General features: G+C 70.1%; 52 protein-coding genes and 1 tRNA gene (2 of these 53 cut by a window edge). 47 read left to right on the top strand and 6 right to left on the bottom strand.

The window, feature by feature from the left end; genetic code table 11:
- The 10 genes from CJ197_RS06210 to map all read left to right on the top strand — a co-directional run.
- Window positions 1-435, top strand: partial view of a DUF3710 domain-containing protein gene (locus CJ197_RS06210; RefSeq protein WP_233190674.1) — the 3' portion only. It extends 351 nt beyond the left edge of the window; only the last 435 of its 786 coding nucleotides appear in the window; the start codon falls outside the window, past its left edge; its stop codon occupies window positions 433-435.
- Entirely contained in the window at window positions 432-1,157 is a 726-nt protein-coding gene (locus CJ197_RS06215; RefSeq protein WP_102235876.1) for a DUF3159 domain-containing protein, read from the top strand. Before CJ197_RS06210 ends, CJ197_RS06215 begins: the two co-directional genes overlap by 4 nt.
- A 131-nt stretch (window positions 1,158-1,288) precedes the next feature.
- Window positions 1,289-2,632, top strand: a complete 1,344-nt coding sequence (locus CJ197_RS06220) for a class I SAM-dependent RNA methyltransferase (protein ID WP_102235877.1) — start codon at window positions 1,289-1,291, stop codon at window positions 2,630-2,632.
- Between the two features lie 224 nt (window positions 2,633-2,856).
- Complete coding sequence (locus tag CJ197_RS06225; protein WP_102235878.1) at window positions 2,857-5,664, top strand: aconitate hydratase; 2,808 nt, start codon at window positions 2,857-2,859, stop codon at window positions 5,662-5,664.
- Window positions 5,665-5,839: 175 nt separating this feature from the next.
- Window positions 5,840-6,973 (top strand): hypothetical protein, encoded by a 1,134-nt coding sequence (locus tag CJ197_RS14865; RefSeq protein WP_146007714.1) that lies wholly within the window; start codon window positions 5,840-5,842, stop codon window positions 6,971-6,973.
- Window positions 6,970-7,452 (top strand): hypothetical protein, encoded by a 483-nt coding sequence (locus CJ197_RS06235; RefSeq protein ID WP_146007715.1) that lies wholly within the window; start codon window positions 6,970-6,972, stop codon window positions 7,450-7,452. The genes CJ197_RS14865 and CJ197_RS06235 overlap by 4 nt, the downstream gene beginning before the upstream one ends.
- Before the next feature lie 160 nt (window positions 7,453-7,612).
- Entirely contained in the window at window positions 7,613-9,577 is a 1,965-nt protein-coding gene (locus CJ197_RS06240; protein WP_233190675.1) for a 1-deoxy-D-xylulose-5-phosphate synthase, read from the top strand.
- 146 nt (window positions 9,578-9,723) lie between these two features.
- Window positions 9,724-11,106: a GntP family permease gene (locus CJ197_RS06245; RefSeq protein ID WP_102235881.1), complete on the top strand. Its 1,383-nt coding sequence runs from the start codon at window positions 9,724-9,726 to the stop codon at window positions 11,104-11,106.
- A gap of 133 nt (window positions 11,107-11,239) precedes the next feature.
- Window positions 11,240-12,289, top strand: coding sequence for a heme A synthase (locus tag CJ197_RS06250; protein WP_158239388.1), 1,050 nt, complete (start codon window positions 11,240-11,242; stop codon window positions 12,287-12,289).
- The gene (gene map / locus CJ197_RS06255) at window positions 12,286-13,107 is read left to right on the top strand and encodes a type I methionyl aminopeptidase (protein WP_102235882.1); all 822 of its coding nucleotides are present in this window, start codon (window positions 12,286-12,288) and stop codon (window positions 13,105-13,107) included. The genes CJ197_RS06250 and map overlap by 4 nt, the downstream gene beginning before the upstream one ends.
- A 39-nt stretch (window positions 13,108-13,146) precedes the next feature.
- Here map and CJ197_RS06260 read toward each other — a convergent pair whose 3' ends face one another.
- The 3 genes from CJ197_RS06260 to CJ197_RS06270 form a co-directional block, all read right to left on the bottom strand.
- On the bottom strand, window positions 13,147-13,935 hold the full coding sequence (locus CJ197_RS06260) for an ABC transporter permease (RefSeq protein ID WP_102235883.1): 789 nt from the start codon (window positions 13,933-13,935) through the stop codon (window positions 13,147-13,149).
- Entirely contained in the window at window positions 13,932-14,885 is a 954-nt protein-coding gene (locus CJ197_RS06265) for an ABC transporter ATP-binding protein (RefSeq protein WP_102235884.1), read from the bottom strand. The genes CJ197_RS06260 and CJ197_RS06265 overlap by 4 nt, the downstream gene beginning before the upstream one ends.
- 101 nt (window positions 14,886-14,986) lie before the next feature.
- Window positions 14,987-16,054 carry a glutathione S-transferase family protein gene (locus CJ197_RS06270; RefSeq protein WP_102235885.1) on the bottom strand — a complete coding sequence of 356 codons (1,068 nt, stop codon included), beginning with the start codon at window positions 16,052-16,054 and terminating at the stop codon, window positions 14,987-14,989.
- 207 nt (window positions 16,055-16,261) lie between these two features.
- On the opposite strand from CJ197_RS06270, the gene CJ197_RS06275 reads away from it, so the two are divergent.
- From CJ197_RS06275 to CJ197_RS06300, 6 genes are all read left to right on the top strand, one after another.
- Window positions 16,262-17,002: a metalloregulator ArsR/SmtB family transcription factor gene (locus CJ197_RS06275; protein WP_233190676.1), complete on the top strand. Its 741-nt coding sequence runs from the start codon at window positions 16,262-16,264 to the stop codon at window positions 17,000-17,002.
- The gene (gene sufB / locus CJ197_RS06280; RefSeq protein WP_102235887.1) at window positions 16,999-18,426 is read left to right on the top strand and encodes a Fe-S cluster assembly protein SufB; all 1,428 of its coding nucleotides are present in this window, start codon (window positions 16,999-17,001) and stop codon (window positions 18,424-18,426) included. Before CJ197_RS06275 ends, sufB begins: the two co-directional genes overlap by 4 nt.
- Window positions 18,426-19,733 carry a Fe-S cluster assembly protein SufD gene (gene sufD / locus CJ197_RS06285; protein ID WP_102235888.1) on the top strand — a complete coding sequence of 436 codons (1,308 nt, stop codon included), beginning with the start codon at window positions 18,426-18,428 and terminating at the stop codon, window positions 19,731-19,733. Before sufB ends, sufD begins: the two co-directional genes overlap by 1 nt.
- Complete coding sequence (locus CJ197_RS06290) at window positions 19,733-20,071, top strand: non-heme iron oxygenase ferredoxin subunit (protein ID WP_102235889.1); 339 nt, start codon at window positions 19,733-19,735, stop codon at window positions 20,069-20,071. The genes sufD and CJ197_RS06290 overlap by 1 nt, the downstream gene beginning before the upstream one ends.
- Window positions 20,072-20,137: 66 nt before the next feature.
- Window positions 20,138-20,899, top strand: coding sequence for a Fe-S cluster assembly ATPase SufC (gene sufC, locus CJ197_RS06295; protein WP_102235890.1), 762 nt, complete (start codon window positions 20,138-20,140; stop codon window positions 20,897-20,899).
- 28 nt (window positions 20,900-20,927) lie between these two features.
- Window positions 20,928-21,260, top strand: a complete 333-nt coding sequence (locus tag CJ197_RS06300; RefSeq protein WP_102235891.1) for a metal-sulfur cluster assembly factor — start codon at window positions 20,928-20,930, stop codon at window positions 21,258-21,260.
- A 217-nt stretch (window positions 21,261-21,477) separates the two neighbouring features.
- Here the strand turns inward: CJ197_RS06300 and ald are convergent, their stop codons facing one another.
- A complete protein-coding gene (ald, locus tag CJ197_RS06305) occupies window positions 21,478-22,593 on the bottom strand; it encodes an alanine dehydrogenase (RefSeq protein ID WP_102235892.1) in 1,116 nt (371 codons plus the stop codon).
- Window positions 22,594-22,853: 260 nt separating this feature from the next.
- On the opposite strand from ald, the gene CJ197_RS06310 reads away from it, so the two are divergent.
- The 27 genes from CJ197_RS06310 (at window position 22,854) to pyk (ending at window position 50,241) form a co-directional block, all read left to right on the top strand.
- Window positions 22,854-24,458, top strand: coding sequence for an ABC-F family ATP-binding cassette domain-containing protein (locus CJ197_RS06310; protein WP_102235893.1), 1,605 nt, complete (start codon window positions 22,854-22,856; stop codon window positions 24,456-24,458).
- Window positions 24,459-24,774: 316 nt separating this feature from the next.
- Window positions 24,775-25,998: an IS110 family transposase gene (locus CJ197_RS06315; RefSeq protein WP_102235894.1), complete on the top strand. Its 1,224-nt coding sequence runs from the start codon at window positions 24,775-24,777 to the stop codon at window positions 25,996-25,998.
- A 126-nt stretch (window positions 25,999-26,124) separates the two neighbouring features.
- Window positions 26,125-26,742: a helix-turn-helix domain-containing protein gene (locus CJ197_RS06320; RefSeq protein WP_102235895.1), complete on the top strand. Its 618-nt coding sequence runs from the start codon at window positions 26,125-26,127 to the stop codon at window positions 26,740-26,742.
- Window positions 26,743-26,820: 78 nt separating this feature from the next.
- The gene (gene efp / locus CJ197_RS06325; protein ID WP_102235896.1) at window positions 26,821-27,381 is read left to right on the top strand and encodes an elongation factor P; all 561 of its coding nucleotides are present in this window, start codon (window positions 26,821-26,823) and stop codon (window positions 27,379-27,381) included.
- Window positions 27,378-27,920: a transcription antitermination factor NusB gene (gene nusB, locus CJ197_RS06330; protein WP_102235897.1), complete on the top strand. Its 543-nt coding sequence runs from the start codon at window positions 27,378-27,380 to the stop codon at window positions 27,918-27,920. Before efp ends, nusB begins: the two co-directional genes overlap by 4 nt.
- 168 nt (window positions 27,921-28,088) lie before the next feature.
- Entirely contained in the window at window positions 28,089-28,676 is a 588-nt protein-coding gene (gene pyrR / locus CJ197_RS06335; protein ID WP_102235898.1) for a bifunctional pyr operon transcriptional regulator/uracil phosphoribosyltransferase PyrR, read from the top strand.
- Entirely contained in the window at window positions 28,673-29,629 is a 957-nt protein-coding gene (locus CJ197_RS06340) for an aspartate carbamoyltransferase catalytic subunit (RefSeq protein WP_102235899.1), read from the top strand. The genes pyrR and CJ197_RS06340 overlap by 4 nt, the downstream gene beginning before the upstream one ends.
- Complete coding sequence (locus tag CJ197_RS06345; RefSeq protein WP_102235900.1) at window positions 29,626-30,951, top strand: dihydroorotase; 1,326 nt, start codon at window positions 29,626-29,628, stop codon at window positions 30,949-30,951. Before CJ197_RS06340 ends, CJ197_RS06345 begins: the two co-directional genes overlap by 4 nt.
- Window positions 30,948-31,451: a hypothetical protein gene (locus tag CJ197_RS06350; protein WP_102235901.1), complete on the top strand. Its 504-nt coding sequence runs from the start codon at window positions 30,948-30,950 to the stop codon at window positions 31,449-31,451. Before CJ197_RS06345 ends, CJ197_RS06350 begins: the two co-directional genes overlap by 4 nt.
- Entirely contained in the window at window positions 31,448-32,647 is a 1,200-nt protein-coding gene (gene carA / locus CJ197_RS06355) for a glutamine-hydrolyzing carbamoyl-phosphate synthase small subunit (RefSeq protein ID WP_102235902.1), read from the top strand. The genes CJ197_RS06350 and carA overlap by 4 nt, the downstream gene beginning before the upstream one ends.
- A complete protein-coding gene (carB, locus tag CJ197_RS06360; protein WP_102235903.1) occupies window positions 32,647-36,012 on the top strand; it encodes a carbamoyl-phosphate synthase large subunit in 3,366 nt (1,121 codons plus the stop codon). Before carA ends, carB begins: the two co-directional genes overlap by 1 nt.
- Complete coding sequence (gene pyrF, locus CJ197_RS06365) at window positions 36,009-36,854, top strand: orotidine-5'-phosphate decarboxylase (RefSeq protein ID WP_102235904.1); 846 nt, start codon at window positions 36,009-36,011, stop codon at window positions 36,852-36,854. Before carB ends, pyrF begins: the two co-directional genes overlap by 4 nt.
- Before the next feature lie 214 nt (window positions 36,855-37,068).
- Entirely contained in the window at window positions 37,069-37,395 is a 327-nt protein-coding gene (gene mihF, locus CJ197_RS06370) for an integration host factor, actinobacterial type (RefSeq protein ID WP_102235905.1), read from the top strand.
- A complete protein-coding gene (gmk, locus tag CJ197_RS06375) occupies window positions 37,392-37,991 on the top strand; it encodes a guanylate kinase (protein ID WP_102235906.1) in 600 nt (199 codons plus the stop codon). Before mihF ends, gmk begins: the two co-directional genes overlap by 4 nt.
- Window positions 37,992-38,073: 82 nt before the next feature.
- Window positions 38,074-38,436 carry a DNA-directed RNA polymerase subunit omega gene (rpoZ, locus tag CJ197_RS06380; RefSeq protein WP_102235907.1) on the top strand — a complete coding sequence of 121 codons (363 nt, stop codon included), beginning with the start codon at window positions 38,074-38,076 and terminating at the stop codon, window positions 38,434-38,436.
- A 32-nt stretch (window positions 38,437-38,468) separates the two neighbouring features.
- Window positions 38,469-39,743, top strand: coding sequence for a bifunctional phosphopantothenoylcysteine decarboxylase/phosphopantothenate--cysteine ligase CoaBC (gene coaBC, locus CJ197_RS06385; RefSeq protein ID WP_102235908.1), 1,275 nt, complete (start codon window positions 38,469-38,471; stop codon window positions 39,741-39,743).
- Window positions 39,740-40,948 carry a methionine adenosyltransferase gene (metK, locus tag CJ197_RS06390; RefSeq protein WP_102235909.1) on the top strand — a complete coding sequence of 403 codons (1,209 nt, stop codon included), beginning with the start codon at window positions 39,740-39,742 and terminating at the stop codon, window positions 40,946-40,948. Before coaBC ends, metK begins: the two co-directional genes overlap by 4 nt.
- Window positions 40,945-41,346: a phosphoribosyl-AMP cyclohydrolase gene (gene hisI, locus CJ197_RS06395; RefSeq protein WP_102235910.1), complete on the top strand. Its 402-nt coding sequence runs from the start codon at window positions 40,945-40,947 to the stop codon at window positions 41,344-41,346. Before metK ends, hisI begins: the two co-directional genes overlap by 4 nt.
- Window positions 41,343-42,938 carry an anthranilate synthase component I gene (locus CJ197_RS06400; protein ID WP_102235911.1) on the top strand — a complete coding sequence of 532 codons (1,596 nt, stop codon included), beginning with the start codon at window positions 41,343-41,345 and terminating at the stop codon, window positions 42,936-42,938. Before hisI ends, CJ197_RS06400 begins: the two co-directional genes overlap by 4 nt.
- A 116-nt stretch (window positions 42,939-43,054) precedes the next feature.
- Window positions 43,055-43,663: a Trp biosynthesis-associated membrane protein gene (locus CJ197_RS06405; RefSeq protein WP_233190677.1), complete on the top strand. Its 609-nt coding sequence runs from the start codon at window positions 43,055-43,057 to the stop codon at window positions 43,661-43,663.
- 53 nt (window positions 43,664-43,716) lie between these two features.
- On the top strand, window positions 43,717-44,016 hold the full coding sequence (locus tag CJ197_RS06410) for an HGxxPAAW family protein (RefSeq protein ID WP_102235913.1): 300 nt from the start codon (window positions 43,717-43,719) through the stop codon (window positions 44,014-44,016).
- Between the two features lie 32 nt (window positions 44,017-44,048).
- A complete protein-coding gene (locus CJ197_RS06415) occupies window positions 44,049-44,483 on the top strand; it encodes a DUF2752 domain-containing protein (protein ID WP_233190678.1) in 435 nt (144 codons plus the stop codon).
- Window positions 44,484-44,549: 66 nt separating this feature from the next.
- Window positions 44,550-45,383, top strand: coding sequence for an indole-3-glycerol phosphate synthase TrpC (gene trpC, locus CJ197_RS06420; RefSeq protein ID WP_102235915.1), 834 nt, complete (start codon window positions 44,550-44,552; stop codon window positions 45,381-45,383).
- Window positions 45,380-46,741, top strand: coding sequence for a tryptophan synthase subunit beta (gene trpB / locus CJ197_RS06425; protein ID WP_102235916.1), 1,362 nt, complete (start codon window positions 45,380-45,382; stop codon window positions 46,739-46,741). The genes trpC and trpB overlap by 4 nt, the downstream gene beginning before the upstream one ends.
- On the top strand, window positions 46,738-47,574 hold the full coding sequence (trpA, locus tag CJ197_RS06430; RefSeq protein WP_102235917.1) for a tryptophan synthase subunit alpha: 837 nt from the start codon (window positions 46,738-46,740) through the stop codon (window positions 47,572-47,574). The genes trpB and trpA overlap by 4 nt, the downstream gene beginning before the upstream one ends.
- A gap of 56 nt (window positions 47,575-47,630) precedes the next feature.
- The gene (lgt, locus tag CJ197_RS06435) at window positions 47,631-48,557 is read left to right on the top strand and encodes a prolipoprotein diacylglyceryl transferase (RefSeq protein ID WP_102235918.1); all 927 of its coding nucleotides are present in this window, start codon (window positions 47,631-47,633) and stop codon (window positions 48,555-48,557) included.
- A 214-nt stretch (window positions 48,558-48,771) separates the two neighbouring features.
- Window positions 48,772-50,241, top strand: a complete 1,470-nt coding sequence (pyk, locus tag CJ197_RS06440) for a pyruvate kinase (protein WP_102235919.1) — start codon at window positions 48,772-48,774, stop codon at window positions 50,239-50,241.
- Window positions 50,242-50,315: 74 nt separating this feature from the next.
- Here the strand turns inward: pyk and CJ197_RS06445 are convergent.
- Window positions 50,316-50,398: transfer RNA gene (locus tag CJ197_RS06445), tRNA-Leu, on the bottom strand.
- A gap of 104 nt (window positions 50,399-50,502) precedes the next feature.
- Here CJ197_RS06445 and CJ197_RS06450 point away from each other — a divergent pair.
- Together CJ197_RS06450 and CJ197_RS06455 are read left to right on the top strand one after the other, a co-directional pair.
- Entirely contained in the window at window positions 50,503-51,162 is a 660-nt protein-coding gene (locus tag CJ197_RS06450) for an ANTAR domain-containing response regulator (RefSeq protein WP_102236008.1), read from the top strand.
- Between the two features lie 63 nt (window positions 51,163-51,225).
- Window positions 51,226-52,605 carry an ABC transporter substrate-binding protein gene (locus CJ197_RS06455; RefSeq protein ID WP_102235920.1) on the top strand — a complete coding sequence of 460 codons (1,380 nt, stop codon included), beginning with the start codon at window positions 51,226-51,228 and terminating at the stop codon, window positions 52,603-52,605.
- Between the two features lie 5 nt (window positions 52,606-52,610).
- On the opposite strand, the gene CJ197_RS15540 is transcribed toward CJ197_RS06455, so the two are convergent.
- Window positions 52,611-53,177 carry a hotdog fold thioesterase gene (locus CJ197_RS15540; protein ID WP_102235921.1) on the bottom strand — a complete coding sequence of 189 codons (567 nt, stop codon included), beginning with the start codon at window positions 53,175-53,177 and terminating at the stop codon, window positions 52,611-52,613.
- A 65-nt stretch (window positions 53,178-53,242) separates the two neighbouring features.
- Here CJ197_RS15540 and polA point away from each other — a divergent pair, with 65 nt between their 5' ends.
- A complete protein-coding gene (gene polA / locus CJ197_RS06465; protein WP_102235922.1) occupies window positions 53,243-55,963 on the top strand; it encodes a DNA polymerase I in 2,721 nt (906 codons plus the stop codon).
- A 329-nt stretch (window positions 55,964-56,292) separates the two neighbouring features.
- A protein-coding gene (gene rpsA, locus CJ197_RS06470) for a 30S ribosomal protein S1 (protein WP_102235923.1) crosses the window boundary here: on the top strand, window positions 56,293-57,671 show its 5' portion. It continues 94 nt past the right edge of the window; only the first 1,379 of its 1,473 coding nucleotides appear in the window; it begins with the start codon at window positions 56,293-56,295; the stop codon falls past the right edge of the window.

A 57,671-nucleotide genomic window follows, 5' to 3' on the forward strand; every position in this document is an offset into this window, starting at 1 on the left:
GTCCAGGCCTTTGCCGCGCCGAAGTCCCGCGGGCTGTGGGAGGAGGTGCGCTCCTCCCTGCGCGGCAGCGTCGTCAAGCAGGGCGGCACCGCAGAGGTGCGCCCGGGACCCTTCGGCACCGAACTGGTCACCCGCCTGCCCGTCAAGCGGCCCGATGGCCGCACCGGCTATCGACCCGCCCGCTTCATCGGCGTGGACGGACCGCGCTGGTTCCTGCGCGCCATCCTCACCGGCAAGGCGCTCAGCGACCCCGAGCAGGCACAGCGGTTCGAGACCCTCATCTCGCGCCTGGTGGTGGTGCGCGGTGGGGAGGCGATGGCCCCGCAGGAGCTGATCCCACTGCATCTGCCGGGGGAGCGGCCCGGCCTGCAGCAGATCCGCTCCGGCCCGCTCGACCCGCTGGCGCGGGGTCCCGAGATCACCCAGATCGGATGAGCCCGCAGTCCCCGCCGTCCCCGGAGTCCTCCCAGCCCTCGCCGCCCCGGCAGGAACCGCCGCCACCTGCGGCGCAGGGTGACCAGCAGTCGCGTCGCGGACTCGGCGCCGTGCTGCACGAGGAGGAGTTCTCCGTCGCTGCGGCGATCGGCGGCCCGCGCGGCATCGCCGAATCTGTGCTGCCCACCCTCGTGTTCGTGGTGCTGTACGTGACCACCCGCTCGGTGCCCTGGGCTGCCGGTGCGGCCGTGGGCGTCGTGCTCGTGATGCTGCTGCTGCGACTCGTGCAGCGCCAGAGTCTCTCGACCGTCATCGGCGGACTGCTGGGCGTGGGGATCGGAGCGGTGCTCGCAGTGCGCACCGGCGACGGTGAGGACTTCTACACCCCCGGCATCATCACCAACGCCGTGGCCTGCGTGGTCACCATCGGCTCCATCCCCCTGGGCCACCCGCTGGTGGGCGTGATCGTAGGGATGCTCGACCCACGCGTGGCGCACTGGCGCGAGGATGCGGTGATGCGCCGCATCTACACCCGCGCCACCTGGCTGTTCGCGGCGCTGTACGGGGCGAAGGTCGCGGTGCAGCTGCCGCTGCTGCTGACCGGACAGGTCGCCGCCCTGGGGGTGGCGAAGATCGCTATGGGCCTGCCCGCCTTCGCCGTGATCACCTACCTCGTGTGGCTCATGCACCGCTCGGTGCTCCGGCGGCTCCAGCACGAATAGTCTTCCTGGGCACCCTCCGTCCAGCCGATGAGATGATGGGGTGAGCCCGCGCCCGGCCAGGCCGCGTATCGCGGGCGTCGACCATCACCGCCAGCTCGATCCCGCCAGTGCGCGGACGGAAGGGGAGCAGCATGACCTCACCGGACCACCGCCCCGCCCCGACCGCCGCCGTGCCCGCCAGCCGGGTGCTGACGCTGACCGTCGGCCCGCCCGCGGCCGGCGGCACCTTCGTGGCCCGCCATGAGGGCCGCGTCGTCTTCGTCCGCGGCACCGCCCCCGGCGAGACGATCACCGCCCGTCTGCTCGAGGACCCGCAGGAGGCGGCGCAGGCCCGTTTCTGGCGAGCAGAGGCCCTGGATGTGCTCGAACCCGGCGTGGACCGGGTGCCGACGGTGTGGCCCGAAGCCGGGATCGACGGCGTGGGCGGCGCCGAATGGGCCCACATCGCCCTGCCCGCCCAGCGCCGGATCGCCAGCGAAGTCATGCAGGAGCTGTTGCGCCGCGCCGGGGTGAGCAGCTACGCGCTCGAGGACGTCCAGGTCGAACCGGCTCCGCATGATGGGGAGGGACTGGGCTGGCGCACCCGGATGCGCTTTGCGGTGGATGCCGATGGCGCGGTGGGCATGCGCGGGTGGCGCTCCCACGATGTGCGCCCGCTCGGCAGGAACCCCCTGGCCGCCGAGGCCATTCGAGACCTGAATCTGGGGGAGTGGACCGCCCCCGAAGGGGTCGAGGCGATCGACGCCGTGGCCCCCTCGGCGGGACCGGCGAGCGTGGTGCTGCTGGGACGCGACCTCGATCCCGAGAGCATCGAGATCCCCGAGACCTGGGGTGACGCCGATGTGGCGGTGCGCACCGCCAGGGGCCTGGTGCCGCTGCGCGGCGACGGGACTGTGCATGAACGCGTGGGGGAGCGCCTGTTCACGGTCAGCGCCACCGGGTTCTGGCAGTCGCATCGCCGGGCCGCGGAACTGCTGAGCGAGGTGGTCGAGGCGGCTCTGCAGGCCCCGCGCGGCGGCAGCGTCTGGGACCTGTATGGCGGAGTGGGCCTGTTCGCGGCGGTGGCCGCCGAGCAGGTGGGCAGCTCCGGCCGCGTTGCGACCGTGGAGGGCAACCGCCGTGCCTCGCAGCTGGCCGCCCAGAACCTCGAGGACCTCCCGCAGGTCAGCGCCGCTACGGCGGATGTCACCGACTGGGTGAAGGCACGCCTGGGCACGGGGACGCCGCGGGCGGTGGTGGATGCGGTGGTGCTGGATCCGCCGCGCACTGGCGCCGGGGTTGAGCTCATGGAACTGCTCTCCCACGCCGTGCGGCGCCGCATCGTGTACGTCTCCTGCGAGCCCGCGACCCTGGCCCGCGACCTCGCGGCGATCGAGAAGCAGGGGTGGAAGGTGTCGGATCTGCGGGCCTTCGGCCTGTTTCCGCACACCCACCATGTGGAGTCCGTCGCGGTGCTCGAGCGCGCCGACGCCTGACAGTGGGGCCTTCAGAGAGTGCCTGACGTCGGCGCGTGACCTTTCCCGACGCGTCGCGCGGAGCGCTCCCCGCCGCCTTCGGATCATGCGTGCTACAGTTTATCTTGACGTCAAGATAATTTGTGCCCCATCGCAGTTGCCCCCGCCCGGCCTCGATGCGATCCGAGCCGCGCGGCACGCCTACGATGGTGAGGTCCGTCCCGAACCGTGAGGAGTCCGCCCCGATGAGCACCGTCGACTCATTCTCCGCCCGTCAGCAGCTGACGGTCGGCGACACTGACTACGAGATCTACGCGCTCGACGCTGTCGAAGGCGCCGAGAAGCTCCCCTACAGCCTGAAGATCCTGCTGGAGAACCTGCTGCGCACCGAGGATGGTGCGAACATCACCGCCGACCACGTGCGAGCCCTGGCTGGCTGGGACCCGTCTGCTGAGCCGTCGGTCGAGATTCAGTTCACGCCTGCTCGCGTGATCATGCAGGACTTCACCGGTGTGCCCTGCGTGGTGGACCTCGCCACCATGCGCGAGGCCATGGAGGATCTGGGCGGTGACCCGGAGAAGATCAACCCCCTGGCCCCGGCCGAGATGGTCATCGACCACTCCGTGATGATCGACGTGGCCGGTCGCCTCGACGCGCTCGAGCAGAACATGGAGCTGGAGTACGAGCGCAACCGTGAGCGCTACCAGTTCCTGCGCTGGGGCCAGACCGCCTTCGACGATTTCAAGGTGGTGCCCCCGGGCACCGGCATCGTCCACCAGGTCAACATCGAGTACCTGGCCCGCACCGTCATGACCCGCGAGACCGACGGGGTGCTGCGTGCATACCCGGACTCCTGCGTGGGCACCGACTCCCACACCACCATGGTCAATGGCCTGGGCGTGCTGGGCTGGGGCGTGGGCGGCATCGAGGCCGAGGCAGCGATGCTGGGCCAGCCCGTCTCGATGCTCATCCCGCGCGTGGTCGGCTTCAAGCTCACCGGCGAGATCCCGCCGGCGGCGACCGCAACCGACGTGGTGCTGACCATCACCGAGATGCTGCGCGAGCACGGCGCGGTGGGCAAGTTCGTCGAGTTCTACGGCGAGGGTGTGGCCCAGGTGCCGCTCGCGAACCGCGCCACCATCGGCAACATGTCCCCCGAGTTCGGATCCACCTGCGCGATCTTCCCGATCGACGAGGTGACGGTGGACTACCTGCGCCTGACCGGCCGCTCCGAGGAGCAGCTCGCCCTGGTGGAGGCCTACGCCAAGCACCAGGGCCTGTGGCATGACCCGAGCAAGGAGGTGCAGTACTCCGAGTACCTCGAGCTGGACCTGTCCACCGTGGTGCCCTCGATCGCAGGCCCCAAGCGCCCCCAGGACCGCATCGTCCTGACCGACGCCAAGCAGGCCTTCCGCGATGTGCTGCCCGCCTACGCCTCCGATGAGGACGCGAGCACTGTCGAGGAGGACCCCGCTGCGGAGGGATCCTTCCCGGCCTCCGACCCCGCCGCCCCAGCATCGGACAACTCCAGCGGCGGCGAGGCCCCTGTGGAGATGCCCGAGCGGACCCAGCAGGTGCTGGGCCGCGCCTCGAAGCCCACCGCGGTGAAGGGCCAGGACTACTCGATCGACCACGGCATCGTCTCGATCGCCTCGATCACCTCCTGCACCAACACCTCCAACCCCTCTGTGATGATGGCCGCCGGCCTGCTGGCCAAGAACGCTGTCGCCAAGGGCCTGAAGGCCAAGCCGTGGGTGAAGACGTCGATGGCCCCCGGCTCCCAGGTCGTCACCGGCTACTACGAGAAGGCCGGCCTGTGGCCCGCGCTCGAGGAGCTGGGCTTCCACCTCGTGGGCTACGGCTGCACCACCTGCATCGGCAACTCCGGGCCGCTGGCCCCGGAGATCTCCGATGCGATCGCGGAGAACGACCTTGCGGTGACCGCGGTGCTCTCGGGCAACCGCAACTTCGAGGGCCGTATCAACCCCGACGTGAAGATGAACTACCTGGCCTCCCCGCCGCTGGTCATCGCCTACGCGCTCGCGGGCACCATGGACTTCGACTTCGAGAACGACGCCCTGGGGCAGGACACCGAGGGCAACGACGTGTTCCTGCGCGACCTGTGGCCCACCCCCGCCGAGGTGGAGCAGGTCATCGCCGAGTCCATCACCCAGGAGATGTTCACCGAGGACTACAAGGACGTCTTTGCGGGCGATGAGCGCTGGCAGGGCCTGGAGACCCCCGAGGGTGCGACCTTCGCGTGGGATGCGGAGTCCACCTACGTGCGCAAGCCCCCATACTTCGAGGGCATGACCGCGACGCCTGAGCCCGTGAGCGATATCGAGGGTGCGCGCGTGCTGGTCAAGGTGGGGGATTCCACCACCACCGACCACATCTCGCCGGCCGGCTCGATCAAGCTCGACTCCCCGGCCGGGCAGTACCTCAAGGATCACGGCGTGGCCCGCAAGGACTTCAACTCCTACGGGTCCCGCCGCGGCAACCACGAGGTGATGATCCGTGGCACCTTCGCGAATATCCGCATCAAGAACCTGCTGCTGGATGGGGTCGAGGGCGGCTACACGAAGAACTTCCTGACCGGTGAGCAGGAGTTCATCTACGACGCCGCGCAGGCCTATGCCGAGCAGGACATCCCGCTGGTGGTCCTGGCCGGCAAGGAGTACGGCACCGGCTCCTCCCGCGACTGGGCGGCCAAGGGCACGATGCTGCTGGGTGTGCGCGTGGTCATCGCCGAGAGCTTCGAGCGGATCCATCGCTCCAACCTCATCGGCATGGGTGTGCTGCCGCTGCAGTTCCCGGAGGGGGAGAGCGCTGAGTCGCTCGGCATCGACGGCACGGAGACCTTCTCCGTCTCCGGCATCACGGCGCTGAACGATGGCACCACGCCGAAGACCGTGAAGGTCACCGCCGCGAAGGAGGACGGTTCCACGGTCGAGTTCGATGCGATCGTCCGCATCGACACCCCCGGTGAGGCCGAGTACTTCCGCCACGGCGGCATCCTGCAGTACGTGCTGCGCTCCCTGAGCGCCGCCTGATCCGCACGGGCCGACGGAGGCATTGCGCCCGTCGGCCCGGGTATCGCCAGTGCACCTGAGCCCCCGTGAGGGAGCTCAGGTGCACTCGTGTTTTCGCATGGGGAATCCTCCCCATCGCGGGTATGCCCTCGGGAAGCGATGATGGGTGAGAAACTCAGGTGATGAAAGAGCCGGGATGATGATGACGTTCTATGGGATGGATGTTCGGCAAGGCGAGCAGTATGCGCTCAGCCTGCGGGATCGCGGTGCCGAGCTCGGGCAGCTGCTAGCTTCACTGGCGCCGCTCGTGATGGATGAGAACTCCTGGCGTGGACCGGACGCTGATGGGTTTCGCAATGGTTTTGATACGAACGTAGCTCGCCCGGGGATGGAGCTCAGCGGACGGATCAGGAGCTTCGGAGACGAGCTTGATCACCACATCCAGGAGCAGGACGAAGCCAGCGCCGCGCAAGATGATGGCTCGGGATCTGGTGCACCTTCCACTGGTAAAGATGGCGGTGGCCATAGCCCCGGCACAGACGGACCTACAGATCCAGCGCCGGTCCCGGCGACAGATGGAGTCTCCCCTCACTCTGATGGCGATGACGGTGTGGGCAACGGGAACAATTCCGGCACCAGCTCCAGGACGGGCGCCGCTCCGGGGGACCCGCTGACACAGGAGGATGCTGACCGCATCCTCGAGGAGTACCAGGTCGAGGATGACGACATGATTGATTGGGAGCTCACCGGCTGGCAGCGAAAACTCGCCGAGTTGGCAGGTATGGACATCCCCGACCCTCGGCGAATTACCGCGACGGAGGGAGAGCTGCTCGACAAGCTGGGGCCGCTGGGAAAGAAAGATTTTGCTGACAATACGGATAGGGCGTTTGTGGAGACAGAGCAGCGATACGGGGATTCGCAGGGCAATGACCCCCATGTTCCTGAAGGCGGTGCACCATTTAACGATGATCACGCAGACGCGTTCCGTCATGCGTACGTCAATGCGCTGAGCGCTCGCGATCACGGTCAGGCGTGGGCGACCGACTACTGGACAGCGCATGAGCGCATTCCAGGTAACGATGCGGCACGTGAAGCAATGGACCTCTACAACAATGAGGTGGGCCGGAGGATTGCGGCAGAGAATCCCGGTGCTAGCGATGCTGAGCTCGCTGACCTCGTGGAGCAAGCCGTTGCGAACGGCGAGATGGTGGTTATCGACTCTCAGGGAAACTTGGTTCCTTCGAATGCTGTGACTGCTGAGCAGACCGGTGCCCCGGCCCCGGGGGCACCTGAAGCCCCGGGACATCCGCAGGAGCGGCAGACGAGTTGAGCGACAGCGTGAAAAATTCTGGCAGGACGCGGCGATTGTCACGTCGTGACGCCCTGGCGGTGACGGTGCTCCTCGGAGTCGGCACGATCCCCGGATGCTTTCCGAACAAACAGGTGGAGGACGATGTGAAGCTGCGATCGGACGAGAATGTGGATCAGGAGATCCTGCGGGTCTGGGAGGACGGCGGTGATGTGGCCTTGTCCGAGATCGTTGATACCTCCTTCGACGACCTCATGGTCTTCGCCGAGGGCGCGCGAGGGGAGGTCGTCAATGATGCGGCGGGGTTTCCCTTGATTTCCGGCACCTATTACACGTCGTCGACCCAGCTGTTCCTGCTGCGCGCTGGTGGACGAGCGGTGGACGCGATCATGGTTGCTGCGGACGTTTTCGACCACAGTTCCGCGCAGTCTGTCTACGACAGCACGGTCCGGCTGGTCGGCGTGGGGGGCCGAGAGCTGGTGCAGTTGAGGGACGGCTGACGCACGTCGACCCAGGGCGCGTGCACGGCGGTGCAGACCCTGACGGGATGACGTAAATCCCCGGTGAAGATGTGCACAGATGTGATCATGCCTCGCGTCGGTACAGGTCAGGTGCCCGTACAGTGGGGCGGTCAGCACATCGGCCGAGGGAGGACAGCGCGTGACGAGCACTCGCGAGCACATCGCAGCGGTACGAGGCGAAGCCGCCGTGGCGCGGTCCTCCACCCGCCCTGCAGATCCCGCCAGCTTCGCGTTCCCGGGCGTGCTGCCCCAGGATGCGGCCGCGCTCGGCGCCCCCGCGGAGGTCGAGATCCCCGCGAATCCCGAACAGCTGCGGACGCTGCACCTCGACCAGCTGCCCGGGCTTGCCCGCACCCTTCGCCGTCGCCTGCTGGAGATCACCTCGGAGCATGGCGGGCACCTGGGCCCGAACCTCGGCGTCGTCGAGCTCACGATTGCCCTGCACCGCGAGTTCCGCTCCCCGCAGGAGCCGATCATCTTTGACACCGGCCACCAGGCCTACGTCCACAAGATGCTCACCGGCCGCCCCGACCTTGACGGTCTGCGCCGTGAGGGCGGCACCTCCGGCTACCCCGACCGTCGCGAATCCGCCCATGACGTGGTGGAGAACTCCCACGCCTCCGGCTCGATCGCCTGGGCGCATGGCATCGACCGTGCCCGCCGCCGCATCGGGCAGCGCGGCGTCACTGTCGCCGTGATCGGCGATGGTGCCCTGACCGGGGGCGTGAGCCTGGAGGCTCTGCATGAGCTGGCCGCCGACGTCGGCTCCGGTGCCGTGGTGGTCCTCAACGACAATACCCGCTCCTACGCCCCGACCATCGGCGGTCTCGCCGCCCACCTGCAGCAGCTGCGCGGTGGCGAGCTGCCTGCCGGAGCAGATCTGTTCACCGCCTTGGGCCTCACGTATCTCGGGCCCGTGGACGGGCACGACCATGCCGCTCTCGCCGATGTGCTCGCCCGCGCCCGCAGCGTCGCCGAGGACCCGGCGGCCGGTGCCGCGGTGGTCCACGTGGTCACCCGCAAGGGCGCCGGTTTCGACCGCGCTGAGGCCGATGCCCTCGACCACTGGCACGCCACCGGCCCCTTCGAGATCACCCCGCCCGCGCCCCCGGCGGCCGAGGACCCGGCCCCGCCCGCTGCCACCACCTGGACCGCGCGCCTGGGCGAGGCAGTGCTCGAGGCCGCCCGCGCCGATGAGCGCGTCATCGCCATCAGCGCCGCGATGGTGGACCCCGTCGGCCTCACCCCGATGCAGCGCAAGATGCCCGATCGGGTCCTCGATGTCGGCATCGCCGAGCAGCTCGCTCTTGGCACTGCCGCGGGGCTCTCCCGAGGTGGCGCGAAGCCGCTCGTCGCCCTCTACTCGACGTTCCTGAACCGGGCCTTCGACCAGATGCTGCTGGATGTTGCCCTGCACCACGAAGACGTCACCATCACGCTGGATCGCGCCGGCATCACCGGGGACGACGGGCCCAGCCACCACGGCATGTGGGACTTGGCCCTGGCCGCCCAGGTCCCCGGCGCGACCGTGTTCGCACCGCGCGATGGTGATCAGCTCGCCCGCGCCGTACCCGCGGCCCTCGCCACGCCGGGGCTGAGCCTCGTGCGCTTTCCCAAGGGCAAGGCCCCAGCTGCGCTGCCCGCGATCGAGACCCGCGAGGGGATCGACACGCTGCTGCGCACCGGCCCCGAGGCGGCCGATGCACCCGCAGACCCTGGAGCGCCGGACATCCTCGTCGTCTCGATCGGGGCGCTCGGCCACGCCGCCGTCGCCGCGGCCCGCGAGGTGGCCCGCGAGCACCCCGAGGCCCGGATCCACGTGATCGACCCCGTGCAGGCGCTGCCACTGCCGACGCCGCTGCTGAAGGCCGCCGTCCGTGCCCGCGCTGTGGTCACTACCGAGGACGGCGTGGTTGAGCGTGGCATCGGCGCAGCCCTCGTCCATGAGCTCACCACGCGCGCGACCCGCGAGCACCCCGCACCGCTGCTGCGCACCATCGGCGTGCCGCAGAGCTTCCCCCGACACGCGAAGCGTGAGGCCATCCTCGAACGCTGCGGCATGGACGCCGCCGGCATCGCCCGCACCCTGCGCGAGGTGCTCTGAGACCGGCCCGAGACCGCCGAGACCGGCCCTGCGCGCCTCGGTGCCCCTAGGATCCCGGCCCCAGCTGAGAGGTATATTCGCCACCGTCTGCGAGGCGACCGGCCTTGCCCCGACACCGCCGCACCTTCTCAGATCGGAGCCCCCACGTGGATACCTGGGAACAGACCCTGGGGGCGGGACCGCTGCTCGGCATCGCTGCCGCCGGTATCGCCCTGATCCTCCTGCTCATCATCAAGTTCAAGGTCCATGCCTTCGTCACCCTGGTGGTGGTCTCCGTGCTCACGGCGATCGTCGCGGGGATCCCCACCGGCGACCTCTATGAGGTGGTGATGGGCGGGTTCCGCAGCACCCTCGGGGACGTGGGCATCCTGGTCGGTCTCGGTGCGATGCTCGGCAAGCTCATCGAGCACTCCGGCGGCGCTCGGGTTCTCGCCGATTCGATGATCCGGATCTTCGGGGAACGACGGGCCCCGGTCGCCCTGGGCGCAGCCTCCCTGTTCCTTGGCTTCCCGATGTTCTTCGATGCCGGGCTTGTGGTCATGCTGCCGATCGTGTTCGCCGTTGCAGCGCGGCTGGGCGGACCGATCCTGCTCTATGCGATGCCCACCGCGGTCGCGTTCAGCGTCATGCATGTCTTCGTCCCGCCGCACCCCGGTCCCGTGGCCGCCTCCACCTATTTCGGCACCAACCTCGGTCTGCTGATCCTCGCCGGCATCGTGGTCGCGGTCCCCACCTTCTACGTCACCGGCTACCTGTGGGGGAAGGTGTGCGGCCGCCGCTTCTCCTTCACGGACATTCCCGGGGCCATCTTCTCCACCGAGGATGACGCAGACGTGAAGAATCCGCCGTCGGCGCTCACGGTGATCGCCGTGCTCCTGCTGCCGATGCTGCTGATCTTCCTGAACACCGGCGTGGACTACGCCGCGACGGCAGGGTTCATCACCGGCGAGGAGACCTGGGCGCAGGTCTTCACCTTGCTTGGCAAGTCCGGGATCGCGCTGCTGATCTCGCTGCTGGTCGCCCTGGTGGTGCTGGGCAGTGCCCGCGGAGAATCCGGCAGTGCCCTGGAGAAGCTGGTGGACTCGGCTCTGGGTCCCATCGCGGCGGTCGTGTTCATCACCGGTGCCGGCGGCATGTATGGCGGGGTGCTGCGCTCCTCCGGGATCGGCGATGCCCTCGCCGATGTCATGAACGACTTGGGCATCCCGGTGCTGCTGGCCGTCTACACCGTGGCTGTGGTGCTGCGGGTCGCGCAGGGATCGGCCACCGTGGCCCTGACCACTGCGGCCGGGCTCATGGCCCCGGCGGTGATGGCCGGAGACTTCTCGCAGATGCAGATCGTGGCGATCACGCTGGCCTGTGCGGCCGGTTCGGTGTTCGCCTCGCATGTGAATGATTCGGGGTTCTGGCTCGTCGGCCGTCTGTTCGGCATGGATGTGGCCACGACGCTGCGCACCTGGACCGTGCAGCAGACCCTGCAGTCGCTCATGGTGTTCGCCATGGCGGCTCTGATCTTCCTGGTGCTGTGACGACATCCTGCGTGCCGTGACGGTGTTGTGGATGCGGTAGCGACGTCCCTGCAGCTGTGACATCGGGCGATCGCCCGGTGCGCCGGGCCCGCCGCACCCGGCCATGCCCGGTCCCGAGACCTAGACTGCAGTTATGTCCGATCCTGCCCCGGCACCAGCGCCTCTGCCCGAGCGCCACGGCCGCATCTCCACTCTGCCCGATCCGCGTCTTGTCGACTGGGGGCCGCAGCGCCGCGCCCGCATCGTGCAGGTCGCCTTCTGGGGCAACCTGATCAGCCAGATGGGCATCATCCTCACGGGCGGCCTGGTACGCCTGACCGGATCGGGCCTGGGCTGCTCGACGTGGCCGCACTGCGAGCCCGGACAGTTCGTGCCCGAGCTGACTCTCGAGGCGGGGATCCACCCGCTGGTGGAGTACGGCAACCGCTCCCTCACCGGTGTACTGAGCATCTTCGCGGTGCTGCTGCTGGTGGTGGCCTGGCGCTGGCTACGGCACAAGGGCGTCGGCTTCCTGCGGCTGGCGACAGTGCCGCTGATCGGCACGCTCCTGCAGGCGCTCATCGGGATGGTGGTGGTCAAGGCGGACCTGCACCCCGGCGTGGTGAGCCCCCACTTCCTGCTCTCCCCGATCCTCGCCGCCGCCTCCATGGTGCTGGTGGTGCGGCTGTATGACGGCGACGGGGTGCTGCGCCTGGCCGCTCCGCGCCTGGCCCTGCTGCTGTTCGCGCCGCTGGCCGCGATGGGATTCACGGTCCTCGTGCTGGGCACGATCGTGACCGGCACCGGCCCGCATTCGGGCGATGCCGGGGACATCGTGCGCATCACGGTCAATCCGGTGCTGATCTCCCGCCTGCACGCCGTGGCGGTGTGGATCTTCTGCGGCCTGCTGGTGGCGCTCATGGTGGTGCTGCATCGCGCAGGCGTGCGGAAGGAGGCCCGCGCGGCCGCCTGGCTGCTGCTGGGGGTCACCGTGGCCCAGGGCATCGTCGGCTACATCCAGTACTTCACCGGCCTGCCCGAGCTGGTGGTGTTCCTCCACCTGGTGGGCGCAGCGATGTTCGCCGCGGCCATCGCCCTGGTGGGCGCCCGACTGGTGACCTGGCAGGCCCCTGAGGAGGGACCGGCCACCGACATCGCCACCGGTGAGCAGCTCGATGCCGCGGATACGGCAGGTGCACGATGATCCTCGGCCGCCGACGCCGCCAACAGACCGCCGAACTGCCCACCCTCGAGCAGGCCCGCCCCGCCGGGGAGTTCGTCGCCGAAGTCCTCAGCCATCTGCGCAACGTCGTCGAGGTGGGCTGGAATCTCTTGGACATCGATGCGGAAGCGCACCGCCTGATCCGCGAGCGAGGAGCCACCAGCTGCTACCTCGACTATGCGCCCGCCTTCGGCTCCGGCCCCTTCGGGCACGTCATCTGCACCTCCCTGAACGACGGTGTGCTGCACGGCCGCCCTCACGATCGGGTGCTGGCCGACGGAGACCTGCTCTCCCTGGACTTCGCGGTGCAGGTTGAGGGCTGGGTCGCGGATTCCTGCCTCACGATCCCGGTGGGCACGCCGCGGGAGGAGGACCTGCAGCTGATCCGCGACACCGAGCAGGTGATGTGGGCGGGCATCGACCAGGTGCGCTCCGGCGCGACCGTCGGCGATATCGGCCATGCCGTGATGACCGCGGCGCATGAGCTCGGCTACACGATCAACGAGCGCTTCGGCGGGCACGGCGTGGGCCGCACCATGCACGAGGCGCCATTCGTGCCCAACCATGGCACGCCGGGCGCTGGGGCCGAGCTCGTGGCCGGGCAGCTGATCACCGTCGAACCGTTCCTCGTACCGACCACGAATGAGCTCATGATCGATGAGCGCGACGGGTGGACACAGCTGAGCGCCGACGGATCCCGTGGCGCTCACGCCGAGCACACGCTCCAGGTCACCGACGGCGCGCCGGTCATCCTTACCGCCCGCGCCGACGACCCCGCCCCGCGCAGCTCGCTCGGCTGAGCACTCCCGGGCTCGGGCACCGCTGTCTGCGGGCGCCGCTCAGCTGTCGGTCCAGCGGAACCAGCGCATCACCGCGAGGCTGCCGCCGAGCGCCCACGCGGCCAGCACCAGCACCGCCCCGAGGCGCCACGGCGCCCCGGCGAGCGCTGCGCGCAGCAGATCCCCGAGCGCCCCGGAGGGCAGCAGATCCACGAGTCCGCCCAGCAGGGGCGGCAGGCTCGCCGAGGGGATCGCCACCCCGCCCACGGCCACCAGCAGCACGAACACGAGATTCGCCACCGCCAGCACCGCCTCGGTGCGCAGCAGCCCCGCGACCAGCAGACCCAGCGCCCCAAAGGCGATGGTGCCGAGCGCCCAGATCGGGAGCACCGCGGCGATCTGCCACAGCTGGGGACGCCACCCGAGCGCGAGAGCGAGCCCGCCGAGCACGACGAACTGGATCAGCTGCACGAGAGCGGTGGCGAGGATCTTCCCGGCGAGATACCCGTCGCGGCCCAGGGGAGTGGTGGCCACCCAGCGCAGCACCCCGTTGCGGCGGTCGAATCCGGTCTGGATCGCCTGGGAGGTGAAGGACGTGGACATCAGCGCCGTGGCGAAGGTCGCTGCGAGCGCGGTGTTGATCGTCTCGGCGCCCTCGAGGCGGCCCACCGGCAGCAGCCGCAGCGCGATGAGCACCATGGCGGGGGCGGCGATCGCGACCATGAGCTGCTCGCCGTTGGTCAGCAGAATCCGGGCTTCGAGCGCTGCATGGGAGAGGATGCGGCGTCCGCGCGGAGCGGGGGCCGGACGCGCGGTGCGGCCCGGGATGCTCGTGGGGGTGCTGCTCATCGGGTCTCCTCCGTCCTCGCTGCGCCACCGGGCGCCGCCGGGTCCCCGCTGTCGGGCCCGCTGCCGGTTCCGGTGGCGGTACCGGTCTCGGCGTCGGCGTCGGCCATGAGGTCCAGCAGGACCGATTCCAGCTCAGCGGACCCCGAGCCCACGACATCCAGCTGAGCACCGTGCGCCTGCGCGGTGCGGCGCAGATCCGCGGTGAGCGCAGCGACCGCCTCGGGTGCCACGCCGTCGGCGCGATAGCGCACCGCGAGAGAGCCGCTCTGCGCCGCATGCGCATCGACGACCTCCTGCACGGTGCCGGAGGCGATCGCCCGCCCCCCGGCGATCACGCAGACCGCATCGGCAAGACCCACCACATCGTCCATGAGGTGCGTGGTGAGCACGACGGCGGTGCCGGTGCGGGCGAGCGCCCGGACGAGGTCGCGGACCTTTGCCCGGATGGCGGGATCCATCCCGGCAGTGGGCTCATCGAGGAACAGCAGCTCGGGACGGCCGATGATGGCCAGCGCCAGCGCCAGACGCTGCCGCTGCCCGCCGGAGAGGCGCCGCACGATCGTGCCGGAGAACTCATCGATCCCCAAGTGCTCGGAGACCTCCGCAACATTCAGAGGGTTCTGGTAGAGGCTCGCGCCGTAGCGCAGCAGACGCCCCGCGGTGGAACCGGAAGCGAGCCCGCCGTCCTGGATCATGACGCCCACGCGGGCGCGATGCTCGGCGCTGGCGCGGTGCGGATCGGCACCTAGCGCGCGGATGGTTCCGGCGTCGGGGCGCAGCAGCCCGGTGGCGCAGGAGACCAGTGTGGTCTTCCCAGCGCCGTTGGGGCCCAGCAGGGCGGTGACCTCGCCGCGGCGGGCCACGAGGTCCAGGCCGTCCAGGGCGCGCACGGGCCCGTAGGCCAGGTGCAGGCCCTCAGCGATCAGAGCGGGGGAGGAGTGTTCGGTCATGGCCGCTCCATCGTAGGCGGGCACGGCCAGGATCCCGCTCTGTGCCCGTCGCGCGGCGCGAGGCACACGCCGGGCAGGCCACCACGGGGGGCCAAGCGCGGTCAGCGGCCCGTCACGTGCAGCGGGGTATGCGCGGGATCGACGACCTCTGCGGTCAGCGGCGGCTCAGGGGCACTGCCACCCGGCCCCCAGGTGTCGGTCTCGAAACGGTTCCGGTCATGGGGCGTAAGCAGCGGCTCGAGGTCGGGGCCCGTCGGCACGATGCGCGTGGGATTGATGTCCTCGTGCACGTAGTAGTAGTGCCGCTTGATCTGCGCGAAGTCCACGGTGTCGCCGAAGCCGGGGGTCTGGAACAGATCCTTGGTGTAGTTCCACAGATTCGGCATCGAGGCGAGGGTCTGGCGGTTGGCCTTGAAGTGGCCGTGGTAGACGGGATCGAAGCGGATCAGGGTGGGGAACAGCCGCACATCGGCCTCGGTGATCATCGGCCCCATGAGGTAGCGGCGGTCCGCCAGGCGCTCCTCAAGCTCATCGAGGGCCTCCCACAGCAGGTGGTACTCCTTTTCGTAGGCGTCCTGGGAGCCGGCGAACCCCACCTTGTACACCCCGTTGTTCACGCGGTGCAGCATCCAGTCATTCAGCTCGTCGATCTGTTCGCGCAGCGCCGCGGGGTATAGATCCGGTGCGCCCTCACGGTGGAAGGCGGTCCACTGGGTCGCGAAATCCAGGGTGATCTGCTGGAAGTCGTTGGTCACCACGGCCTTGGTGGGGACATCCACGATCGCCGGCACGGTGATGCCGCGCGGGTAGTCCGCGAAGCGTGCGAAATACGCCTCCTGCAGACGCTCGTAGCCGAGCACCGGGTCCTTGCCGCCCGGGTCGAGGTCGAAGGTCCAGGACCGGGCGTCATGCGTGGGGCCGGGCATGCCCACGCTGATGGCCTCTTCGAGTCCCAGCAGCCGACGGGAGATCAGGGTGCGGTTCGCCCACGGGCAAGCGCGGGCGGCGATCAGCCGGTAGCGCCCGGCCTCGACCGGCCAGCCGTCACGGCCGTCGACGGTGATGCGGTCGGCGATGTAGTTCATGTCGCGGTCGAAGGCCTTGCCGGGCTGGACGTAGGCGCCCCTGGTCGGGTGCTCCAGGGCGGGGGATGAGTCGTGCTCGGTCATGGTTCTCCTTCGGTGTGCGGAGCACCGAGGATAGTTGAATGTGGCACAATGTGCGAGATGTGATCCACTTGTGGTGACGTGGAGGACGCGGGGTGCGGGACTGCTCGGATCCGGCGCCGCCCGGGTGCCCCGTGGCACATCTCTCGTCGGCCTTTTAGAAACCTGAGTGTTGTAAAATCGATCGGGCCGACGACGGGAGGGATGCACGTGACGGAACCGGAGAACGAGCACGGCGCGACCCCGACGACGCGCGAGAGGCTCGTCGAGGCGATCTCCGCCCACGGTCCGATCACCGCTCGCGCGCTCGCCGAGCGCTTCGGACTGACCTCCGCTGCGGTGCGACGCCACCTCACGGTCCTCGAGGCCGAAGGGGTCATCGCCGAGCACGTCGTGCCCGTGGCCCAGCGCGGCCGCGGTCGACCCAGCAAATCCTTCGTCCTCTCCGCCTCCGCCCACGAGCACCTGCCCGGCGGGTACGACGAGATCGCCATCCTGGCGATGCAGGAGCTCGCCCGGGTGGGCGGCGAGGAGGCCGTCGAGCGCCTGGCCGCCGAACGGGTCGCCGACTGGGAGGACGAGCTGGATGCGCGCGTGACCGCGACCGAACAGGCCGCCGGTGACGAGCTCACCCCGTTCGACCGTCTCGAACTGCTCAGCGAGCTGCTGACCGAACGCGGCTACGCGACGACCGTGCGCCCACTCAGCGTCCCGCTGCCCGCCCCGGCTCGGCAGGAGGGCAGCGCAGCGCGTACCCTCGTCACGGCGCAGCTCTGCCACGGCCACTGCCCGGTTCTCGACATCGCCGCGGAGCATCCGCAGCTGTGCGAGGCCGAGACCCGGGTCATCTCCCGCATCATCGGCGCCCCCGTGCAGCGCCTGGCCACTCTGGCCCAGGGAGCCCATGCCTGCACGACTCACATTCCGCTCACCGAGGGAAGGACACCATGACGAGCGCACCAGAGAAGCTCACACAGGACGAGATCATCGAGTCCGTGGGCCAGTACGCCTACGGCTGGCACGATTCCGACGACGCCGGCGCCTCCGCCCGCCGTGGGCTCAGCGAGGAGGTCGTGCGCGACATCTCGGCCCGCAAGGGTGAGCCCGAATGGATGCTCGAGCGGCGCCTGAAGGCCCTCAAGCTGTTCGAGAAGAAGCCGCTGCCCACCTGGGGCCCGGACCTGTCCGGCATCGCCTTCGAGGACATCAAGTACTTCGTCCGCTCGACTGAGAAGCAGGCCACCTCCTGGGAGGACCTGCCCGAGGACATCAAGGAGACCTACGACCGCCTGGGCATCCCCGAGGCGGAGAAGCAGCGTCTGGTGGCCGGTGTGGCCGCGCAGTACGAGTCCGAGGTCGTCTACCACCAGATCCGCGAGGACCTGGAGGAGCAGGGCGTGATCTTCCTGGACACGGACACCGCCCTCAAGGAGCACCCGGAGATCTTCGAGGAGTACTTCGGCACCGTCATCCCCTCCGGTGACAACAAGTTCTCCGCCCTGAACACCGCGGTGTGGTCCGGCGGCTCCTTCGTCTACGTCCCCAAGGGCGTGCACGTGGAGATCCCGCTGCAGGCCTACTTCCGCATCAACACCGAGAACATGGGCCAGTTCGAGCGGACGCTGATCATCGCCGACGAGGGCTCCTACGTGCACTACGTCGAGGGCTGCACCGCCCCGATCTACAAGTCCGATTCGCTGCACTCCGCCGTGGTGGAGATCATCGTGAAGAAGGACGCCCGGGTGCGGTACACGACCATCCAGAACTGGTCGAACAACGTGTACAACCTGGTCACCAAGCGCACCACCGTCGAAGAGGGCGGGACCATGGAGTGGGTCGATGGCAACATCGGCTCCAAGGTCACTATGAAGTACCCGGCGGTGTGGCTGATGGGCGAGCACGCCCGCGGCGAGACGCTGTCCATCGCCTTCGCCGGCGAGGGCCAGCAGCAGGACACCGGCTCCAAGATGGTCCACATGGCCCCGCACACCTCCAGCTCGATCGTCTCCAAGTCGGTCTCGCGCGGTGGCGGCCGGACCTCGTACCGCGGCCTGGTGCAGGTGATGCCCGGCGCCGAGCACTCCGCCTCTACGGTGCTGTGCGATGCGCTGCTGGTGGACCAGATCTCCCGCACCGACACCTACCCCTATGTCGACGTGCGCGTCGACGATGTCCAGATGGGCCACGAGGCCACCGTCTCCAAGGTCTCCGAGGAGCAGCTCTTCTACCTGATGAGCCGCGGCATGGAGGAGCCCGAGGCGATGGCGATGATCGTGCGCGGGTTCATCGAACCCATCGCACGCGAGCTCCCGATGGAGTACGCCCTTGAGCTGAACCGCCTGATCGAGCTGCAGATGGAAGGAGCAGTCGGTTGATGACCACCGCAGATGTGACCGGTGCCGAGAGCACGGGGGATCCCGCGGCCAACGAGAACGTGGCGCATGCCGCGGGCGCCGCGCCCGTGGCCGCGCAGGACGCCCTGCAGGGGGTCGAGACCGAATCCGAGGTGACGCTGGAGGACGAGGGCCTGGAGGTGGGCGCGCACCACGCCGCCGACAACCGTGGCTCACGCCTGCGCTCCTTCGAGATCGCCGACCATGAGACGCCGCGCAGCAACATCGAGGAGTGGCGCTTCACCCCGCTGCGCCGTTTCGCCGCCCTGTTCGAGGACGCGCCGACGGATGACCGCGAGGGCGATCCCGCGCTCGACTACGACGTGCAGGCCCCCGCCGGGGCCGCGGAGATCACTGCCCTGGCCCCCGGCGCCGCACCGCGCGGCACCGTGCTGGTGCCCGAGGACCTGCCGGCGGCCATCGCCTCCGCCCGGTCCGAGGAGGCGCTGCACCTGGTGGCACCCAAGAACGCGGCCCTGGATGACCCGTTCCGCGTGAATATCACCGGCAGCGGCGTCGACCGTCGCGCCAATGGGCACATCGTGCTGGAGACCGCGGAGTCCGCGAGCGCAACCTTCGTGCTACGCCACACCGGCTCGGCGCAGTACGCCCAGAACGTCGAGATGGTGGTCGGGGACAACTCCCAGATGACCGTCATCACCCTGCAGGACTGGGACGATGACGCCATCCACATCTCCACCCATCACGCCAAGCTGGGACGCGATGCGAAGCTCAAGCACATCGTCGTCTCCCTGGGCGGCTCCGCGGTGCGCGTGAGCGTCACCGGTGAGCTCGCCGCCCCGGGCGCCGAGGTGGAGAACCTGGGCCTCTACTTCTCCGACGAGGACCAGTTCCTCGAGCATCGCCTGTTCGTGGACCACGCCGCCCCCAACTGCACCTCCGACGTGGCCTACAAGGGCGCGCTGCAGGGCAAGAAGGCACGCAGCGTGTGGGTCGGCGATGTCCTTATCCGCAAGGAGGCCGAGGGCACCAACACCTACGAGCTCAACCGCAACCTCGTCCTCACCGAGGGCGCGCGGGCGGACTCCGTGCCCAACCTCGAGATCGAGACCGGGGAGATCGGGGGCGCCGGCCACGCCGCCGCCACCGGTCGCTTCGACGACGAGCAGCTGTTCTACCTGCGCGCTCGCGGCATCCCCGAGCTCGAGGCGCGACGCCTGGTGGTGCGCGGCTTCTTTGCCGAGCTGATCCAGAAGATCGACGTCCCCGAGATCCGCGAGCACCTGTTCGAGTCCATCGAGGCTGAGCTGGCCCGGAGCATGAACTGATGCCGGACGCCTACGTTCCCGTCGCGCGCCTGAGCGACCTCGCCCCCGGTGAGGCGATCGACGTCACCCTCGGTGACCTCGAGCTCGCCGTGGTGCGCGACGCGGACGGCGGCGTCCACGCCCTCGAGGACCGCTGCTCGCACGACGAGATCGCGCTGAGCGACGGCGACGTCGAGGGCTGCACCATCGAATGCTGGAAGCACGGCAGCCAGTTCGACCTGCGGACCGGTCGACCCCTGCAGCTGCCGGCGGTCCTGCCCGTACGGGTGTTCCCCGTGCGGGTGGACGAGGGGCGCGACGAGATCCTCGTGGATCCCACCGCGCCCCCCACCCCCTGACTCCGGGCCCCTCGGCCCTTCACCCACCACAGACACACCAGAGCACCTGGTCAAGGAGAACCGCACATGTCCATCCTGGAGATCAAGAACCTCCACGCCACCGTCGAGACCCCCGAGGGCACCAAGCAGATCCTCAAGGGCGTGGACCTCACCATCAAGGGTGGGGAGACCCACGCGATCATGGGCCCCAACGGCTCGGGCAAGTCCACCCTCGCCTACGCCATCGCCGGCCACCCCAAGTACGAGATCACCGAGGGTGAGGTGCTGCTGGACGGCGAGGACGTGCTGGAGATGGAGGTCGACGAGCGCGCCCGCGCCGGCCTATTCCTCGCTATGCAGTACCCCGTCGAGGTCCCCGGCGTGACCGTCTCGAACTTCCTGCGCACCGCCAAGACCGCGATCGACGGCCAGGCCCCGTCCCTGCGCCACTGGGTCAAGGACGTCAAGAACGCCATGGATGACCTGCGCATGGACCCCGCCTTCGCCGAGCGCAACGTCAACGAGGGCTTCTCCGGCGGCGAGAAGAAGCGCCACGAGATCCTGCAGATGCAGCTGCTGAAGCCCGCCATCGCGGTCCTCGACGAGACGGACTCCGGTCTGGACGTGGATGCGCTGCGCATCGTCTCCGAGGGCGTGAACCGCGCCAAGGAGAACACCGACGTGGGCATCATGCTCATCACCCACTACACCCGCATCCTGCAGTACGTGAAGCCGGACTTCGTGCACGTGTTCGTGGACGGCAAGATCGCCGAGCAGGGTGGCCCCGAGCTCGCCGAGCGTCTGGAGGCCGAGGGCTACGACCGCTACCTCACCGGCGCGGGCGCCTGAGCCTGCCGCTGGGGATCAGGAGGATCCCATGACCGATCAGCAGACCCCGGCCTCGTCCGTCACCAAGGAGGACGTGATCGAGGCGATGAAGGATGTCATCGACCCCGAGCTCGGGATCAACGTGGTGGATCTGGGTCTCGTCTACGGTGCGACCGTCGAAGACGGTCACGCGGTGGTGGACATGACGCTGACCTCCGCCGCGTGCCCGCTGACGGACCTGCTCGAGGAGCAGACCTTCGCGGTGCTCGACCCGATCACCGAGTCCCACCGCATCAACTGGGTGTGGATGCCGCCGTGGGGCATGGAGAAGATCACGGAGGACGGTCGCGAACAGCTGCGCGCGATCGGCTTCAACCTCTGACCCGCTGACCCCCACCTCGCATCGCGAGCGCCCCCGGCCCGACAAGGCCCCGGGGGCGCTCGCATAAGGTCGGTGAGCGTCAGCTTCACCGCGGGAGGTCAGGCCCCGCGTCCGCTCACGTGGTCCGCCACGAACCTGGGCCGTGGCGGCAGCCTCTCACCCATCGACACCTGATGCCGGTGGGCGCGCCCGACGCCGGGCGCACCCACCCGCACGATCAGCCGAGGACCTCCTGGCGGTCCGTCAGCTCGAGGCCATGGGCTTCCGCCGTCCCGTCATGCACCAGCTTGCCAGCGTGGATGTGCAGCCCCTTGGCGAGCGCCTCATCGGCGCGCAGCGCATCCTGCCAGCCGCGATCGGCGAGCTTCAGCACGTAGGGGATCGTCGCATTGTTCAGTGCGCGCGTGGCCGTCACGGGCACCGACCCCGGCATGTTCGCCACGCAGTAGTAGACGGTGTCGTGCACGGCGAAGGTCGGGTCGTCATGGGTGGTCGGACGCGAGTGCTCGAAGCATCCGCCCTGATCGATCGCCACATCGACGAGCACCGAGCCGGGCTTCATCGACCGCACCATCTCATCGGTCACGAGCTTGGGGGCGCGCTTGCCGGGGATCAGCACCGAGCCGATCACCACGTCGGCCGTGGCGATCTCATCCGCCAGATCCAGCGCCGTGGAGTACCGGGTGCGGAAGTGTCCGTGGTGCGTGATGGCGAGCTGGTTCAGACGCGGCACGTTCAGGTCGATCACCGTCACCTCGGCCTGCAGCCCGTAGGCCATGATCGCCGCCTGCTCCCCGACGATGCCGCCGCCGACCACCAGCAGCTTCGCCGCGGGCGTGCCGGGGACGCCGCCCATCAGCATTCCGGAGCCGTCCAGCGGGGCCATGAGATGGTACGCGGCCACCTGCGTGGCCAGACGCCCCGCGATCATGCTCATCGGCGTCAGCAGCGGCAGGGAACGATCGGGAAGCTGCACGGTCTCGTAGGCGATCGCGGTGGTGCCCGCCTCCAGCAGCGCATCGGTCAGCGCCTTGTCGGCCGCAAGGTGCAGATATGTGAACAGCACCTGGTCCTTGCGCAGGAACTTGTGCTCCTCGGGCAGAGGCTCCTTCACCTTCACGATCATGTCCGCGCGCTGCCAGACCTCGTCGGCTCCATCGACGATCTCCGCGCCGGCCGCACGGTAGGCCTCATCCGTGATCCCGGATCCGATGCCCGCCCCGGACTGGACGATGACCTCGTGTCCGTGGCGCTCCAGCTCATGGACGGCCGGAGCGTTGAGCCCCACCCGATCCTCGTTGTTCTTGACCTCCCGGGGAACCCCGATCAGCATCGCGTGGCCTCCTTGCAACGTGCCTGCTCCGTCAGCTGCGGACCGCCGATGCGGCCGCCGCTGCCACTATTGCACCTTCCGCCTGCCCGTGCCGGCCATCTGCGCAGGGCACGTCCGGCAGAACGGACGATGTGGGACACGGCACCGTGGCCCCGTCGACCGCGGCACGGCCCGCTGGCCACCCCTAGACTCGATCCGGTCCGCAGCGCCTGCCGCGCGCCACAGAAAACGCCCGCTGCGTGCCACAGAAGGAGCCGCCCGTGATCACCGTGCACGACCTCGCCATCCGCGTCGGCGCACGCCTGCTCATGAGCAACGTCTCCTTCCAGGTCACCGCCGGAGACCGGGTGGGGCTCGTGGGCCGCAACGGCGCCGGGAAGACCACCCTGACCCGCGTGCTCTCGGGCACCCTGGATGCCACCGAAGGCAGCGTCGAGATCAGCGGGGAGCTGGGCTACCTCCCGCAGGACACCCACAGCGGCGAAGACACCGAGACGGTGCTGGCCCGCATCCTCTCCGCCCGCGGGCTCGACGGGATCCTGCGCCGCCTGCGCCGCGCCGAGCAGGAGATGGGGGATATGTCCCTCAGCGAGACCAAGCGCATCAAGGCCATGGAGCGCTACCCGCGTCTGGAGGCAGAGCTCGACGCCGTCGGCGGCTATGCGGCGGAAGCCGAGGCCAAGCGCATGGCCGCGAACCTGGGGCTGCCCAATCGGCTGCTCGAGCAGCAGCTCGGCACCCTCTCCGGCGGACAGCGGCGCCGCGTGGAGCTCGCCCGCATCCTGTTCTCCCAGGCCGAGACGATGATTCTGGATGAGCCCACCAACCACCTCGACCACGACTCGATCGTGTGGCTACGCGAATACCTCATGAGCTTCCGCGGTGGCCTGATCGTCATCAGTCACGACGTCGAGCTCGTGGAGCAGGTCGTCAACAAGGTCTTCTACCTCGACGCCAACCGCGCCGTGATCGACATCTACAACATGGGCTGGAAGCAGTACCTGCGCCAGCGCGAGGACGACGAGAAGCGCCGCAAGCGCGAACGTGCCAACGCGGAGAAAAAGGCCTCGGCGCTCACCGCCCAGGCGGAGAAGATGCGCGCCAAGGCCACCAAAGCCGTGGCCGCCCAGAACATGCTGCGCCGGGCCGAGAAGATGCTCGACGGCGTCGAGGAGGAGCGCCGGGCCGACAAGGTCGCCTCCCTGCGTTTCCCGCGGCCCGCCCCCTGCGGGAAGACGCCGCTCATGGCGCAGGGCCTCTCCAAGTCCTACGGGAGCCTGGAGATTTTCACCGATGTGGACCTCGCGATCGACCGCGGCTCCCGCGTGGTGGTGATCGGCCTGAACGGCGCGGGCAAGACCACCCTGCTGCGGATCCTCGCCGGAGTGGATCCGGCGGACACCGGCGAGATCATCCCCGGGCACGGGCTGCGGATCGGCTACTACGCCCAGGAGCACGAAACCCTCGATCTTGAGCGCACGGTGCTGGAGAACATGATGACCGCTGCCTACGAGCTGCCGGAGGTGGAGGCCCGCAAGATCCTCGGCTCATTCCTGTTCACCGGCGAGGACGTGCACAAGCCCGCCCGGGTGCTCTCCGGCGGGGAGAAGACCCGCCTGGCGCTCGCGACCCTGGTGGTCTCCAGCGCGAACGTGCTGCTGCTGGATGAGCCGACGAACAACCTCGACCCGGCGAGCCGTCAGGAGATCCTCGGGGCGCTCTCCGCTTTCGAGGGCGCGGTCGTGCTGGTCTCGCACGACCCGGGCGCCGTCGTGGCGCTGAACCCCGAGCGGGTGCTCATGATGCCCGACGCCGTCGAGGACCTGTGGAACGACGAATACCAGGAGCTCATCGAGCTCGCCTGAGGGCGGGGGAGCGGTGCCGCACCGCCGACAGGCATTCATCCGGCCCGGTCGCGGGGTCGCGGCAGCCTGCCGCGACCGCATCCCCCCCGTTACCTTGTGAGCACCCCTGATGGTCGGGGGTCTGGTCGCTCGGCCGGGTATGGCTTTGTTGCCCTGCCATCAATGGTCCGGGGGGTGTTGCCGCCCGGTCGAGAGACACGCGTTGACCGCTGATAGGGACACGGCCCAGCTCGTCTGAGGTCTCTTCGTAACGTGGGTGCCGGCATCGGGTGTCGAGACTGCGACCAGCGATGATGCTCCAGGGAAGGACAGCATCATGAACACACGATTCGCGGTCGTCATCGGCCTGGACGTCGGAAAGACCGCCCATCACGCCTGCGCACTGGACCCGGAGGGGAACAAGCTCTTCGACAAGCCCCTGCCGCAGGACGAGGCCCAGCTTCGGGAGCTCTTCACCGGACTAAACGTCCACGGCAAGGCGCTCATGGTCGTCGACCAGCCCAACACCATCGGAGCGCTCCCCATCGCTGTGGCCCGCGACGTGGGCTGCACCGTCGCCTACCTCCCCGGGCTCGCGATGCGGAAGGCTGCAGATCTCTATCCCGGCAGGTCAAAGACCGATGCGCGGGATGCGTTCATCATCGCCGACACCGCTCGCACCATGCCTCACACGTTGCGGCAAGTCGACCGCGACAATGAGGTCCTCTCCGCACTGAAGGTCCTCGCCGGCTTCGATGAGGACCTCGCCCACGAGACGACCAGAGCGCTGAACCGGATCCGCTCCCTGCTGACCCAGATTCATCCCGCGCTCGAGCGGGTGTTCGCCGGCGGCAGCCTTTCCACGGCGCTGGTACTGGACCTGCTGGAGAAGTTCGCAGGCCCCACCGGGCTCAAAACCGCTGGTCGGGCACGGGTGCTGCGCTTCGCTCGCTCGCACTCTCGCCGCGATCCCGAAGCACTGGTGGACCAGATCTTCGCGGCGCTCGGTGAACAGACCGTGGTCGTTCCTGCGACCGCGGCCGTGGAGTTGGTGATCCCGAGAGTTGCTGGCCAGGTCAAAGAGCTGAAGGAACAGCGAGCGACGGTGGCTAAGGAGGTGGAGGCCATGCTGGAGGATTTCCCTCTCGCCTCGGTCTTGATGAGCATGCCGGGGATCGGCATCAAGACCGCCGCCCAGATCCTCATGGCCGTGGGCGATGGCACGGGATTCGAGACCCCGGGCCATCTCGCGGCCTACGCCGGGATCGCGCCGGTCACGCGAAGATCCGGCACCTCGATCCGCGGCGAGTTCCCCGCCCGCTCAGGCAACAAACGGCTGAAGAACGCACTGTTCTACTCGGCCTGGGTCGCCTCGAACCACGACCCCATCTCCAAGGCCTACTACGATCGAAAACGCGCAGAGGGCAAGCGCCACAACGCCGCCGTGATCTGCCTGGCCCGCCGCCGCTGCAACGTCATCTTCGCGATGCTCCGCGACGGCACCTACTACCAGCCCCCGACCACCGCCCCTACTCCCGAGCCGACCGCCCTCGCGGCTTGACTCAGAACATAGGGACACCCCCCCACAGAACCGCCCCACTGAGTCGTCCGCAGATCCGTCTCGCAGAAAGCCGTATGACGCTGTATCCGAGTGGACAGTCCATTACAGCTGTGTCATGCTGCGGGCATGTTTGTCCTCTCCCTGTCCGGCGCCCGCGGCCATGGCCGTGCCGCGGCCGACCCGATCCCGCAGCTGCTCGAGGCCCTCGCCCCGCTGGATCTGACCCTGCCCGCCGAGCGCACCGCCGGGCCCGAGGCCCTCGCCGCGACCACGCGCGCCGAGGACGCCCTCGAAGTGATCCTGCGTAGCCTCGAGACGGGCTCCCTCGCGATCGGCCTCGGCGTCGGCCCGGTGGACGCCCCACTGCCGGACAGCGTGCGAATCCTCGCCGGGGGAGCGGTCGCCGCCGCCGCGGATGCCGCCCGCGCCGCCCGCACCACCAGCCAGGTGCCACTCGCCGTGCACGCCGCCGATGAGCGCCAGGCCACCACCGCCGCTGAGGTGCAGGCGGTGCTGCGCCTGATCGGTTGGATGATCCGCACCCGCAACCGCGGCCAGTGGCAGGCCGTCCGCGCCCTGCGCGAGACCCCCGAGGCGACACAGAGCCAGCTCGCCGAGCGTCTCGGCGTCACGCAGCAGACCATCTCCCGGGCCGTGAAGACCAGCGGCTGGCGAGAGGAGAGCGCCGCCCATCCGCTGGCCGTGCACCTGCTGAGCATGATCGACCTCACCTCCGCGCGCTGAGAGGCAGCCCAGCACCCAGCTTGCCCTGCTGCGAGCGCTATCCTTGCCCCGCCCCCGCACGACATACCGAGGAGACCCATGGCCACGACGAATGATCTGAAGAACGGGATGGTCCTGGTGCTGGACCAGCAGCTGTGGAGCGTGGTGGAGTTCCAGCACGTCAAGCCCGGCAAGGGCCCCGCCTTCGTGCGTACCAAGCTGAAGAACGTCATGTCCGGAAAGGGCGTGGACAAGACCTTCAACGCCGGCGTCAAGGTGGAGACCGCCACCGTCGACCGCCGCGACATGCAGTACTCCTACCTCGACGGCGACATGTTCGTCTTCATGGACACCACCACCTGGGAGCAGGTCAGCCTCACCCCCGAGATCGTCGGCGCGGCCAAGGACTTCATGCTCGAGGGCCAGGACGTCGTCGTCGCCTTCCACGAGGGCACCCCGCTGTTCATCGAGCTGCCCGCCTCTGTGGTGCTGGAGATCACCTTCACCGAGCCCGGCCTGCAGGGCGACCGCTCCACCGGCGGCTCCAAGCCCGCCACCCTCGAGACCGGCCGCGAGATCCAGGTGCCGCTGTTCATCGAGCAGGGCGAGAAGGTCAAGGTCGACACCCGCTCCGGCGAGTACATCGAGCGCGTGAAGTGACCGACCCCTCCACCTCGGGCTCCGCGGCGCGCGCCGACAAGGGCCCCGGCCTCCCCCTTCCCGCTCGGGAGGGGGAGGAAGTCGCCTTCGAGCGCACCATTCCCGCGCAGGCCCAGAAGCTCCACAGCCGCACCCGTGCCCGCATCCGAGCCGTGGACGTCCTGTTCGAAGCCGACGCCAAGGACCAGGACGTGCTCGAGGTGCTGCAGGCCCGGCGCGAACGCACCGCCGCTCAGACCCCACTGCCCTCGAGGGCGCAGGAGCTCGTGGAGCTGTACGCCCCGCATGCACAGGACATCGACGAGGACCTCGCCACCCACGCCCGCGACTGGCCGCTGCACCGCATGCCCGCCGTGGACCGTGCGATCCTGCGCCTGGGCGCCGCGGAAGCCCTGCACGCCACCGCCGATGCCAGTGAGCGCGGCGTGATCATCGGTGAATACACGAAGATCGCCGAGGTGCTCTCCACCGACGACTCCCCTCGCTTCGTCAACGGTCTGCTGCAGCGCCTTGCGGACCTGCACGGCCTGCTCGGCTGAGCCCCCGCTCGGGCGCTCACGCGGCGCATCTCACGCGGTCCGCCCTGCGGCCGCCAGCGCGGCCGCATGCGGCGCGCACTAGACTTCGAGCGGTGCGCCGGAGGCTCCCGGCGCGCATCCGAGCCCTTTAACTGCACGTCCTGTGAGGCGTGGAAGGGAGAGAACCGCATGACCGACCCCACCCCCGACACCTCGCGGGTGCTGGGCCCCGAGGCGATCCGTCGGGCCCTGACCCGCATCGCCCACGAAATCCTCGAGAGCGACCATGGCGCCGAGGATCTCGTGCTGCTGGGCATCCCGCATCGCGGAGTCCCGCTCGCCGAGCGCCTGGCCGCGCAGATCGCCCGCGCCGAAGGGATCGAGGATCCCACGCAGATCGCCGAGCTCCACGGCTCCCTGGACATCACCCTGTACCGGGATGACCTGCGCAAGAACCCCACCCGGGCCCCCGGGCCCACGCGGATCCCGCGCCGCGGCATCGACGGGCGCACCGTCGTGCTCGTCGATGACGTCCTCTACTCCGGCCGCACCGTCCGCGCCGCACTGGACGCGCTCGGAGCGATCGGCCGCCCGGCCGCCGTGCGCCTGGCCGTCCTGGTGGACCGTGGGCACCGCGAACTGCCGATCCGCGCCGACCACGTCGGCAAGAACCTGCCCACCTCCCGCAGCGAGCGCGTGCACGTGCAGCTGACGGAGAGCGATGGTCAGGATGCCGTGGACATCGTGCGCCCCTCGCGCGGGACGGAGCAGGCATGAGGCACTTCATCTCCATCGCCGATCTCAACCGCGAACAGGCCGTCGAACTGCTCGCCACCGCCGAGCACATGGCCGAGACGCAGTCCCGCTCCATCCGCAAGCTCCCCACCCTCGTGGGCAGCACCGTGGTGAACCTCTTCTTCGAAGACTCCACCCGCACCCGCATCAGCTTCGAGGCCGCCGCGAAGCGCCTGTCCGCGGACGTCATCAACTTCTCCGCCAAAGGCTCGTCCCTCTCCAAGGGCGAATCCCTCAAGGACACCGCGCTGACCCTGCAGGCCATGGGGGCCGACGCGGTCGTCGTGCGCTCGTCCTCCTCCGGCGCCGCGCACCTGCTGGCCCACGCCGGCTGGATCGACCAGCCCATCGTCAACGCCGGCGACGGCGCCCATGAGCACCCCACCCAGGCGATGCTCGACGCCTTCACCCTGCGCCGCCACCTACGCCCCGGCGACGTCCGCGGAGGCCTGGACGGCCTGCACGTGGTGATCGTCGGCGATGTCCTGCACTCCCGCGTGGCCCGCTCGAACGTGCTGCTGATGACCCTGCTGGGCGCCCGCGTCACCCTCGTCGCCCCGCCCGCGCTCGTGCCCGTCGGCGCCACCACCTGGCCCTGCGAGATCAGCTACGACCTCGATGACGCCCTCGCCAGCGGTCCTGACGCCGTGATGATGCTGCGCGTGCAGCGCGAACGCATGGTCGGCGGCGGCTACTTCCCGACCGCCGAAGAGTACTCCCGCCGCTACGGCCTGACCGCCGCCCGCGCCGACCGCCTGCCCGCCCACAGCATCGTCATGCACCCCGGGCCCATGAACCGCGGCTTCGAGATCGCCGGATCCGTGGCGGACTCCCCGCGCAGCGTGATCGTCGAACAGGTCGCCTCCGGCGTGTTCGTGCGCATGGCCGTCCTCTACCACCTGCTCGCCACCGACGTCCGGGAGACCGACCGATGACCACGACCACCCCGAACACCGCCCCGATCCCGACGCTTCTGATCCGCGGCGGCCGGCCCTACGGCGAGGACATCCAGGACCTGCTGCTGGCAGATGGCCGCATCACCGCGGTCGGCCCGGACCTCGAGGCCCCCGAGGATGCCGAGGTGATCGACGCCGAAGGCTGCATCATTCTGCCGGGCCTCGTGGACCTGCATACCCACCTGCGCGAACCCGGCGGGGAAGAGGCGGAGACCATCGAATCCGGCACCCGCGCCGCCGCCCGCGGCGGCTTCACCGCCGTGCACGCCATGGCCAACACCACCCCCGTCGCCGACACCGCCGGTGTGGTCGAGCAGGTGGCACGGCAGGGCGAGGCGGCCGGCTGGTGCGAGGTGCGGCCCGTCGGCGCCGTCACCGTGGGCCTGGCGGGGGAGCGCCTGGCCGAGCTCGACGCCATGGCCACCTCCCGCGCTCGCGTGCGCGTGTTCAGTGACGACGGGAAGTGCGTGCACGACCCCGTGCTGATGCGCCGCGCCCTCGAATATGTCAAGGCCTTCGACGGCGTCATCGCCCAGCACTCCCAGGACCCCCGCCTGACCGAGGGCTCCCAGATGCACGAGGGCCTGGTCTCCGCGGAGCTGGGCCTGGCCGGCTGGCCCGCCGTCGCCGAAGAGTCGATCATCGCCCGCGACGTGCTGCTGGCCCAGCACGTGGGCTCGCGGCTGCACGTGTGCCACCTCTCCACCGCCGGGAGCGTGGACATCGTCCGCTGGGCCAAGCAGCGCGGCATCGACGTGACCTGCGAGGTCACCCCGCACCACCTGCTGCTGACCGATGAACGGGTGCGCACCTTCGACGCCGTCAACAAGGTGAACCCTCCGCTGCGCACCGCCGCGGACGTCGAAGCGGTCCGCACCGGACTGGCCGACGGGACGATCGACATCGTCGCCACCGACCACGCCCCGCATCCGGCCGATGCCAAGGACCGTGAATGGGACCAGGCGGCGATGGGCATGACCGGGCTCGAGACCGCGCTCGCGATCGTGCAGCACACCATGGTCGACGAGAACCGCCTGAGCTGGCGAGACATCGCCCGGGTGCTCTCAGAGCAGCCCGCCCGCATCGGCCGCGATGAGGACCAGGGCCGTCCCCTGCAGGCCGGGGAGGCCGCGAACATCCTGGTGTGGGACCCGCGCCCCCGCCGCATGGTGGATGTGGCCGAGCATGCCTCCCGCAGCAGCAACTCACCGTTCGCGGGCCTTGAGCTGCCGGGGCTGAACCGGCTCACGGTCCTGAAGGGCCGACCCACCGTGCGTGACGGGGCGGTGGTCCAGCGGTGAGCGACCGCATCCTGCCGGTACTGCTGCTGGCCGCCCTGTTCGCCGGGGCCATGGCCCTGATGTACCTGGGGTGGCGCTCGCGCGGTCGCTCCCAGGCCGATGTTCCCGCCCCACCGCCGGACGCACCGCTCGAGCAGCTCGGCGAGACTCTCGCCGAGGGCCCCTTCGAGGCGGTCTACGTCTCCACCGTCCGCGCGGGTGACCCCCTGGACCGCATCGTCGCCCACGGCCTCGGCTCCCGCTCCCGCGCCCGCATCAGCGTGGGCAGTGCGGGCACCTGGCGGATAGACCGCGAGGGCGCCCGCTCCTTCACCCTGCCCGCTGACACGGTCACCGGCCTGTTCACCACCCCCGGCATCGCCGGCAAGGCCGTGGGCGGTGATGGCCTGCTGCTGATCCGCTGGCAGCTGAGCGAGAACGCCCCCGCCCTGGACACCGGCCTGCGCATGGACCGCCGCGCCGACCACGATCTCCTGCTGACCCGGAAGGAGCTGGCATGACACCTCCGGCCCCCCTGACCCCCTCCACCCCGCCGCGCCGGGTGCGCCCCGAACCGGCACTGCTGATCCTCGAGGACGGCACCATCCTGCACGGCTCCGCCTTCGGCGCCCGCGGCGCACGGCTGGGCGAAGTGGTGTTCTCCACCGGGATGACCGGCTACCAGGAGACCCTCTCCGACCCCTCCTACGCCGGTCAGATCGTCGTGCAGACCGCCCCGCACATCGGCAACACCGGCGCGAACGCCGCGGATATGGAGTCCTCCCGGGTGTGGGTGCGCGGCTACGCGGTGCGCGATGCCAGCCGCATCGCCTCGAGCTTCCGCGCCGAACAGACCCTGGATGACCTGCTGATCAGCAACGAAGTGGTGGGTATCGCGGATATCGACACCCGCATGCTCACCCGGCGTCTGCGCGAGCACGGCGCCATGCGCGGCGGCATCTTCTCCGGCGCCGCCCTCGAGACCGACGAGAGCGAGCTGCTCGAGCAGGTGCGCTCCCAGCCCGCCATGGCCGGCGCGAACTTCCTCGAGGAGGTGACGATCGCCCAGCCCATCCTGCTGCAGCCCGAGCAGGAGCCGGTCGCGACAGTCGCGGCCGTGGACCTCGGCATCAAGGGCGCGACCCCGCGCCAGATGCTCGAGCGGGGCCTGGCCGTCCACCTGCTGCCGGCCACCACCACCCTCGAGGACCTGCTGGCCCTGGACGTGGATGCCGTGTTCTTCTCCAACGGGCCCGGTGACCCCGCCGCCGCCACCGCCCAGATCGACCTGCTGCGCGGCGTGCTCGATGCCGGCCTGCCGTTCTTCGGCATCTGTTTCGGCAACCAGCTTCTGGGCCGCGCCCTGGGCCTTGGCACCTACAAGCTGCGATTCGGCCACCGGGGCATCAACCAGCCCGTCAAGGACCTGCAGACCGGCCAGGTGTCCATTACCGCCCAGAACCACGGCTTCGCCGTCGACCTGCCGATCGAGGGCATCCACACCGCCCCGCATGACGACGGACGCTACGGCCGCGTCCAGGTCAGCCACATGTGCCTCAACGACGACGTCGTGGAGGGCCTGCGCTGCCTGGACATCCCGGCGTTCTCCGTCCAGTACCACCCCGAGGCGGCTAGCGGCCCGCATGACGCCGTAGACCTGTTCGATCGCTTCACCGAGCTCGCCGTCGCCCATCGGGCCGGCCGCAAGGAGTCCTGATGCCCCGCCGCCCTGATCTCCACTCCGTCCTGGTCATCGGCTCCGGCCCGATCGTCATCGGCCAGGCCGCCGAGTTCGACTATTCCGGCACCCAGGCCTGCCGGGTGCTGCGCGAGGAGGGACTGCGGGTCATCCTCGTCAACTCCAACCCGGCGACGATCATGACAGACCCGGACATCGCCGATGTCACCTACATCGAGCCGATCGACCCGGCGATCATCCGCTCGATCATCGCCAAGGAGCGACCCGACGCGATCCTGCCGACCCTCGGCGGGCAGACCGCGCTGAACGCCGCGATCGCCCTCGCCGAGGACGGCACCCTCGAGGAGTTCGGCGTCGAGATGATCGGCGCGAGCCTCGAGGCGATCCAGAAGGCCGAGGACCGCCAGAAGTTCAAGGAGGTCGTCGAGCGGGTGGGCGGCGAGTCCGCGCGCTCCCGGATCTGCCACACGATGGACGAGCTGCTCGCAGCCGCCGACGAGCTCGGCTACCCGATGGTGGTGCGCCCGAGCTTCACCATGGGCGGCCTCGGCTCCGGTATGGCCTACGATGAAGCGGACCTGCGCCGCATCGGCGGGGACGGCCTTCACTACTCGCCCACCTCCGAAGTCCTGCTCGAGGAGTCGATCCTGGGGTGGAAGGAGTTCGAGCTCGAGCTGATGCGCGACGGCGCGGACAACTGCGTGGTGATCTGCTCGATCGAGAACGTCGACCCCGTCGGCGTGCACACCGGCGACTCCGTGACCGTCGCCCCCGCCCTGACGCTCACCGACGTGGAGCTGCAGCACCTGCGGGACCTCGGCATCGCGATCATCCGCGAGGTCGGCGTGGACACCGGCGGCTGCAACGTCCAGTTCGCCACCCACCCCGAGACCGGCCGCGTCGTCGTCATCGAGATGAACCCGCGCGTCTCCCGCTCCTCGGCGCTCGCCTCGAAGGCCACCGGCTTCCCGATCGCGAAGATCGCCGCGCGCGTGGCCATCGGCTACACCCTCGATGAGATCCGCAACGACATCACCGGGACCACTCCGGCGAGCTTCGAGCCGGCGCTCGACTACGTGGTGGTGAAGGTTCCGCGCTTCGCCTTCGAGAAGTTCCCTGCCGCCGACCCGACGCTGACCACCACCATGAAGTCGGTGGGGGAGGCGATGGCGCTGGGCCGGAACTTCACCGAGGCTCTCGGCAAGGCGCAGCGTTCCGTGGATGTGAAGGGTGCCCAGCTGGACTACCGCGGTGAGCCGCCCACCGCGCAGGAGATCACCGCCCTGCTCGATGGGGTGCGCACCCCCACCGCGGAGCGGCTGCGGGAGATCGCCCGCATCCTGTGGGCCGCCGCTGAAGGCGTCGTGGATGCCGCGGAGACCGTGCAGGCCCTCGTGGAGGCCACCGCGATCGACCCCTGGTTCCTGGACCAGATGCTGCTGGTCGCCGAGATCGCCGCGGAGATCCGCCGCAGCGAGGTGCTCGATGCGCAGCTGCTGCGCCTGGCCAAGCGTCACGGTCTGTCCGATGAGCAGATCGGGGCGCTCAGCGGCCGCAGCGCCGAGGTGGTCAAGGGCGTGCGGCAGGCACTCGGCATCACGCCCGTGTTCAAGACCGTGGACACCTGCGCCGGGGAGTTCGCCTCCCGCACCCCGTACCACTACTCCAGCTACGACCAGGAGACCGAGATCCAGCCGCGGGAGAGGCCCGCGATCCTCATCCTCGGCTCCGGCCCCAACCGCATCGGCCAGGGCATCGAGTTCGACTACTCGTGCGTCCACGCGGCGCTCGCGCTCGGGGACCCGGAGCTGCCCGGCGGCGGCTACGAAACCGTCATGGTCAACTGCAACCCTGAGACCGTCTCCACCGACTACGACATCGCCGACCGGCTCTACTTCGAACCGCTCACGGTCGAGGACGTGATCGGGGTGTACGAGGCGGAGAAGGCCGCCGGACCCGTGGCCGGGGTGATCGTCCAGCTGGGTGGGCAGACCCCGCTGTCGCTCGCCCGCCGTCTGGAGGCCGAGGGACTGCCGATCATCGGCACCAGCCCCGCCGCGATCGACAACGCCGAGGACCGCGGCCACTTCGGGGCGGTCCTCGCGCAGGCCGAGCTGCCCGCACCGCCGTACGGGACCGCCTGGGCGCTCAGCGATGCGATCGAGGTCGCCGCCCGCGTGGGCTACCCCGTCCTCGTGCGCCCCAGCTACGTGCTGGGCGGGCGCGGCATGGAGATCGTCTTCGACCAGGACGGCCTGGTGGACTACGTCTCGCGGAATCTGCCCGACGGCGGGCGCGCCGAGGCTCCGATCCTCATCGACTCCTTCCTCGATACGGCGATCGAGATCGACGTGGACGCCCTGTACGACGGCACCGAGCTGTACCTCGCCGGCGTCATGGAGCACATCGAGGAGGCCGGCATCCACTCCGGTGACTCCGCCTGCACCCTGCCGCCGATCACCCTGTCCGCGGCGATGATCGAGCGGATCCGTACCTCCACCCGCGCGATCGCCGAGGGCGTGGGGGTGCGCGGCCTGCTGAACGTCCAGTTCGCCCTCTCCCAGGGCACCCTGTACGTCCTCGAGGCGAACCCCCGCGCCTCTCGCACCGTGCCGTTCGTCGCCAAGGCCACCGGAGTGGCGCTCGCCCGAGCCGCCGCGCTGCTCATGGCCGGCACCTCGATCGCTGATCTGCGGCGCGGCGGGGTGCTGCCCGCTGAAGGCGACGGCACCACCTGCCCGGACGATGCCCCGATCGCCGTGAAGGAAGCGGTGCTGCCCTTCAAACGCTTCCGCACCCGCGAGGGACGGGCCGTGGACTCCATCCTGGGGCCCGAGATGCGTTCGACCGGCGAGGTGATGGGACTGGACTCCACCTTCCCGCTCGCGTTCGCGAAGTCCCAGCTGGCGATCTCGGGGCAGGGCCTGCCCACCTCTGGCCGGGCCTTCGTGTCCGTGTCCGACCGCGACAAGCGCTCCCTGCCCCTGCCGGTGGCGCGTCTGGCCGCCCTGGGCTTCGAGATCCTCACCACCGCCGGAACCGGCAAGGTGCTGCAGCGCTACGGCATCCCGGCCCGCGTGCTGCGCAAGGCCTCCGAGGCCGGGGATGCGCCGAGCGTCATCGACCTCATCGAATCCGGTGAGGTGGATCTGGTGCTGAACACGCCCTCGGGCTCCAACGCTCGGGTGGACGGCTACGCCATCCGCGCGGCCGCCACCAGCATGGACGTGCCGATGATCACGACGCTGCAGGAGTTCCAGGCGGCGGTCCAGGCGATCGAGGCGAGGCCCGTGGAGCCCTTCGAGGTGCGCAGCCTGCAGGACCTCACCGTCCAGCTGACCGCCGCCCGGGAACCGCACAGCGCGGCGGGAGCGGGTCGATGAGCACTGTGCCCCAGACCTTCGGAACGCGGCTGCAGGCCGCTGTCGCCGCCCAGGGCCCGATCATCGCCGGCATCGACCCGCATGCGAGCCTGCTGGCCGATTGGGGGCTGAGCGATGATGCTGCGGGGCTGCGGGAATTCTCCCGCCGCACCCTCCTGGCCGTGCACGGCGAGGTCGCCGCCGTGAAGCCGCAGTCCGCCTTCTTCGAACGGCACGGCTCCGCCGGCGTCGCGGTGCTCGAGGAGCTGCTGGCCGCCGCCCGGGAGCTCGGGATCCTCACGATCCTCGACGTCAAGCGCGGGGACATCGGCTCCACCATGGGCGCCTACGCGCGAACGCACCTGCGCCCCGGCGCCCCGCTGGAGGCCGATGCGATCACCGTCAGCCCCTTCCTCGGCACAGGATCGCTGGACCCCGCCGTGGATCTCGCGCTCGAGCACGGCAAGGGTCTGTTCGTCCTGGCCCTCACCTCCAACCCCGATGGACCGCAGGTCCAGCACGCCAGAGCAGACGACGGCACGCCGGTAGCGTGTCATATCGCGCGATATGCGCAGGAACGCGGCGGTGGGGGAGAGGACCGCTGGTCCAGCATCGGTCTGGTGGTCGGCGCGACCGTCGGCGACGCCTATCAGCGCCTGGGACTGGACCGCGCGGCCCCCTCAGCTCCGCTGCTCGCACCGGGCTTCGGAGCGCAGGGCGCGGGGCCTCTCGAAAGGACCGCTGTCTTCGGTGACAGTGCAGGTCACGTGCTGGTTTCGCTGTCTCGTGGGCTGCTCGCGGCGGGCCCCGAGGCCGAGCTGCTGCAGCGCCGTGCTGCCGAGCTGCGTGCCGCCTACGCCTGAGGCGCGCCACCGGTCCGCTCGCCGCGTGCCGGTGGCCGTTCTCCGGAGCCCAAGACCGTCGCCCAGGCCGCCCCGGCGGGTGCTGATTCGCATCGGACCTGGCAAAAGATGTGTCGAACGTGCACGGCGTCACCCTTATGGGGTTACGCTCTACCCACTACCGAGGTCCTCCCGGATCTCGCCGTCATCAGCAAGAGAACAAGAGGTAAGAACCGTGGCTCTCCCTCCCCTCACCCCCGAACAGCGCGCTGAGGCCCTCAAGAAGGCCGCCGAGGCCCGTCGCGAGCGTGCGGCCATCAAGGCCCGTCTGAAGGACAGCGCCGGCCGCCGCGGCGAGGAGATCAAGAAGGTCCTCGCCGAGGCGGAGACCAACGAGATCGTCGGCCGTCTGCGCGTGTCCGCGCTGCTGGAGGCCCTGCCCGGCGTGGGCAAGGTCAAGGCCCAGCAGATCATGGAGGAGATCGGCATCTCCCCGTCCCGCAAGATACGCGGCCTCGGCTCCCACCAGGCGGAGAAGCTGGTCGCCCACTTCTCCGAGTGACCTCTTCGCATCCCGGGGTCGGCGCAGCAGCGGCGCCGACCCCGGTCACCGTTCTGGCGGGCCCCACCGCCGTCGGCAAGGGGACCGTCTCCGCCGCCATTCGCGAGCGCTACCCGCAGATCTGGCTGTCGGTCTCGTGCACCACCCGCGCTCCGCGCCCGGGCGAGGTGGACGGCGTGCACTACCACTTCATCCCCGAGCCGCGCTTCCGCGAGCTCGCGGACAGCGGGCAGATGCTCGAATGGGCCGTGGTCCATGGCCGCAACACGTACGGCACGCCGCGCGGCCCGGTCGAGGCGGCCGTCGCCCAGGGGCGTCCCGTGCTGCTGGAGATCGATCTGGCCGGTGCCCGGCAGATCCGCGAGACCATGCCGGATGCGCGGTTCGTGTTCCTCGCCCCGCCGGACTGGGACACCCTCGTCCAGCGCCTCGTGGGCCGCGGCACCGAAGACGCCGAGGAGCGTGAGCGGCGGCTGGAGACCGCGCGTGTGGAGCTCGCCGCCGAAGGCGAGTTCGACGTCACCATCGTCAACGACGAGGTGGACCGTGCCGCCGACGAGCTCGCGACCCTGATGGGCGTGCGAGACATCACCTGACCCGTCGGTCGCGCCCCTCGCCTCACGCGCACGGGGCGCGTATGCTGGATCGTTGCACGCCTCAACTCAGGAAGGGACATCCGTGGCCGGAACTGTCGCGCAGCCCGAGGGCATCACCAACCCCCCGATCGACCGTCTGCTGGAGACCGTCGATTCGAAGTACGCCCTGGTGCTCTACGCCTCCCAGCGCGCCCGCCAGATCAACTCCTACTACTCCCAGCTCTCCGAGGGGTTGCTGGAGTTCGTCGGCCCCCTGGTGGACGTGGAGAACCAGGAGAAGCCCCTGTCCATCGCCCTGCGCGAGATCGATGAGGGCCTGCTGACCGTCCGCGAGGTGGACGAGGAGGAGCTGGCCGCTCAGAACGAGCCGGACCCCGACGCGCCCGCCCCGCTGCTGCTGGGCGATGACGCCCCCGAGGCTCCGCCCGCAGACTTCACTCTCTGATCCCCGCTGATCCCGTCCCGCCGGAGGAGCCGATGAGCCCCGCGCCCCGCACCCTCGAAGGTGCCCGCGTCCTGGTGGGCGTCGGCGGTGGGATCGCCGCCTACAAGACCGCGCACCTGGTGCGCGGTCTTGTCGCATCCGGCGCCGAGGTGCACGTCGTGCCCACCGCGAGCTCGCTCGAGTTCGTGGGCCGCGCCACCTGGGAGGCTCTCAGCCACCATCGCGTGCTCACGAGCGTATTCCAGGACGTCGACGAGGTCGCCCATGTGCGCTACGGCCAGGAGGCGGACCTCGTGGTCATCGCCCCGGCGACCGCGGACCTGCTGGCCCGCCTGCGTGCGGGGCGGGCCGATGACATGCTCACCGCCTCCGTGCTGGTGGCCCGCTGCCCCGTCGTCGTGGCGCCTGCGATGCACACCGAGATGTGGGAGCACCCCGCCACGGTCGAGAACGTGCGGGTGCTGCGCGAACGCGGCATCACCGTCCTCGAGCCCGCCGTGGGGCGCCTGACCGGACCGGACTCGGGCCCCGGCCGCCTGCCCGAACCCGCCGCGATCCTCGAGGCCGCGCGCGCAGCGATCGCCGCGCCTCGCAATGAGCGCGGGGGAGCACTCCGGGACCTCGCCGGTCACGAGATCCTCATCACCGCCGGTGGCACCCGCGAAGAGCTCGACCCCGTCCGGTTCCTCGCCAACCACTCCTCCGGCAAACAGGGCTGGGCCCTCGCGCACGCCGCTCTGGTCCGCGGCGCCCGCGTCCGCCTCATCGCCGCGAACGTGCAGCTGGACACCCCGCCCGGGGTCGAGCGCGAGGACGTGGTCTCCGCCGCGGACCTCGCCGCGAGCGTGGCCACGCACCGCACGGAGATCGACGCGCTGATCATGGCCGCCGCCGTCGCGGACTTCACCGCCGCAGGACGCGCAGAGCAGAAGATCAAGAAGGACGAATCCGCCCCGGAGGCCGTGCCCACCCTCCAGCTGACCCGCACCGAGGATGTGCTGCGCGCCAGCGTGCTCGCCCGCGGTGAGGAGCAGCGGCCGCTCATCGTCGGCTTCGCCGCGGAGACCGGCGGGCAGGACGCCAACGCCCGCGAGCTCGCCCAGGCCAAGGCCCGTCGCAAGGGCGCGGACCTGCTGGTGTTCAACGACCTCACGCGCGGGGTGTTCGGCGCAGAGGACAACGCCGTGGAGATCCTCGACGCCCAGGGGGATGAGGTCACCGCGTGCGAAGGCAGCAAGATCCTGGTGGCCCATGCGGTGATCGATGAGCTCGCCCGTCGGCTCCCGGACGTACCCTGTACCCCATGACCACCAGCGAACTGCGCACCTTCACGTCCGAATCGGTCACCGAAGGGCACCCCGACAAGATCTGCGACCAGATCTCCGATGCGATCCTCGATGACCTCCTGGCGCAGGACACCGGAGCGCGGGTGGCGGTGGAGACCCTCGTGACCACGGGGCTGGTGCATGTGGCCGGGGAGGTGCGCACCAGCGGGTACAGCGACGTCGCGACGATCGTGCGCGATGTGATCCGCGAGATCGGCTACGACTCCTCCGAGAAGGGCTTCGACGCGGACTCCTGCGGCGTCCAGGTCTCCATCGGCGCGCAGTCCCCGGACATCGCCCAGGGCGTGGACACCTCCTTCGAGGCCCGCGGCCGCAGCGATGCGGAGGTCTTCGCCCGCCTCGGCGCCGGGGATCAGGGCCTCATGTTCGGCTACGCCTGCAGGGACACCCCCGAGCTGATGCCGCTGCCCATCCATGCTGCGCACCGTCTTACCCAGAACCTCTCGACCGCCCGCCGCGACGGCGTCCTGCCCTACCTGCGTCCTGACGGCAAGACGCAGGTCTCCATCGGCTACGACGAGGACGGCGTGGCCCGCAGTGTCGAGGCGGTCGTGGTCTCCATCCAGCACCGCGAGGACGTGGACCTCGACAGCCAGCTCGCCCCCGCCATCTCGAAGGTGGTCATCGCCCCGGTGCTCGAGGAACTCGCGGGCCTGGGACTGAACACCGATGACGTCGTCACCCACATCAACCCCTCAGGCCGCTTCGTGCTCGGCGGTCCCAAGGGCGATGCGGGCCTGACCGGACGCAAGATCATCGTCGACACCTACGGCGGCATGGCTCGCCACGGCGGTGGCGCCTTCTCCGGCAAGGATCCCTCCAAGGTGGACCGCTCCGGCGCCTACGCCATGCGCTGGGTGGCCAAGAACATCGTCGCCGCCGGACTCGCCGACCGCTGCGAGGTCCAGGTCGCCTATGCGATCGGCGTGGCCGAGCCGGTGGGCCTGTACGTCGAGACCTTCGGCACCGGGAAGGTGCCCGCCCACCAGATCGCAGCCGCGGTGCGGAAGGTCTTCGACCTGCGGCCCGCCGCACTCATCGACGCCCTGGACCTGCTGCGCCCCATCTATGCGCTGACCAGCGTGCACGGCCACTTCGGCCGGGAGCTGCCCGAATTCACCTGGGAGCGCACCGACCGCGCCGAGGAGCTGGAGCGCGCCCTGTGAGCACCCCCCGGCCTCACGGGCCGGGCCGCAGCAGCCTGGACCCCGAGCTCGCCGCCCGCCTCAAGCACGATGCGGACGGACTGCTGACCGCCGTGATCCAGGACGCCACCGACCAGCGGGTCCTCATGGTGGGCTGGATGGACGACGAAGCTCTGTATCGGACCCTGACGACGGGCCGCGTCACCTTCTGGTCTCGCTCACGCCAGGAGCACTGGCGCAAGGGCGACACCTCCGGGCACGTGCAGTGGGTGCGCTCGGTGGCGCTGGACTGCGACGGCGACACTCTCCTGGTCCAGGTGGACCAGGTGGGTGCGGCCTGCCACCGCGGCACCCCCACGTGCTTCGAGGACGGCGACCTCGAGGCCACCGCCCTGGACCCTTCGGAGCGCATCGCATGACCACTCCCGCACAGTCCGACTCCCCGCGCCTCCGCGAGGCCTACCCCGAGCTGGTCACCGGCCGTGACGGTGAAGCTCTCGGCGTGGTCACTCCGGATCGTGAGACCTTCCGCGCCCTCGCCGCCTCGCAGCGCGTCGTCCCCGTGAGCATGCGCCTGCTGGCCGATGAGGACACCCCGATCTCCCTCTACCGGCGCCTGACCGCCGCCGGCGGCACAGAGGGCACCTTCCTGCTCGAATCCGCCGGAGAGGGCGAAGCCTCCCGCTACTCGATCATCGGCGCGCCTGCGCGCGCTATCCTCACCTCCCGCGACGGTGAGGCCTGCTGGCTGGGCGATGCCCCCGCCGGTGTGCCCACCTCCGGCAGCCCCGTCGACGCTCTCGCCGCGGTCGCCGACGCCTTCCGGGCAGCGCGCCAGGACCACCTGCCGCCCTTCACCGGCGGGCTCGTCGGCTACATCGCCTACGACGCGGTGCGGCACTGGGAGAAGCTGCCGGACGCCCCGCCCGATGAGATCGGCCTGCCGGACCTCTCGCTGCTGCTGGCCCAGGACGTTCTCATCCACGATGCTCACGACGCGACCGTCGTGCTCGTCGCGAACGCCCTGAATCTGAATGCGACCGATGAGGGCGTGGATGCCGCCTACGACGACGCTCTGGCGCGCCTGGAGGCGCTGCGCGCCACGCTCACCGGCCCGCGGGAGGGCGCCGCGATGGCCTATGACACGGTCAGCGAGGTCTCCCCGAAGAGCCGCTCCAGCCAGCTGGAGTACGAGCGCGCAGTCGCCGAGGCCGTGCGCGACATCGTCGACGGTGAGATCTTCCAGGTGGTGCCCTCACAGCGCTTCTCCCTGCCCACGGCGGCGGATCCGCTGGACATCTACCGGGTGCTGCGCCGCATGAACCCCAGCCCCTACATGTATCTGCTGCGCACCCGGGATGCCGACGGCACAGCTATCGACGTGGTCGGCGCGAGCCCCGAAGCGCTCGTGACCGTCCGCGGCCGCAGTGCCACCACTCACCCCATCGCCGGATCCCGCCCCCGCGGCGCCACCCCGGACGAGGACGAGCAGCTCGCGACCGAGCTCCTGGCCGACCCCAAGGAGCGCAGCGAGCACCTCATGCTCGTGGACCTTGCCCGCAACGACCTGCAGAAGTTCTGCGAGCCCGGCACTGTTGTGGTGCGCGACTTCATGCATATCGAGCGCTACAGCCACATCCAGCACATCGTCTCCACCGTCACCGGCCACCTGACCGAGGACGCCACCGCGTATGACGCGCTGCGCGCAACCTTCCCGGCCGGCACCCTCTCCGGAGCCCCGAAACCCTCGGCGATGCGGATCATCGACCGTCTCGAACCGGTGCGCCGCGGCATCTACGGCGGCACCGTCGGGTACATCGATTTTGCCGGGGATATGGACATGGCGATCGCTATCCGCACCGCGGTGATCAAGGACGGCACCGCGCATGTGCAGGCCGGCGGGGGAGTGGTCGCCGACTCCGACCCCACCATGGAGCACCGCGAGAGCCAGTCCAAAGCTGCTGCAGCGCTGCGCGCCGTGGCCTCCGCCGACACCCTGCGCCCGGCATGACCCGCTCCCCGCATCCCACTCCCGAGCAGCCGCCTGCGCCGTCCGTTTCCGCAGGATCCCCGGCGCCGACCGCGCGAGACGGGGAGGGGGCGGCTGCGACGCCGCATGCCACCCGCTTGCCCTCGCGGCGACTGACCGTGCTCGCCTCCGCGCTGCTCGCCGGGGCGCTGGCCGGCACCACCCGCCCCACCTGGTTTCTTGCGAGCGGCCCGGACCTCGCCGGCACGGTGCAGCAGGTCCCGGTCTCCGGCACGGAGGCCGCGCCCGCCGTGCTCGCTCTCGCCCTGGCCGGCCTCGCCGCGGCGCTCGCGACGTCCCTGTCCTCCCGCTGGCTGCGCTTGCTCACCGGTCCCGTGCTCATCCTCACGGGCCTCGGCTCCGCTGTCGCCGCGATCAGCGCCCTGCGCAGCCCGCTGCAGGCCGTCCGCGGAGCCCTCGCCCAGGCCACCGGGGTGCTCGGGGCTGACGCCACCGCCGCAGCCACCGCCTGGCCGTGGATCTGCCTCATCCCGGCGCTCGCGCTCGCGAGCATGGGCGTGCTCGTGCTTGTGGCCGGATCCCGTTGGCCCGTCGGCTCCCGGTACCGCGCCGCGACCACCGCCCCCGCTGCGGCGGACCCCGCGACAGATCCCGCGGCCGCCTGGGATGCCCTCACCCGCGGAGAGGACCCCAGCGCGGACGACCCCGATGACGACACCGACGGGCCTGGACCCACAGCGCGCTGACCGGCGCGTCATGGCACAATAGGCCCGACCGGGCCCCCGACTGGAGAAGGACCATGCCGAAGAGCTACGCCGTGCCGCCCCCGCCCCACCACAACGAGGGCAAGACTGCCGCGGGCTGGACCATGAACATCGGGATCGTCCTGGGTGCCGTGGTGATCGCCGTCGGCATGGTCGGCGGCGACATGGCCGGTGGCACGGACCTCAGCTTCCTGCTGTGGGTGGGTGCCGGACTGATCGCGCTGTCCATCATCGTCGGCATCATCATGTCCCGGGCCGGTATGGGCCAGCCCAAGGAGTACGGCAAGCCCGCCGTCGCCCCGGCAGCTGCTCGGACCGAAGCCGCGCACAAGTGACCCTCACGGCGCGGACGGAGCACGGCGCGCCCGTGACCTCGCCCGCGCCGCGGCGAGGCATCCACCGGGCCCTTTTGCCCCTGGGCATCGTCGGCGGGGCAGTCGCCCTCGCCCTCGGAGTGCAGGCGGTATTCAACCCCTTCACGACGCATGTGCCCCTGTGTCTGATCAACCACCTCACGGGCATCGAATGCCCCGGCTGCGGAGCGATCCGCGCCGTCCACGCGGTGCTGGCGGGGGACCTGCTCATGGCGCTGCGCTCCAATGCACTGACCACTCTTGCCCTGCCGCTCGTCGCTGCCGGGTTCGTGCTGTGGACCATCCGTCGTGTCCAGGGCCGCCCCCTGGATCTGCTGCCCTCGCGCACCACCCTGCTCGTGCTGCTGGGCGTCGTCCTGCTCTTCACCATCGCGCGGAACCTCCCGGCCTTCTGGTTCCTCGCCCCGGTCTCGTACGTCGGCGGCTGACCACCGCCAGGACGCGCCGCAGCCCGCAGCGCCGTCCGCTCGATCCGCCCGCCCCAGGAGGACCGCGTGAGAACCACCGGAACCGTGCTCGACGACATCATCGCCGGAGTGCGCGAGGACCTCGCCGCCCGCCGCGCCACGATCGACGAGCCCCAGATCATCCGCCTCGCCCAGGAGGCCGCCCCCGCCCTGGACGCCCGCGCCCACCTCGCCGGGGATGGCAGCACCATGGGACTGATCGCCGAGGTCAAGCGCTCGAGCCCCTCCAAGGGCGCCCTCGCGGAGATCCCCGAGCCCGCCCAGCTGGCCGCCACCTACGCCGATGCCGGCGCGAGCGCCATCAGCGTCCTGACCGAGCAGCGGCGCTTCCGCGGCACCCTCGCCGACCTCGACGCCGTGCGCTCGCGCGTTGACGTGCCTGTGCTGCGCAAGGACTTCGTCGTCGAGCCCTACCAGGTGCATGAGGCCCGCGCCCACGGCGCCGACCTCGTGCTGCTGATCGTCGCGGCCCTCGAAGATCCGCTGCTGCGCGAGCTGTTCGCCCTCACCCGGGAGCTGGGGATGCATGCCCTGGTGGAGACCCACACCGAGGAGGAGCTCGAACGGGCTCTCGCCCTCGATCCCGCGATCGTGGGCGTGAACGCCCGCAACCTCAAGGACCTCACGGTGGACCTGGACCGCGCAGCGGGACTGCTGGCCCGCATCCCCGCCGGTCCCCTCGCGATCGGCGAATCCGCCGTCGCGGACATCACCGACGTTCAGTCCTACGCCGCGGCCGGCGCTGACGCCGTCCTGGTGGGCGAAGCCCTCGTGACCTCCGGTGACCCCGCCGCCGCGGTCCGTGCTTTCCGCACCGTCCCCCGCCGCGGCCGCGCCTCGCAGGAAGGAGCCCGCGCATGAGCGCGCCCACCCCCCAGCCCACCGATCCCGCTGCCGCTGACCCCACCCCGGGCGAGGCACTGCTGGATCTCACCGCACCCACCACGCCGCTGCGCGCCCACACCGGGCCCTACTTCGGTGACTTCGGCGGACGCTTCCTGCCCGAGGCACTCGTGCCGGCCCTCGATGAGCTCACCGAGGTGTACGAGAAGGCCGTGGTGGACCCCGAGTTCACCGCCCAGCTGCGCACCCTGGCCCGCGAGTACACCGGCCGTCCCTCCCTGCTCACCGACGTCCCGCGTTTCTCCCGCCTGGCCGGCGGCGCCCGCGTGCTGCTCAAGCGCGAGGACCTCAACCACACCGGCTCCCACAAGATCAACAATGTCCTGGGCCAGGCCCTGCTCACTCAGCGCATGGGCAAGACCCGCCTGATCGCTGAGACCGGGGCCGGCCAGCACGGTGTCGCGACCGCGACCGCCGCCGCTCTGCTGGGCCTGGACTGCACCGTGTACATGGGCGAGGAGGACACCCAGCGGCAGGCCCTCAACGTGGCGCGCATGCGCCTGCTGGGTGCCGAGGTGGTGCCTGTGACGCAGGGCTCGCGCACCCTCAAGGACGCCATCAACGAGGCGTTCCGCGACTGGGTTGCGAACGTCGAGACCACCCACTACCTGCTGGGCACCGTCGCCGGACCGCATCCGTTCCCGCAGATGGTCCGCGACTTCCACCGCATCATCGGCGAAGAGGCTCGCGCCCAGACCCTCGAGCGCACCGGCCGCCTGCCGGATGCCGTGGTGGCGTGCGTGGGCGGGGGCTCCAACGCGATGGGCATCTTCCACGCCTTCCTCGATGACGCCGAGGTGCGGCTGCTGGGCTGCGAGGCCGGGGGAGACGGCATCGCCAGCGGCCGCCACAGCGCCACCATCACCGGCGGATCCCCCGGCGTGCTGCACGGCGCTCGCAGCTTCGTCATGCAGGACCAGGACGGACAGACCATCGAATCCCATTCCGTCTCCGCGGGCCTGGACTACCCCAGCGTCGGCCCCGAGCATGCGTGGCTGGCCGACACCGGCCGCGCCGAGTACCGGGCGATCGACGACGGCCCCGCCATGGACGCCTTCGCGCTGCTGTCCATGACCGAGGGCATCATGCCCGCGATCGAGTCCGCGCACGCCCTGGCCGGGGCTCTCGAGCTCGGCCGCGAGCTCGGGGAGGACGCCATCATCCTCGTGAGCCTCTCCGGGCGCGGCGACAAGGACGTGGACACCGCCTCACGCTGGTTCGGCCTCGTCGGCGATGACCCCGCCCGCGGTGACCTCGCCGCCCTGCGGGAGGCCGCCCGCACCACCGGCACCCCGACCCCCGAGGAGACGCGATGAGCCCCGCCAGCGCCGCCGAGACCGCCCGCCTGCGCACCGGAGAGGTGCTCGAGCGCGCTCGCGGCGAGAACCGCGCCGCCCTGATCGCCTACCTGCCCGTCGGCTACCCGGACCTCGAGGGGTCGATCGACGCCGCGAAGACCCTCATCGACCACGGCGCCGACATGATCGAGCTGGGCCTTCCCTACTCCGATCCCGTCATGGACGGTCCCGTCATCCAGGAAGCCGCCGCGGCAGCGCTCGCGGGCGGCACCCGCACCGGCCAGGTCCTGCAGGCCGTCAAGGCCCTCGCCGGACGCGGCGCCGCGATCGCCGTCATGAGCTACTGGAACCCCGTGCTCGCCTATGGCCCTCAGGCCTTCGCCCGCGACCTCGCCGCCGCCGGCGGTGCGGGCGTCATCACCCCGGATCTCATCCCCGATGAGGCGGGGGAGTGGATCGCCGCGAGCGAACAGCACCAGGTGGACCGCATCTTCCTGGTCGCCCCCAGCTCACCGCGCGATCGCCTCGTGCACGTCGTCTCCCACACCACCGGCTTCGTCTACGCCGCCAGCACGATGGGCGTAACCGGCACCCGCGCGAGCGTCTCCGCGGCCACCGAGGGCCTTGTCGCCCGCACCCGCGAGGCCGGAGCCCGCAACGTCTGCGTGGGTCTCGGTGTCTCGAACGGTGAGCAGGCCGCGCAGGTCGGCGCCTACGCTGACGGAGTGATCGTCGGCTCCGCCTTCGTGCGCACCCTGCTGGAGCACGCTCACGATCCCGCCGGAGCCCGCAGCGCCCTCGCCGCGGTCGCGCAGGATCTGCGTTCCGGCGTCGAGCGCGCCCGCGCCTGAGCGGACACGGCAGCGATGACCCCCCTGATGGCACCGGCGAAGCAAGGAGCGCGCGCATGATCCCCAGTCCTTCGATCTCCGCGCTCTCCCTCGGACCGCTCACGATCCACTTCTATGCCCTGTGCATCCTCACCGGCATCGGGGTGGCCCTGTGGTGGGCCACAAAACGCTGGGAGCGCCGCGGCGGCGACGGTGACACGATGTTCGACATCGTCTTCGCCGCTGTGATCGCCGGGATCATCGGGGCCCGCATCTGGCATGTCCTGACCAGCCCCGCCCCGTTCTTCGGACCCGACGGCGACCCGCTGTCCGCCCTGTACATCTGGCAGGGAGGCCTCGCGATCTACGGCGCCGTCGCCGGTGGTGCCCTCGCGGTGTGGATCATGGCGCGCATCAAGGGCGTGTCCTTCACCGCGCTTGCGGACACCATCGCCCCCACCCTGCTGATCGCCCAGGTGATCGGCCGCTTCGGCAACTGGTTCAACCAAGAGCTGTACGGCCCGCCCTTGGATGCCTGGTGGGCCTGGGACGTCACGTGCGTAACCAACGGCGTGACCATCGGCGGCTGCACCCCGGGCACCTACCATCCCACCTTCCTGTACGAGCAGCTGTGGAACCTCGCGGCCCTCGCTGTGCTGTTGCTTCTGGAGCGCCGCTTCCGCCTGGGCGGCGGCCGTGTGTTCTGGCTGTACGTGGCGCTGTATTCGACCGGCCGCGCGGGGATCGACGCGATCCGTTCCGAGCCCGTGCTCATGGTCGGACCGCTGCGCATCCACACGCTGGTCGCGATCGTCATGGCCCTCGTGGGCGTCGCGATCGTGGTGGCGCTGACCCGGCGCGGCGCACGCCGTGGGGGAGAGGTCCGCGCGGCCGACGGCTCCTTCACGCTGCCCGCCCACACCGCGGGCAACGGCCCCGACGACGAGGTCGAGAAGTCCGGGACCCCGCCCACAGACCCTGCGCCGCCCACCTCCGACACCTGAGGTCCGCTGAGCCCGCGGAGAGCTCACCACCTGATGGGCCAACCGCCTGCTGGGACCACTGCGCCGTGCCGTCCCGTGGGTCCCGGTGAGATACCCGTCTCGGTGTGAAACACTAGGGGGCAGCACACGCGATGTCGCGGGGCCCGCAGCAGGCCGCGCATCGACGCGGCGCCGAGGCCCTGCGACCCGCCTTCGGAACAACAGATGGGTTGACATGCGCAAAGCGAAGATCGTCTGCACGCTCGGACCGGCGACCAACACCTACGAGCAGATCCGCACACTGATCGAGGCCGGCATGAACGTGGCCCGGATGAACTTCAGCCACGGCACCCATGAGGATCACGCCGCGGTGTACGAGAACATCCGTCGTGCCGCCGAGGATCTGGGCCGCAACGTGGCTGTCCTCGTGGACCTGCAGGGCCCCAAGATCCGCCTGGGCAAGTTCGCCGACGGTCCCCACGACCTCGAGATCGGCGAGACCTTCGTCATCACCACTGAGGACATCGAGGGCACCCGCGAGCGCGTCTCCACGACGTTCAAGGGCCTGCCGGGCGACTGCCGCCCGGGCGACGTGCTCCTGATCGATGACGGCAAGGTCTCGGTCCGCGTCACCGACGTCTCCGAGACCGAGGTCACCACCGTCGTCGAGGTGCCCGGCCCCGTCTCCGACAACAAGGGCATCAACCTGCCGGGCGTGGCGGTGTCCGTGCCCGCCATGAGCGAGAAGGACATCGAGGACCTCCGCTTCGGCCTGGGTCTGGGCTGCGACCTCGTGGCCCTGTCCTTCGTGCGCGACGCCCACGACATGGACGACGTGCTGCGCATCATGCATGAGGAGGGCCGCCGCGTCCCCGTCATCGCGAAGATCGAGAAGCCGCAGGCCGTGCGTGCTCTGCGCTCCATCGTCGGCGCGTTCGACGGCATCATGGTCGCTCGCGGCGACCTCGGTGTGGAGCTGCCGCTCGAGCAGGTGCCGCTGGTGCAGAAGCGCGCCATCGAACTGGCCCGCCGCAACGCCAAGCCCGTCATCGTCGCCACCCAGGTGCTCGAGTCGATGATCACCAACCCGCGCCCCACCCGTGCGGAGGCCTCGGACTGCGCCAACGCGATTCTCGACGGCGCCGATGCGGTCATGCTCTCCGGCGAGACGAGCGTGGGCTCCTACCCCTTCGAGGCCGTGCGCACCATGGCCCGCATCGTCACCAACACCGAGGAGAACGGTGCGGATCGCATCCTGCCGCTGGGCACCATTCCGCATACCCGCGGCGGTGCTATCACCCGCGCGGCGGCCGAGATCGGCGACCAGCTCTCCGCCCAGTACCTCGTGACCTTCACCGAGTCCGGGGACACCGCGCGCCGGCTGGCCCGCCTGCGCCCTACCATCCCGCTGCTGGCGATGACCCCGTACCCCGAGGTCGCCCGCCAGCTCGGCCTCACCTGGGGCATCGAGGCGCACCTGGTGCCCATGCAGAAGGACACCGACGCGATGGTCCGCGTGGTCGACGAGCTGCTGCGCGAGCACAAGGGCCTGCAGAAGAACGACCTCGTGGTGATCGCGGCCGGTTCGCCCCCCGGCGTCCACGGCTCCACCAACTCGCTGCGCGTGCACCGCATCGGTGACCTCGACGGCACCGAGTCCGCGCGCATGGAGGCCGACTCCATCGCCTCGGGCCCGCAGGGCTGATCGCGCAGGCGCACAGACGACGGCGCCTCGCCCCCACCATGGGGGCGAGGCGCCGTCGTCCCCGGAGGGGGCGGTGCCGGGTGCGGGACTCGAACCCGCACGCCCTCGCGGACAGCGCATTTTGAGTGCGCCGCGTCTACCATTCCGCCAACCCGGCCATCCCACCACGGTGGGCTGGACTAGGATACCGCTGATGACCGTATGGTCCTCGCCGCGGGTGCCCGGCACCTGCGACCGGACCCCTATGACGTACAGGGCGACATGACCGACAACACCGCACCCCTTCCCGACGACTCCGCTGCCCCCGAGGACGCCCCCGAGGCTGTCTCCGAGGCGCCCGTCCACCGCACCGCCGTGGTCGCGGAGGACGAGAGCCTGATCCGCATGGACATCGTCGAGACCCTCACCGAGGCCGGCTACGAGGTCGTCGCCGCGGTCGGCGACGGGGAGAGCGCCGTGGCCAAGACCCGGGAGCTGCGTCCCGATGTTGTGGTGATGGACGTGAAGATGCCGCAGGCCGACGGGGTCACCGCCGCCGAGCGGATCGGCGAGGAGAACCTCGCCCCGGTGGTCATGCTCACCGCCTTCTCGCAGGCCGAGCTGGTCGAACGCGCCCGCGATGCCGGTGCGATGGCCTACGTGGTCAAGCCCTTCACCCCCGCCGACCTGCTGCCCGCGGTGGAGATCGCGATCTCCCGCTACCAGCAGATCACCCAGCTGGAGGCCGAGATCCAGGATCTCGGTGAGCGCTTCGAGACCCGTAAGCGGGTGGACCGCGCCAAGGGCCTGCTGCAGACCAACATGGGGCTGACCGAACCCGAGGCCTTCCGGTGGATCCAGAAGACGTCGATGGACCGCCGTCTGACCATGCGTGAGGTCGCCGATGCGGTGATCGACCAGCTGGGGCAGACCAAGGACTGAGGACGTACGGCGCATCGCGGCTCCGAGCGGAGACCTGCGGCGCGCGCGGGGAGGGGAGAGCGGATGACGGTCAGGCGACGTGACCTCGTGCGCTCGCTCGGCGTCGGTGTGCTGGGTGCTGGACTGTTGAGCGCCTGCGGGAACATGCCGGTGCGCGGCCGCGGCGGTCGCCGTCGGACGACCACCACCGCACCGGAGCCGACGAAACTCGAGGAGCCGGACGCCACCTTGGTGATCGGCCAGATCGGCGCGAGCTATGGCCGGATGGGCAAGGCCGAGGACGCCATCCGCATCGCGATCGACGAGGCCCGCATCGACGTCAACTCCCGATGGAAGGGGCTGTTCGGCAACGAGATCTCGATCCTGGGCCGCGAGGTGATGACCGAGCCCGGGCAGGATCTCGCCCCGATCATCGAGGACCTCGCCGACCGGGGCGCGACCGTCGTCATCACGAGCATCGACGAAGAATCACTGATCGGCGCGATGCCCACCTTCGTCGAGCGGGGCATGGCCGTCGTGGATCTCATGAGCTCCGGGATGACGGTGCGTGACGCCGAGGTGCAGACCGCGAACCTCCTGGTGCGCCTGTCTCCCAATGAGCGCACCCTCGCCGCGTGGTACGCGGAGATGGCGCTGGACGGCGGTGGTGACCGCGGGGGGACCGCCGGGAATGTCGCGCTGATCTCCGAGGACACCGCCCAGGGCCGCAGCCTCGCCTATGAGCTGCAGCAGCGGCTGCAGCCCAACAACGGCAAGCTCGTCTCCGAGCAGTTCTACGCCCCCGGCGATTTCGGCGACGTGGGTGCGCGGGTCAAGAAGGTGCTCAAGAAGCCGCCGGCGCTGCTGGTGCTCAACGGCGGGGCCGAGGCTGCGCCGTTCCTCTCCGCCCTGTACAAGGCCACTCTCGATGAGGGGCAGCGCCCGAAGATCGAGATCCCCACGCGCCTGTCCCCGGGCTCTGTGATCGACTTCTCCCGCGAGCCGATCGCGAAGGACCTCGCCCCGGAGTGTCTGACCAAGGCAACCGCCTTCGAGCCGGGGGCGGCGCTGACCGCCGACCACGAGAACATGATGCTGCGCCAGAGCAGGGAGTTCCTGCGCACCGGCTACGGCTACTCCCAGCACGGCTATGACGCCGTGATGATGATCTGTCTGGCCGCGCAGCATGCGCTGTCCGTGGAGGGCACGGCGATCGCAGCCGGCCTGCCGGCCATCCTCACAGGCAGTGAGAAATGCACGGATTACGAGATGTGCCGCAGCCACCTGCGCCAGGGCCTGTCCGGCAAGGACCGCACCACCATCGCCTACAACGGGCGGATGGGGACCGTGGAGCTGGGCCCGCAGGCCGATATCCGCACCGGCGAGCTGCGCGAGTACAGCTGGACCGAGGCGAACGTCCTCGCGCCGGGCAACGCCACGGGATTCGAGGATCCCGGCGCCTGACCGGCTCAGCGCGGGGCGAGCAGCATCGTCGAGACCGTCACCGTGCTGATCAGCACCCCCGCCTCATCGTGCACATCCACGAGGTAGGAGGCGACCTTTCCGCCCAGCTGCCGTGCCGTGCAGGTGGCGCGCACCTCGCCCTGGCGGGCCGAGCGATGATGCAGCGCCGAGACGGAGGTGCCGACGGCATGGGCACCCTCACCGTGGACCGCGCGGGCGTGCAGGGTCGCGGCGAGCGAGGCGACGGTCTCGGCCAGTGCGATCGTCGCCCCACCGTGCAGCAGCCCGGCCGGCTGCGTGTTCCCTGCCACCGGCATCGTCATCACGCCCCCATCGGCCCCGAGGGACAGCACCTGCATTCCGCAGCGCTCCACCAGGGTGTCCTCGAGCAGCGGCGCCCACTGCGCCTGCAGCGCCGTGAGCTCTTCCGGGCTCGCCGCGGCAGCGGCTCCCGTGGTGCGGTGGGGCGCGGCAGCGGCGCCGGTCGTCGGCGCATCGGGGGCAGCAGCGGTGGCCTCGGTGGCGTCTGCGGGGTTGCTGGAGGAAGCGTGGTGGGCATCGGAGTTCGGCATGCCGGCAGGATCTCATGCCCCGTCGGACCCCTGCGCCGCGCACCGGGCATGGGAGGATGGCCAGCATGACTGCGAGCGACCCCGATGAGATGCGCCTGCTGCTGATCGACGGCCATGCGATGGCCTTCCGCGCCTTCTTCGCGCTGCCCGCCGACGGGTTCAGCGACGGCCGTGGCCAGGCCACCAACGCGGTGTACGGCTTCACCCGCATGATCATCAACGTGGTGGCCTCCGTGCGGCCCACCCACCTCGCGGTCGCCTTCGACCTGCCGGGCGGGACCTTCCGCGACCGCATCTACGACCAGTACAAAGGCGGGCGCGAGGAGACCCCCGAGGCCTTCCACGGCCAGATCGACCTGATCCAGAAGGTCCTGGACGCCCTCGGGGTGCGCTGGCTGACCTACGAGGACTACGAGGCCGACGACATCATCGCCACCCTCGCCACCCGCGCGGAGGGCGACGGCCACGAGACCTTCATCGTCTCCTCCGACCGTGATGCCATTCAGCTGGTGGGCCAGCAGGTCACCCTCCTGCAGCCCGTCAAGGGCGTCACCGAGATGCGCCGCATGGACCCCGCCGCGATCCAGGAGAAGTACGGCGTCCCGCCGGAGCAGTACCCGGAGCTCGCCGCCCTGGTGGGGGAGAGCGCCGACAACCTCCCTGGCGTGCCCGGGGTGGGCCCCAAGACGGCCGCGAAATGGCTCACCCAGCACGGCGACCTGGAGACCCTGCTCGAGAGCGCCGACGAGATCCGCGGCAAGGCCGGCCAGTCCCTGCGGGACAACCTCGAGGCCGTGCGCCGGAACCGGCAGATGAACGCCGCGGTGACGGACCTCGACCTGCCCACTGATCCCGCGCATTACGAGCTGGGGCACGGCGACCGCACCCGCGTGCTCGAGGTCTTCGACGACCTCGCCTTCGGCGATACGATCCGCCGCGACCTGCCGGCCGCCCTGCTGGGCGAGAGCCTCGCCGAGGCCGAGCAGGAGACCCTCGCGCAGGAGGCCGAGGTCCTCCAGGTCACCGGCGCGGAAGAGCTCGCGCAGCTGCTCGACGGGGGTGGCGTGCTCGCCGTCGACGGTGCGGACGATGTGCGCGGCGGCCCCCTGCTGGGGCTGGCGAGTGAGACCGCCCGCGGCTGGGTGGCGCTGGCTGAGCTGGACTCCGACACCTCGACCGCTCTCGCGGACGCCCTGGCCGCTGCACCCCAGCTGCTCATGGCCGATGTCCCTGCCGTGCGGCAGTGGCTGCAGGAGAACGGCTACCCGCTGGATCCCGAGGCGCCCCTGCGCGATCTGGCGCTCGAAGCTTTTGTACTGCGCCCCGGGGCGCGCAGCTACGACGCCGAGGCGATCGGTACAGACCTGGGAGGGGCGAGCTTCGAGCCGCGCCCTCGCAAGCCGGCCGCCACCACCCTCAAGAAGGAGACCGCTGAGCAGCGCGCCGAGCACATCGACCGGGCTGGGGCCCGGCTCGCCCAGTCCTCCGCCGCCCTGCACCCGGCCGCCGCGGCGCTCGATGCGCAGCTCGGCGACGCGGCCTGGGCGCGCGAACTGCTCGATGACCTCGAGCGGCCCCTGCAGAGGGTGCTCGAGACGATGCACGAGCGCGGCATCGCGATCGACACCCAAGCGCTCGCGGCACTGCGTGAGGAGTTCGAGGGGTTCGTCGCGCAGGCCCGCCGCGAGGCCGGTGAGATCGTGGGGGAGGAGGTCAACCTCGCGTCCCCCAAGCAGCTGCAGGTGGTGCTGTTCGAGACCCTGCGCCTGCCCACCACCCGCAAGATCTCCTCCGGTCACTCCACGGATGCGGAGTCGCTGACCGACCTGATGGAGACCCTCGAGCCGGAGAGCGCCGGGCACCGCTTCCTCGCCTGGCTGCTGCGCTTCCGGGAGATGAGCAAGCTCACCGGGTACCTCGTGGGCCTCGACAAGGTGGTCGATGAGACCTCGCGGGTGCACACCACCTTCCAGCAGACCGCCGCCGCCACCGGGCGTCTGGCCTCCACCGACCCGAACCTCCAGAACATCCCGGTGCGCACCGAGGAGGGCCGCCGGATCCGCGGCGTGTTCGTGGCCGGCCGGGGCTATGAGTCGCTGCTCACCGCCGACTATTCCCAAATCGAGATGCGCATCATGGCGCACCTGTCCCAGGACGAGGGGCTCATCGAGGCCTTCCGCTCCGGCGAGGACCTCCACAACTTTGTGGCCTCGCGTGTGTTCGACGTCAGCCCCGATGCGGTCGACCCGGCGATGCGGTCGAAGACCAAAGCGGTCTCCTACGGCCTCGCCTACGGGCTGAGCGCCTTCGGGCTCTCCCGCCAGCTGCGCATCTCCCGGGCGGAGGCCACGCGGCTGCGCGACGGCTACTTCGAGCGCTTCGGCGGGGTGCGCGACTACCTGCACGAATCGGTCGAGCGTGCCCGCTCCACGGGCTACACCGAGACGATCCTGGGGCGGCGCCGCTACCTGCCGGACCTCACCAGCGACAACCGGCAGCGCCGCGAGAATGCCGAGCGGGTCGCGCTGAACTCCCCGATCCAGGGCAGCGCCGCCGACATCATCAAGCTCGCGATGCTCGCCGTCGAGCAGCGTCTGCGCGAGGCCGAGCTGAGCAGCCGCATGCTGCTGCAGGTCCATGACGAGCTCGTGCTCGAGGTGGCTCCCGGGGAGCTGGATCAGGTGCGGAAGATCGTCGAGGAGTCGATGGGCTCGGCGTACGAGCTGCGGGTTCCGCTCGAGGTGGGCGTGGGGGTGGGTCGCAGCTGGCTCGAGGCCGCGCACTGAAACAGGTAGGCCCTTAGCCACGACGTCGCTGCGGCACTGAGCCCATGCCATCTGGGTCCCCGCGACAACGGAGTCCGCACCTCGCGTGGGCTCGGCCTGATCAGGCTGATTCGAGGGCGCAGCGGCCTAGGGCCCGCGACCGGGACGGATCTCACACCGCGGCGTCGTCCCCATCGGCCCCGAGGCCTCGCATGGGCAGGGCACCCCTGGTAGGCTGACCAACGGCCTGTTGCGAGTGCGCCCCCGTGCGCCCTGGCGCCGGTCGGCCCTCCGGGCCTGCACGTCCATTGACCCTACTCATTTCCTGTCCCGACGGAGTCCTTACCTACATGACCGACACCACGACCCCCCAGATCGCCATCAACGACATCGGCGGCGCCGACGATCTCATGGCCGCCATCGATGCCACCATCAAGTACTTCAACGATGGCGACATCGTCGAGGGCACTGTGGTGAAGGTCGATCACGACGAGGTCCTCCTGGACATCGGCTACAAGACCGAGGGCGTCATCCCCTCGCGCGAGCTGTCCATCAAGCACGACGTCGACCCCGGTGAGGTGGTCGAGGTCGGCGACGAGATCGAGGCCCTGGTCCTCCAGAAGGAGGACAAGGAAGGCCGCCTGATCCTGTCCAAGAAGCGCGCCCAGTACGAGCGCGCCTGGGGCTCGATCGAGCAGATCAAGGAAGACGACGGCGTCGTCACCGGTCGCGTCATCGAGGTCGTCAAGGGCGGCCTCATCGTGGACATCGGCCTGCGCGGCTTCCTCCCCGCCTCCCTGGTGGAGATGCGCCGCGTGCGCGACCTGCAGCCCTACGTGGGCCAGGAGATCGAGGCCAAGATCATCGAGCTGGACAAGAACCGCAACAACGTGGTCCTCTCCCGCCGCGCCTACCTCGAGGAGACCCAGTCCGCGGTCCGCTCCGACTTCCTGCAGACCCTGCAGAAGGGCCAGAAGCGCGACGGCGTCGTCTCCTCGATCGTCAACTTCGGTGCCTTCGTGGACCTCGGCGGCGTGGACGGCCTGGTGCACGTCTCCGAGCTGTCCTGGAAGCACATCGACCACCCGTCTGAGGTCGTCGAGGTGGGCCAGCAGGTCAGCGTCGAGGTGCTCGACGTCGACATGGACCGCGAGCGCGTTTCCCTGTCCCTGAAGGCCACCCAGGAGGACCCCTGGCAGCTGTTCGCCCGCACCCACGCCATCGGCGAGGTCGTCCCGGGCAAGGTCACCAAGCTCGTGCCCTTCGGTGCGTTCGTGCGCGTCGAGGACGGCATCGAGGGCCTGGTGCACATCTCCGAGCTGGCCCAGCGCCACGTGGATCTGCCCGAGCAGGTCGTCACCGTGGATCAGGACGTGTTCGTCAAGGTCATCGACATCGACCTCGAGCGTCGCCGCATCTCTCTGTCGCTCAAGCAGGCGAACGAGGGCGTGGACCCCGAGGGCGACGACACCACCTTCGATCCGGCCCTGTACGGCATGGCCGCGGAGTACGACGCCAACGGCGAGTACAAGTACCCCGAGGGCTTCGACCCGGAGAGCAACGAGTGGCTCGAGGGCTACGAGGCGCAGCGCGAGGAGTGGGAGGCCCAGTACGCGGCCGCCTACGAGCGCTGGACCGCTCACAAGGCCCAGGTCGCCGAGGCCATCAAGGCCGATGAGGAGTCCGCGAACGCTCCGGCCCCGGCCGGTGGTGGCCAGTCCGCGCCCAC

Source organism: Brachybacterium sp. UMB0905, assembly GCF_002871795.1.
Classification (GTDB): Bacteria; Actinomycetota; Actinomycetes; order Actinomycetales; family Dermabacteraceae; genus Brachybacterium.

Bases quoted from the DNA above. Each gene is read 5' to 3' on its own strand.
- efp (WP_102235896.1), top strand. From the start codon at position 26,821: ATGGCCACGACGAATGATCTGAAGAACGGGATGGTCCTGGTGCTGGAC.
- sufD (WP_102235888.1), top strand. From the start codon at position 18,426: ATGACCACCGCAGATGTGACCGGTGCCGAGAGCACGGGGGATCCCGCG.
- sufC (WP_102235890.1), top strand. From the start codon at position 20,138: ATGTCCATCCTGGAGATCAAGAACCTCCACGCCACCGTCGAGACCCCC.
- CJ197_RS06340 (WP_102235899.1), top strand. From the start codon at position 28,673: ATGAGGCACTTCATCTCCATCGCCGATCTCAACCGCGAACAGGCCGTC.
- CJ197_RS15540 (WP_102235921.1), bottom strand. From the start codon at position 53,177: ATGCCGAACTCCGATGCCCACCACGCTTCCTCCAGCAACCCCGCAGAC.
- ald (WP_102235892.1), bottom strand. From the start codon at position 22,593: ATGCTGATCGGGGTTCCCCGGGAGGTCAAGAACAACGAGGATCGGGTG.
- CJ197_RS14865 (WP_146007714.1), top strand. From the start codon at position 5,840: ATGATGATGACGTTCTATGGGATGGATGTTCGGCAAGGCGAGCAGTAT.
- CJ197_RS06410 (WP_102235913.1), top strand. From the start codon at position 43,717: ATGCCGAAGAGCTACGCCGTGCCGCCCCCGCCCCACCACAACGAGGGC.
- CJ197_RS06400 (WP_102235911.1), top strand. From the start codon at position 41,343: ATGACCACTCCCGCACAGTCCGACTCCCCGCGCCTCCGCGAGGCCTAC.
- CJ197_RS06270 (WP_102235885.1), bottom strand. From the start codon at position 16,054: ATGACCGAGCACGACTCATCCCCCGCCCTGGAGCACCCGACCAGGGGC.
- lgt (WP_102235918.1), top strand. From the start codon at position 47,631: ATGATCCCCAGTCCTTCGATCTCCGCGCTCTCCCTCGGACCGCTCACG.
- CJ197_RS06220 (WP_102235877.1), top strand. From the start codon at position 1,289: ATGACCTCACCGGACCACCGCCCCGCCCCGACCGCCGCCGTGCCCGCC.
- sufB (WP_102235887.1), top strand. From the start codon at position 16,999: ATGACGAGCGCACCAGAGAAGCTCACACAGGACGAGATCATCGAGTCC.
- CJ197_RS06265 (WP_102235884.1), bottom strand. From the start codon at position 14,885: ATGACCGAACACTCCTCCCCCGCTCTGATCGCTGAGGGCCTGCACCTG.
- trpA (WP_102235917.1), top strand. From the start codon at position 46,738: ATGAGCCCCGCCAGCGCCGCCGAGACCGCCCGCCTGCGCACCGGAGAG.
- coaBC (WP_102235908.1), top strand. From the start codon at position 38,469: ATGAGCCCCGCGCCCCGCACCCTCGAAGGTGCCCGCGTCCTGGTGGGC.
- trpB (WP_102235916.1), top strand. From the start codon at position 45,380: ATGAGCGCGCCCACCCCCCAGCCCACCGATCCCGCTGCCGCTGACCCC.
- CJ197_RS06450 (WP_102236008.1), top strand. From the start codon at position 50,503: ATGACCGACAACACCGCACCCCTTCCCGACGACTCCGCTGCCCCCGAG.
- CJ197_RS06345 (WP_102235900.1), top strand. From the start codon at position 29,626: ATGACCACGACCACCCCGAACACCGCCCCGATCCCGACGCTTCTGATC.
- CJ197_RS06300 (WP_102235891.1), top strand. From the start codon at position 20,928: ATGACCGATCAGCAGACCCCGGCCTCGTCCGTCACCAAGGAGGACGTG.
- CJ197_RS06320 (WP_102235895.1), top strand. From the start codon at position 26,125: ATGTTTGTCCTCTCCCTGTCCGGCGCCCGCGGCCATGGCCGTGCCGCG.
- carB (WP_102235903.1), top strand. From the start codon at position 32,647: ATGCCCCGCCGCCCTGATCTCCACTCCGTCCTGGTCATCGGCTCCGGC.
- pyrF (WP_102235904.1), top strand. From the start codon at position 36,009: ATGAGCACTGTGCCCCAGACCTTCGGAACGCGGCTGCAGGCCGCTGTC.
- CJ197_RS06455 (WP_102235920.1), top strand. From the start codon at position 51,226: ATGACGGTCAGGCGACGTGACCTCGTGCGCTCGCTCGGCGTCGGTGTG.
- metK (WP_102235909.1), top strand. From the start codon at position 39,740: ATGACCACCAGCGAACTGCGCACCTTCACGTCCGAATCGGTCACCGAA.
- pyrR (WP_102235898.1), top strand. From the start codon at position 28,089: ATGACCGACCCCACCCCCGACACCTCGCGGGTGCTGGGCCCCGAGGCG.
- CJ197_RS06315 (WP_102235894.1), top strand. From the start codon at position 24,775: ATGAACACACGATTCGCGGTCGTCATCGGCCTGGACGTCGGAAAGACC.
- map (WP_102235882.1), top strand. From the start codon at position 12,286: ATGATCCTCGGCCGCCGACGCCGCCAACAGACCGCCGAACTGCCCACC.
- CJ197_RS06225 (WP_102235878.1), top strand. From the start codon at position 2,857: ATGAGCACCGTCGACTCATTCTCCGCCCGTCAGCAGCTGACGGTCGGC.
- carA (WP_102235902.1), top strand. From the start codon at position 31,448: ATGACACCTCCGGCCCCCCTGACCCCCTCCACCCCGCCGCGCCGGGTG.
- polA (WP_102235922.1), top strand. From the start codon at position 53,243: ATGACTGCGAGCGACCCCGATGAGATGCGCCTGCTGCTGATCGACGGC.
- CJ197_RS06215 (WP_102235876.1), top strand. From the start codon at position 432: ATGAGCCCGCAGTCCCCGCCGTCCCCGGAGTCCTCCCAGCCCTCGCCG.
- CJ197_RS06250 (WP_158239388.1), top strand. From the start codon at position 11,240: ATGTCCGATCCTGCCCCGGCACCAGCGCCTCTGCCCGAGCGCCACGGC.
- pyk (WP_102235919.1), top strand. From the start codon at position 48,772: ATGCGCAAAGCGAAGATCGTCTGCACGCTCGGACCGGCGACCAACACC.
- CJ197_RS06260 (WP_102235883.1), bottom strand. From the start codon at position 13,935: ATGAGCAGCACCCCCACGAGCATCCCGGGCCGCACCGCGCGTCCGGCC.
- CJ197_RS06290 (WP_102235889.1), top strand. From the start codon at position 19,733: ATGCCGGACGCCTACGTTCCCGTCGCGCGCCTGAGCGACCTCGCCCCC.